The organism is Pseudomonas sp. GW101-3H06 (genome assembly GCF_059424605.1).
In genome coordinates this window covers 1-54,222 of sequence record NZ_JBWKZO010000001.1, presented here as the reverse complement: position 1 = coordinate 54,222, position 54,222 = coordinate 1, and the positions used below count along the sequence as shown (strand labels likewise).

Below are 54,222 nucleotides of genomic sequence, written 5' to 3'. Positions count from 1 at the left end.
TACGGTCGGCAGTCGGGTGTTGATCGGCATGGGCAGCATCGTCATGGACGGCGCGGTGGTTGCCGACGATGTGATCATCGGCGCCGGCAGTCTGGTGCCACCGGGCAAACGTCTGGAAAGCGGTTTCCTGTATGTGGGCAGTCCGGTGAAACAGATCCGGCCCCTGACTGACAAGGAACAAGCCTTCTTCACTTACAGCGCGGCGAACTACGTGAAGCTCAAGGATCTGCATCTGGCTGAAGGCTATGACCAGATCTGAAATGTCTCGCTATTGCCCAGGAATTTTCATGCATTACCAAACCGTTTTGTTCGACCTTGATGGCACCCTGACCGATCCACGCGAAGGCATCACCCGTTCGATTCAGTTCGCCTTGAGCAAGCTTGGTATCGATGAGCCCGACCTGACCAAACTCGAACATTTCATCGGCCCGCCGTTGTTGCAGGCGTTCATGCAGTTTTATGACTTCGATGAGGCCAAGGCGTGGGAGGCGGTGAATTTCTACCGCGAGCGCTTCAAGGTCACCGGCCTGTATGAAAACCGCGTGTTCGAAGGCGTCATGCCGCTGCTGGAAACTCTTGGCGGACAAGGAAGACAGCTGTACATCGCGACCTCCAAGCCCTGGGTCTTCGCCCGGGAAATCGCCCGCCATTTCGACTTCGCCAAACACTTCAAAGTGATCTACGGCAGCGAACTGGACGGTACCCGAACCAACAAGGTCGAATTGATCGCCCACTTGATGGCCGAAGAAGGCCTCGACCCGACCAGCACACTGATGATCGGCGACCGCAAACACGACCTGATCGGCGCACGCAGCAATGGGCTGGACGCGGCGGCAGTGGGTTACGGATTTGGCAGTCGCGAAGAGTTGAGCGCCGAGACCCCGGCCTATCATTTTGAAACGCTGGATGAGATGCACCGGGCGTTTTTGCAGCGTTAGTGAAATCGCCTTCGCGGGCAAGCCACGCTCCCACAGTAATTTTGGTTGTTCACAAGTTTTGTGTTTAAACCCAATCCCTGTGGGAGCGGGCTTGCCCGCGAAGAGACCCGCTCAGGCACCGGAAATTCTGGATTCCGTCAGAGCCTTCAGCGCCAACTTACGCTGTTCAACCGGCATCGCCCCCAACTGCTCGACCTGCGTATAAAACCTCACCCAATCCCCACCCACCTGCTTGAACAACGCCGCAAACGCCGGGACCCATTGGTCGTACAGGCCGAACGGCAGCAACCGTGCATTGTTCATCGGTGCATAAATCCACGCGTCGTAACGCTTATCTCCCGCCCATTGGCTGTCACGTAGTTGTCGATACTCGCCGCGCATACGCTCGAATTCCGCCGCTTTGCGCTGGCGCATTTGTTCGGGGGGCAGTGGCAGGGTGTAGAGCTTTTCAAGCCGGGTGCGGGCGTTCAGCACCAGTTGAATGAACTGATCCCGTCGTTGTGCTTGTGTCCCGGTGTCTGGCGGCAGGCTTCGGTAGGCACGCCATTGGCGGGTGCCTTCCTGCTCGACGAAGGTGGCGAATGATTCGTTGAACTCAGTGTCATCCTTCACGTAAATGCGCTGATGCGCCAGTTCGTGAAAAATCAACGTGGCCAGGCGCTCGTCGCCCCAACCCAGCATTGAGCTCATGATCGGATCGTTGAACCAGCCCAGGGTCGAATAGGCTTCGACGCCACCGATCGATACGTCCATGCCCTGCAAGCGTTGCAGCGCCGCCTCGCCACGGGCCGCGCTCTGGCTGTAGTAACCGCGATAGGCCACGCAACCGGCGACAGGAAAGCAATGGTTCTGCGGCTTCAGGGAGAATTCTGGCGTGACAAATACATTCCAGACGACGAAGGGACGGCCAATGTCCGCATACAAGCGGTAGCTTTGGTTGTCAGGCAGGTGCAACTGTTGGCTGGCGAAGGTCCGGGCCTTTTGAGATTCGGCGAGGTGCGCACGCAGTTTCAGATCTCGATGAGGATCGGCAATCACGTTGGAAACCGGTTCCCGTGCCCGCAGCAGTTGCCATTGACCACTGGCCAATTGGCTGTAGTAGCTGACGCTGGAGCAACCGTTGAGCAACAAAAGCAACACACCCGGAAACAAAATGCGTAAAACGCGATCAAGTAACCCAAGGCTTGGACACGGCCTGATCAAAATAAAAAATTCCTGGAGAGTCTGCTCGCAAGACTATCCCGCTTGACTGGAGCTCCGCTATGCGCAAATTGATGCTGATGGGAGGCCTGCTGATGCTGGCCGGTTGTGCTGGATTCGGATTACCTCGCCATGATCCGAGCCAAGCGTGGATCGAGCTCGAATCGCATCAGGAGGACACTGCCCTGCAGGCGCTGGAAGTGGACAACAAGGCCGCCACCGACAAACGCTATTTCGAGGTGCAGCCCGGCAGTCATGAACTGACGGTGCGCTACCTGTTTCCGGTCCAGCCCACCAACATTGGTCCCGATGCCGAGCCGCTGTGGCGCGATTGTCAGATGAATGTGAAATACAGCGGTTTCAACGCCGGGGAGCGCTATCAGTTGCAAGCGGGGAATATCGGATTCAGGCCATGGGCCAAGCTTTACGATCAGCAGCGAAAAGTGATTGGTCAGGGCACACCGGCAGGCTGTCAACGCACCTGATCGGCGCTATTCTGAATATCCAGTATTCAGGACATTTATCATGCGCAGGTTGATGCTATTGCTCGCTGCGAGTGCCATTGCCGGCTGTTCGGCCCCGATGCCGGCGGCCAACCCGCAAATGGCGTGGGTCGACTTCTCTACGCCATTTCCCAACGATAAATTGCTGATGGCCGAGCGACTGGACGGTCAGCGATTGCGCGACGGGCGTTTTTTCCAGCTGACGCCCGGTAGCCACGAATTGACTGTGCGCTTCGATTTTGAAGTGCCTGGTGGCGGTTCGGACTTGGTCGACGGAGGCACGGAACGGTTGTGCTACATGATCATCAAGTATGATCATTTCGAAGCCGGCCAGCGTTATCTGCTGCAAGCCCGCTCCATGGCGTTTACCCCCGAAGCTCGTTTGTATAACGCCAACCGCGAAATTGTTGCCGAAGAACGCCAGATCAACTGTGTTCCATAAGGCTCATCAACGGTCGTTCTTCTGGTAGATGATTTTTTTGGTGCCGTTTTCGCACGAGCCCACGACCATGTTCTGATCGTGCACTTCGTCGTTGGTGACAATCTCCAGGGTATAGGATGTCACTCCGCGAGCCTGGATCTTGGCTTCGATTTCGGCCTTGAGTTCTTCACAGGGTTTCGGCGCCGCCAGGGCCGAAGTGGCCAGTGCGCAACAGATAACCGTCAAGGCAAAACGTTTCATGGTTGAAGCTCCCTTGAAGCAGCGCGCAGGATTCTGCGTTTGGGCTGCTGTCATTTATTCGACCACAGTTTTATGAGCCCTGTTTTGTTTCAAGGCAAAAAAGATCGCAGCCTGCGGCACCTTCAGGTTCACTTAAAGCCAGTAGAAGCTGCCGAGGCTGCGATCTTTTCATTTCAGCGCTTAGTTGATCAATGTCGCATCCAGGCTGATTTTCGCGTTCAGCACTTTGGAGACCGGGCAGCCCTCTTTGGCCTTGTTGCTCAGTTCCTCGAATTGCGCCTGGCTGGCGCCGGGGATTTTTGCCTTGAGGATCAGTTTCACCGCCGTGATCGCAAAACCGCCCTCTACCTGGTCCAGGGTCACTTCAGCATGGGTATCGATACTGTCGGCCTTGAGGCCAGCGTCGCCGAGGATCATGGAGAAGGCCATGGAGAAACACCCGGCGTGGGCCGCGCCGATCAGTTCTTCTGGATTGGTGCCCTTGCCGCCTTCGAAGCGTGCTTTGAAGCCGTAAGGCGCTTCCCGGAGCACGCCGGTTTCCGTGGAAATCGAGCCGATGCCGGTTTTCAGATCACCTTCCCAGTGGGCCGATGCTTTCTTGATGATAGCCATGCCAGTCTCCTCAAGGTCCGGCGCGCAAGATCGCGCCTGTGTGGTTTCGGTTGGTAGGGTTCTGAGGATAGACCGTAAGGCAAAGTTCACTTGATTCGATTTGGGGCGCTTTTTTGTAGGAATTTTCCCTGAGCTATTGAAACTCGGGTATATGCCCTCATTGCATGAAACACGCTTTGGATTCGGCAGGTTTTCGTTCGCGAGAAAAACCTGCGTCCTCAATTGGAGAAGCAGGTTCATGAAACGACTGTCCGATATCAAGTTTTCGACCCTCGATCTGGTACCCGTGCGGGAAAACGGCAGCGCGGCCCAGTCGCTGCGCAATTCGCTGGACCTGGCACAGCACGTCGAAAAATTCGGCTACCACCGGTTTTGGGTCGCCGAACACCACAACATGGACGGCATTGCCAGTTCCGCGACTTCGGTGCTGCTGGGCTACCTGGCGGGGGGCACGTCGACCATTCGCGTGGGTTCCGGTGGGGTGATGCTGCCCAACCATGCGCCTTTGGTGATTGCCGAACAGTTTGGCACCCTTGAGAGTCTGTATCCGGGCCGCATCGACCTGGGACTGGGTCGTGCCCCCGGTTCCGATCAAATGACGGCCCGCGCCCTGCGTCGCGAGCGTTCCGGCAGCGCGGACGACTTCCCGGAAGATGTGGCGGAACTGGTGCGTTATCTTGGACCGCGCACGCCGGACCAGCGCGTCATCGCGATGCCGGGTACCGGTACGAATGTGCCGATCTGGCTGCTGGGCTCAAGCCTGTTCAGTGCACAACTGGCGGGCGAGCGCGGTTTGCCCTACGCCTTCGCTTCACATTTCGCACCGCGCTTCATGCATGAAGCGATTCGCGTCTACCGTAATCACTTCAAGCCTTCGGCGGTGCTGGACAAACCCTACGTGATGCTCGGTGTGCCATTGGTGGCCGCTGACACCGACGAACAAGCCGACTATCTGGCCACCTCGGTGTTTCAGCGCATCCTCGCGCTCATGCGCGGCCAGAGCCTGGTGCAGCGTCCACCGGTCAAAACCATGGATGGGCTGTGGTTGCCCCATGAGAGAGAGGCGGTTATGGATTTCCTGGGGTTGGCCATGATTGGCAGCCCGCAGAAAGTCCGCGCCAAGCTGGACGTGTTGGTTGAGCAGACCCAGGCCGATGAACTGATTTTTACCTGCGACCTGTATGAACATGCCGATCGTTTGCATTCCTATGAATTGCTGGCCCAGGTCATGAAGGGCTGAGATTTAGCAGATCGACAGTAGGAGCGAGCTTGCTCGCGATGGTCTTTAACGATTACGCGTGTTTACCGGTTAAACGCGGCGCTCTTGAATCCATCGCGAGCAAGCTCGCTCCTGCAAAGGTGAGCCTGGCTTATCGCTTGTAGACGATTTCCTTGGTGCCCTTTTCACAGGTGCCGACGACTTTTCCGCCAGAGGCGGTACCTTTATCGACAATTTCCAGCGAATAACCGGAAACGCCCTTGGCATCAAGTTTTGCCGCGATCTCGGCTTTCAGTTCTTCGCAGGATTTGACGTCAGCCAAGGCTGCCCCCGCCAGACTCAACAAACCTGCCGCCAAAATAAACTTCTTCATCAGTCGCATTCTCTGGTCGGATCAAAAGGGAACACCCAGCCTTTGGCCAGATTGAGTTATATAGCGCCTTGCCATTCCCTATGGCACTCGGCCAGCGCGCAAGTTCAGAAGGTTAGACCAACGTCAGCTGCTGGCAATCCTGAACCCGACCTTGAGCGTTACCTGGAAATGCGCAGCCTTGCCGTCCTTGATATGCCCGCGGGTTTCAGTCACTTCAAACCATTCCATGTACTTGAGACTTTTGCTGGCTTCGGCCAGTGCGTTGTTGATCGCGTCTTCGATGCTGCTTGTGGACGAGCCAACCAACTCGACTTTTTTGTAGGTGTGATGATCAGACATGGCGTTCTCCTTAGGGTGTGAAATACAGCCTAGCAGTGATTTTCGGTCTTACTTCTGTCGGTCGGACTGATATGTAAGTTCACATTTACTGCACTTTCTCGGCCCCCCGAAGTCCCAACCAACACACGCCACTCATCAACAATGCAGGAGAGCCACCATGGCCAATAGCTCGTTACGTAAAGCCTCATTGCAAAGCATGGAAGCGGAGATCGAGAGTCTGCTCAAATCCCTGGAAAACCTTAAGGACGACGCCTCGGACGAGTCGCGTAAAACCCTCAAGGTGCTCAAGGGCAACGCCGAGAACGCGCTGAGACATTCGCGCCATCTGCTCTCTGATGCCTATGAAGAGGTCAAAGTGAAAACCCGGGAAACCGGAATTGCCACTCGGGATTACGCCCAGGAGCATCCCTGGACGACAGCCGGTGTTGCCGTAGGCGCATTGGGCCTGCTGGCGGCCTACCTGCTGTTCAAACGCGGTGACTAATTCGTCTGGTGCAACTCGTTCTTGAGCCATTGCGCCAGCTGCCGGGCGCGCCCGTCTGCGGCGCGCTTGGGCAGCCACAGCGCCAGTTGCGCCGGGGTTTCACTGAAGCCCCAAGGTGCGACCAGTCGACCGGCCTTCAAGTCTTCGGCCACCAGCGGTTGAGGGGCGATCGCCACGCCCAGCCCGGCCACCGCCGCTTCCAGCAAATAATACAAATGCTCGAAACCCTGACCGTACTTCAATGCTTTGGCGTCGAGGCCACTTTGCTGCGCCCAACTGGGCCAGGCTTGTGGGCGCGAGGTAGTGTGCAGTACGGATTCATTGATCAGGGCTGAGGCCGGTGCGGTTTTAAGCCTGTCGTATCCGACGAACCGGGGGCTCATCACCGGGCCGATGCGTTCACTGGCAAGCTCGAACACCTGCATATCCGCCGGCCAGGGTGGCTCGGCAAACACCAGCAAGGCATCCAGGCCTGGTCGGCGAGGATCAAGATCCCCTTCACCGGCCGACAGGTGCAAGCGCAGATCTGGCAAGTCGGCATTCAACCGTCCCAGGCGCGGAATAAACCAGCGTGCGAGCAGGCTGCCCGAGCAGCCGAGCACAAATGGCGCATCGGCGGTGCTTTGGGTGAGTTCAGCGCACACCGTGCGCAGGCGCTCGAAGGCTTCAGCGCTGGCATCGCGTAAACGCATGCCGGCATCTGTGAGTTTCAGGCCACGCCCCTCCTTGGTGAACAAGCTGACCCCGAGGTGTTCTTCGAGTACTTTCAGTTGGCGGCTGACCGCGCCGTGAGTGACGTGCAACTGTTCCGCAGCCTGACTGACGCTGTTGAGGCGGGCGGTGGCTTCGAAGGCGCGCAAAGCATTTAAGGGGGGCAGGTCGTGGCTCATGGTATGTGTGAGTTTTTCTGACAGGTTGCAGCGATCTTATCGGTTTTCAGGCCTTCGCGGCAGGGGTAGAGTGAAGCCCACTGTCTCTTCACGCATTCAACTGGAGCGCCCCATGACCCAGACTAATCTGCGCAACGGCCCTGACGTCAACGGCCTGTTCGGCGCGTTCGGCGGCCGTTATGTCGCTGAAACCCTGATGCCGCTGATCCTCGATCTGGCCCGTGAATACGAAGCGGCCAAGGAAGATCCTGCATTCAAGGAAGAATTGGCCTACTTCCAGCGCGACTACGTCGGTCGTCCAAGCCCACTCTACTTCGCCGAACGCCTGACCGAGTTCTGCGGTGGCGCCAAGATCTATCTCAAGCGTGAAGAGCTGAACCACACCGGCGCGCACAAGATCAACAACTGCATCGGCCAGATCCTGCTGGCGCGGCGCATGGGCAAGAAACGCATCATCGCCGAGACCGGCGCCGGCATGCACGGGGTGGCGACCGCTACCGTGGCCGCGCGTTTTGGCTTGGACTGCGTGATCTACATGGGCACCACTGACATTGAGCGTCAGCAGGCCAACGTCTTCCGCATGAAATTGCTGGGCGCCGAAGTGATCCCGGTCGTGGCCGGCACTGGCACCCTGAAGGACGCGATGAACGAAGCGCTGCGTGACTGGGTAACCAACGTCGACAGCACCTTCTACCTGATCGGTACCGTAGCCGGTCCGCACCCTTATCCAGCAATGGTCCGCGACTTCCAGGCCGTTATCGGCAAGGAAACCCGCGACCAGCTGCAAGCCCAGGAAGGCCGCCTGCCGGACAGCCTGGTGGCGTGCATCGGTGGCGGCTCCAACGCTATGGGGCTGTTCCACCCGTTCCTCGACGATAAGAGTGTCGAAATCATCGGTGTTGAGGCGGCCGGCTACGGCATCGAAACCGGCAAACATGCGGCCAGCCTGAATGGCGGCGTTCCGGGTGTGTTGCACGGCAACCGTACCTTCCTGTTGCAGGATGACGATGGCCAGATCATCGACGCCCATTCTATCTCCGCAGGCCTGGACTACCCGGGCATCGGTCCGGAACACGCCTGGTTGCATGACATCGGCCGTGTTCAGTACACCTCGGTGACGGACGACGAAGCACTCGCCGCTTTCCACCAATGCTGCCGCCTGGAAGGGATTATTCCTGCACTGGAAAGCGCCCATGCCCTGGCCGAAGTGTTCAAGCGCGCACCGAAGCTGCCGAAAGACCACCTGATGGTGGTCAACCTGTCGGGTCGCGGGGACAAAGACATGCAGACCGTGATGCACCACATGGAACAATCAAAGCAGGAGAAACACTGATGAGCCGCCTGCAAACGCGCTTTGCCGAACTCAAGGAACAGAACCGCGCCGCTCTGGTGACCTTCGTCACCGCCGGCGATCCGGGCTACGACACTTCCCTGGCGATCCTCAAAGGCTTGCCGGCCGCTGGCGCCGACGTGATCGAACTGGGCATGCCCTTCACCGATCCGATGGCCGACGGCCCGGCGATCCAGCTTGCCAACATCCGCGCCCTGGCCGCCAGGCAGAACCTGGCAAAAACCCTGGAAATGGTTCGTGAGTTCCGCAAGGACAACAACGAAACGCCGCTGGTGTTGATGGGTTACTTCAACCCGATCCACAAGTACGGCGTACCGCGCTTCATCGCCGAAGCCAAAGAGGCCGGTGTCGATGGCCTGATCGTGGTCGACATGCCGCCCGAGCATAACGGCGAACTGTGCGATCCGGCCCAGGCAGCCGGTCTGGACTTCATCCGTCTGACCACGCCAACCACCGACGACGTGCGTCTGCCAACGGTTTTGAACGGCAGCTCCGGGTTTGTGTATTACGTATCCGTTGCCGGTGTGACCGGTGCCGGCGCGGCGACACTGGAGCACGTCGAAGAGGCAGTCGCTCGCCTGCGTCGCCATACCGATCTGCCGATCAGCATCGGTTTCGGCATTCGTACGCCGGAGCAAGCGGCGTCTATCGCGCGTCTGGCAGACGGCGTGGTGGTGGGTTCGGCACTGATCGATCACATCGCCAATGCCTCGACGCCGGATCAGGCGATCGATGGCGTACTGAGCCTGTGCTCGGCATTGGCCGACGGCGTACGTAAGGCTCGCGTCAGCTGAAGGTAAAGTTCCTGATACAGAGGAATTAGAGCCTCCGGACACAGACTAACCAGCAAGACCGAGGGCTTCAGGACTACGTTCTGAAGCCCTTTTTGTTGCGTGTGTTGTGAGGAAAGATCCAATGAAAATGCCGAAACGTCTGATTGCCAGCCTGGGCGTGCTGATGCTCAGCGCAACCCCATTGCAGCATGCCAGCGCCGATCAACACGACGATCACGACCGTGGCGGCCCGCAGCAGGGCCATTACGACAATCGCGGTGACGATCACCGTGGCGGACAGGACAACCGTCGTGGCGGACCTCCGCCCAGGGACTTCGGCCCAGTGCGCCAGACCATTCACGACAACCACGGCTATTTCGTGCGCGGCGCGCCGCCACCACCGGGTATTCATTTGGAGCGTGGTCGGCCGTTGCCCCATGGCTACTATGGTGAGCGCCTGGATAACCGCGCACTGGGGCGGCTGCCTTACTACCCTGGCTACGAATGGCGCCGTGCGGGTGGCGATATTGTGCTGATCGCAGTGGGGAGCGGGATTGTTTATGAAGTGTTGGAAGGGGTTTTGTACTAGGTAGGAAGATGGCTCACAAGATGCGTTCGCATGCCCCAATACGGTAGTGACCTGTGGGAGGGCGAAACTGTGACTTGGTGGTCATCATGCGAGAAATAGGGCTGATCTTCTTCTAACGCAACTCGATGGTGGCGTTCTTTATCCAAATCGCTACACTGCGCCAGCCGTTCATTTTCTTTTTGAGGCTTGCGCATGAAATTTCGTTTTCTGCTGTGGATGCTGGGTTTGTTGATGGGCAAGGCCAGTCGGAGCAATCCGGCGTTTCAGCAGCAATTGGGTGACAAGGAACTGGTGTTTCAGCTGCAGACCCTGGACGGGAAAGTGGCGCGGCATTTTCGGGTGAAGGACCAGCGCATCACCAGCAAGGCTGGGGTGTATGCCGAGCCGGCGTTCGCCATTGCCTTCAAGGATGCCGGGTATGGCTTCGCCACGATGCAGGCGAAGAACAAGCAACTGGCGTTCATGACGGGGATTCAGGACAAGTCGATTCAGATCAAGGGCAACCCGGCGCTGGTGATCTGGTTTCAGGGGTTGACCAAGTATTTGAAGCCGAAGAAGGCCAAGCCAAAGGCGTGAGGTTTTTCAGGTCATCCGCGAGGCGTTCGCCGCTTCAGTTATCGGACTCAGGAGGGTTGTCGAGAGCTTGCGACCTGTATGTCTTGTAGATCTGCTGGACTTCCGGGTTGTCCAGGCTCTCGTATGTGATGCCTTCCTTGTCCAGACCATCCAGGCCTCTGATGCCGCTGATGGTCTCCGGCCACTGGTCGCGACTGGAGATGTCGATGATGAAAGGTTTCAGGTAGTTGTCGAGATTCCCCTCGCGGGGCTCACGGATCTCATCGCTTAATGCCCTCAGGTAGTCATCCTTGTTCGTCCTTGACCAGTCGATGGCGAACTTGGCGCGATAGCAGAGTTCCATGAAGACCAAGAGGATTGTGCGCCCGTTGCCGTCCAGGAAGGGGTGTGCGAAAGCCAGTTGGCCCATCACACGGCCAGGGTGGTCTTTGAAGGACTTCTTGTCTGCGGCCAGCTCAAGTGCATAGTCGACAGACATTTTGATGAAGTGCGGGTGCTCGAAAACGGTGTTTCGAGGATCGTCGTGTGAGCCCTTGAAGACTGCCAGGTGAGGTACAAGCTCGTTTCGGTCTTTTCCTGCCCAGTGATAAAAGCCGGAGAACAGGATTTCATGGACTTTGAGGACTGCCTTGTAGTCGATTGGCTTCTTTTTAGCCAAATAGGCAAGCGCATCTTCGATGCTCAATTCGAACGAAAGATGCTCTGATTCTTTTACTTCAGTGGGGTCTTTCAGTTGCAGCGAATTTTGGAGATATCCAGCAGCTTCGAAGTCGCCGAACGGATCAAAAGTCATGCGCTACGTTTCTTCGAACGCCTTTCCTGAAGGTAGCGTCCTTGGAGTGCCAGGGTCTCGGATTTGCTCAAGACGCCTTTTTTCTTGAGATTGACGAGCAATTGCTCGACGCCATCCAACTCAACGACATCGCCGGCCATGCGGGTAATGAGCACTGCCATACGGCTCATGCCGTCGGGATCGGCAGTGACCATGTGATCTTTGGCTAGCTTGCGGACCTGATTTGCAACACTGCCAGTCGCTGTTTGGGTCATCGGGAAAGCCCTCTATGTGCAGTCAAATCATAGCAGGGCGCTAGTTTTTTGTCCGCGTTGGCTGGTGATGTGATTCGAGGGCTGACCAAGTATTTGAAGCCGAAGAAGGCCAAGCCAAAGGCCTGAGGCGGTCAGTTAGACCGAGGCGGATTCATCGCGGGCAAGACTTGCTCCTACAGGGAATATCTGACCTCTGTGGGAGCGAGCCTGCTCGCGAATACTTTTAAGCCTGGCTGAACTGCGAAGCCAGTTCGCGCAGCAGCACTTCGGCTTCGAGGACTTTGCTGACGACGTCTTCGGCTTTGGCGCGGCTCAGGCCAAGGCGTTCGAGCAGGGCGTCGGGGATGTCTTCGTCGGGGCCGGAACCGATGCCACGGCTGCGCAGCAGGCGCACGGCCAGGCACACCAGGTTCGGGTACTCGGCGTAGGCGCCGTCGTAGGCCGGGTCGTGCTGGAAGCGCAGCGCGGTGGCCAGTTCATCGGGCATGTCCCAGTAGCGCATCAGCCATGCACCGATCTGCTCGCGGCTGATGCCCAGCAGGTGTTGCTCGATGTAGCTGTGGCACAGGTGCGGGTTGACCTCCAGGTGGCGGCAGATCAGCGAGAAGTGCGGCGGGAACACGTGGGCCAGCAGCAGGTAGCCGAAGTTGTGCAACAGGCCAGCCAGATAGGTCAGGCCGGCTTCCGGGCGCTGGGCGCGTGGCATGGCGCGGGTCAGGCCTTCGATGACGGCCGCGGTGTAGATCGATTGCTGCCAGTACGGTGTGCTCTGTTGCGGGTGGTCTTTGGGCAGGCTCAGGGTTTTACCAAGAGCCAGGCCCAGTGCCAGATTGATCACCAGATCGAAACCCAGCACTCGCACAATGGCGTCTTCCACCGAGCGAATCTTGCCCGGCGAGGCGTAATACGGGGATGCTGCCCAACTCACCACTTGCGCGGCCAGGGCCGGGTCGGTTTCGACCACGCCGGTGATATCGTCGATGGTGGCGTTGGGGTCGACGCGCAGCTTGATGATCTTCTGCGCGGTTTCGGCCAGCGGCGGAATTTCGATGGTTGCTTCCAGGCGTTGCTGGATGCGCCGCGCGGTGAATGCCTGAACCGCCTGGGTGATTTCCTCGCGGTCATCATCGGGGCGGTCGAGGTTCGGGCGAATGCTGCTCAGCGCTTCGCCGAAGTTGGCGGCGCTGGCCTTGTTCAGCATGGATTTGAACGCTTCGCTGGTGATTTCCAGCAGGACGCCGGGCTCACCCGAATTGACCAGTACCGTCGGCTCGCGCAGCAGGCTTTCGTCATACAGGCACGGCGAACTGGTGAGGGCTGGCAGGCCTGGCAGCAGGCTCAGGCTGTGTTTGCCGAGCATCTTTACCAGGCGTTCGGTCGGTACGGCGGTGAGGCGGCGGCCAGTGAGTTCGGTGAGGCGGTTGAGATCGAGCAACTGGCTCTGCGGGAACAGCACCATTAGCGCGCCAATGGCGTCATCGAGCAGCACAGCCTGGACTTTTCTGGCGGGGTTCAAACCGTGATGATCGAGGACTTCCTCGTAAGCAATGCCCAGTTTGCCCAGCAGCAGCCGAATAACCGACGGAGCGTGCGGGGAGGCAGGTGCGAGGGCAACTTCGGTCATGGTCTGTATCCGGACTAAAACAATTGCAGGAGTATAACCAGCTTGCTCAAACCCATCCTCCAGAAACTGCGACGGTGCTCACACTTGGCCGTATTGCTGCCCGTGACGCAACCAGCGGTCGAGTAACGGGCTGACGTGGTCCGGCCAGCGCTCCAGCAAGGCCTGAGCGGCATCGCGCACGGCGGGCAACAGATCGGCATCGCGCATCAGGTCGGCGACCTTGAACTGGAGCAGGCCGGTCTGCCGTGTGCCGAGCATTTCGCCGGGGCCACGCAGTTCGAGGTCTTTTTCGGCGATGACAAAGCCGTCGTTGGTTTCGCGCATGATGCCCAGGCGCTGACGACCGATCTGCGACAACGGCGGATGGTAGAGCAGTACGCAATGGCTGACGGCGCTGCCCCGGCCGACGCGCCCACGCAATTGGTGCAGTTGCGCCAGGCCCAGGCGTTCGGGGTTTTCGATGATCATAAGGCTGGCGTTGGGCACGTCCACGCCGACTTCGATTACCGTGGTAGCCACCAACAGTTGCAAGTTGCCGGCCTTGAACTCGGCCATCACTGCGGCTTTTTCGGCAGGCTTCATGCGGCCATGGATCAGCCCCACTTTCAGCTCGCCGAGTGCAGCGGTCAGGTCTTCATAGGTGGTTTCGGCGGCCTGGCAGGTCAGTTCTTCCGATTCTTCGATCAGTGTGCAGACCCAATAGGCCTGACGCCCTTCGGCACAGGCGCTGCGTACCCGTTCGATGACTTCGACGCGTCGGGTGTCGGTGATCAGTACGGTATTGACCGGGGTCCGGCCGGGCGGCAATTCGTCGAGGATCGAGGTGTCGAGGTCGGCGTAGGCGCTCATGGCCAATGTGCGCGGGATCGGAGTGGCGGTCATGATCAGCTGGTGCGGACACATGCGGCCGCCGACGCCCTTCTGTCGCAAGGCCAATCGCTGCTGCACGCCGAAGCGGTGCTGCTCGTCGATAATCACCAGGGCCAGGTTCTTGAACTGCACTTCGTCCTGGAACAGCGCGTGGGTGCCGACCACCATCGGTGCGCCGTTGGCGATCTGCTCAAGCGCGGTCACGCGGTTCTTGCCCTTGAGTTTGCCGGCCAGCCACGCAATCTCGATGCCCAGCGGTTCGAGCCAGCGTTTGAAGGTGATGAAGTGCTGCTCGGCGAGAATTTCAGTAGGCGCCATCAGCGCCACTTGATAGCCGGCTTCCAGGGCCTGCAGCGCGGCGAGGGCGGCCACCACGGTTTTACCCGCGCCAACGTCGCCCTGAATCAGCCGCAGCATGGGTTCGCGCTGACTCAGGTCATAAGCGATTTCGTTACCGACCCGTTGCTGGGCGCCGGTGGGGTTGAACCCGAGGTTGGCCAGGTATTGGGCCGGTAGATGCGTGGCCTTGGGCATGGCCGGCGCGCGCAGCGAGCGCATGCTTTCGCGCAGCCGCTGCTGGGACAGCTGATGGGTCAGCAGCTCCTCGAAGGCCAGGCGATGCTGCGCCCAGTGATGGCCGAGGGCGAGTTCGTCGACATCGGCATCGGCCGGTGGGTGGTGCAGGTAGCGGATCGCGTCGGCCAGTGGCGCCAGTTGGTAATCACGGGCCAGTTCGGTCGGCAGCCAGTCGGGCAGGCTGGTAGGTCCGAGTAACGTCAGGGTTTGCATGCACAATTGGCGCAGGCGCTGTTGCGTCAGGCCTTCGGTGAGCGGGTACACCGGTGTCAGGGTTTCATCCACCGGCGGTGGTTCGTCGCCAGTTATGGCACGGTATTCCGGGTGGTAGATTTCCAGTCCCGACGCGCCGGGTCGCGCTTCGCCGTAACAGCGAATCCGTGTGCCACGCTTGAGACCTTCCTTCTGTGCGTTGCTGAAATGGTAGAAGCGCAGACTGAGTCCGCCGGTGCCATCCTGCAGGCGCACCACCAAACTGCGGCGACGCCCCATGACCACATCGGCACCGCTGACAGTGCCTTCGATCACGGCATCTTGCCCGGGGCGCAGCGCGCCGATCGGGACCACACGAGTGCGGTCCTGATATCGCAGCGGCAGGTGAAACAACACGTCCTGGAGATTTTCCAGGCCAACCTTGGCCAGTTTCTCGGCCATGGCTTCACCGACACCCTTGAGTGCCGTCACCGACACTTGCGACAACTCGGTCATGACGCTTGCTTAGCCCGCCACCACCTGCGCGGACGGCTTGGCCACCGAGCACAGGCGAATGGAGTCGGCGAGGATTTCGATTGCCTTGGGTCGCGGGAAGCTTGCGCGCCAGGCGATAGCCACGGTGCGGTAGGGCGTCGGAGCTGATAGTGGCCGGACTTCGATCACCCCCGGGGCGTAGTGATGACTATCGACCGCCGACAGTGGCAGGATCGAAACGCCGAGGCCGGACGCGACCATGTGGCGGATGGTTTCCAGCGAGCTGGACTCCACCGTGGTGTGCTTGGCGCCGTCGTTGCCTTTGGTCAGGGTAGGGCAGGCTTCGAGTACCTGGTCGCGGAAGCAGTGACCTTCGCCGAGCAGCAGCAGGCTCTTGTCGTTGAGCAAGCTGGCGTCGATGGATTCCTTTTGCGTCCACGGATGCTGGGCCGGCATCAGCACGTAGAACGGCTCATCGTAAAGCTGCAGGGTCAGCACGTCGGCTTCGTTGAACGGCAGGGCAATGATGATCGCGTCGAGCTCACCGTTGCGCAGCTTATCGCGCAGCACATGGGTGAAGTTTTCTTCGATGTACAACGGCATCTGCGGAGCGACCCGGTGCAGTTGCGGAATCAGGTGTGGAAACAGGTACGGGCCGACGGTATAGATCGCGCCAACTTTCAGCGGCGCAGTCAGCTGGTTCTTGCCGGCTTGGGCCAGTTCGCGAATGCCTTGGGCCTGTTCCAGAACTTTTTGGGCCTGGGCCACAATCCCTTCACCCACAGGAGTCAGGCGCACGGCACTTTTACTGCGCTCGAAAATCAGCACACCGAGTTCGTCTTCAAGCTTTTTCACACCCACCGACAGAGTCGGCTGGCTGACGTGGCAACGCTCGGCCGCATGGCCGAAGTGCTGCTCTTGGGCGAGGGTAACGATGTAGCGTAATTCTGTGAGAGTCATAGCAAGCGTCCATGAAGATGCGGGCCAAGCATACCGCCTGCAATCGATAGACGCACGTTATCAGAAGGCAGGTGTCGAGTGACACTGGGCAATATGGGTTTGGCGCTGGCAGATATGCAAAAGGCACCTATCGGTGCCTTTTCAGCCGTGACTGAAGCCTATGTGGGAGCGAGCCTGCTCGCGAAAGCGGTTTGACGTCCAGCAAAGATATTCAATGTGCCGGCCTCTTCGCGAGCAGGCTCGCTCCCACTTTGGTTGGGTGATGATTACCGCCGGCGGTTTTCCAGCGAATAAACAAACGGTGCAACAATTTCAATGGAGCCGTTGTTCAGCATGTCGGCCGGGGGTTTTGGCAGAGGCTGAGCACGGCGAATCATGTCCAGGGTTGCCCGGTCCAGATCGGCAGTGCCGGAGCTACCCACCAGTTCAAACGACAACACGTTGCCTTCGGCATCCACGACGAAACGCAGACGGTTCATGCCTTGCTTGCCCCGTGCCTGTGCGCTGGCCGGGTACTTTTTGTACTTGGCCAGATGCGCGAGCAGGGTGCCTTGCCAGCTGGCCTTGGCCGCCACTTGAGCGGCCGATGGACCAGGCGCAGGCTGAGCGGATTTCTCGGTCGGCGCTGGAGTCGGCGGTGCTTCGCTCGGTTTTGCCTCGGACGGTTTTTCCTTCGGCGGCTCGGGCTTTTTCTCCACGGGCTTGGGCGGTTGAGGTTTCGGCTTGGGCTTGACCGGTTTCGGCACCGCGATCTCGGCCTTTGGCGCTTCGGCGAGCTTCGGTATCGGCAGTTCTTCAACCGGAGCCGGTGGCTGCGGTGGTGTGACGACCTTTGGCGGTGCAGGCGGTGGCGGGGCTGGAATCGGTGCCAGCTCGACCATCATTGCCTGGGGCGGCAATTCGATGGGCGGGTGGGCCGTCCAGTTCACGGCCAGCGCAATGGCCAGCGCGTGAACACCCAGCACCACAGCCAGGCTACCGCTGTAGCGCGTCAGCTTATGGCGCGTCGTGATCATTTCTTGACTGCCGTCTCGAGTCCAACCAGGCCGACCTTCAGGTAACCGGCCGAGCGCAGGTTGTCCATCACGCTCATCAGGTCGCCATAATCCACGCCTTTATCGGCCTGGAAGAAGATCGTCGTGTCTTTCTTGCCCTGGGTCCTGGCGTCGAGCGTGGCGCCGAGTGCTTCGGCCTTCACTTCGTCTTCGCCCAGGAACAGGCGTTGGTCAGCCTTGACGCTGAGGAACACCGGCTTCTCTGGCCGCGGTGCCGGTTTGGCAGTGGACGCAGGCAGGTCGACCTTGATGTCCACGGTGGCCAGCGGGGCCGCCACCATGAAAATGATCAACAGCACCAGCATCACGTCGATGAATGGCGTGACGTTGATTTCATGATTTTCGGACAGATCGTCGTCCGCCCCTTCTTTCAAATGCAGGCCCATGGCCGATTACCCCACTTTCACCATGTGCGGATGCGAGCTGCGCTCAGGCTGGTGATCGAGGTCGCGGCTGACCAGCAGCAGGACTTCTGCCGAAGCGTCGGACACCTGCGCCTTGTAACCGGCGATGGAGCGGGCAAACACGTTGTAGATCACCACCGCAGGAATCGCCGCGACCAGGCCCAGGGCAGTCGCCAGCAGGGCTTCGGCGATACCGGGGGCCACGACGGCGAGGTTGGTGGTCTGGGTTTTGGCGATGCCGATGAAACTGTTCATGATGCCCCACACGGTACCGAACAGGCCGACGAACGGTGCGGTGGAACCGATGGTGGCGAGCACGCCGGTGCCGCTGCTCATGTTGCGACCGCAGGCGGCCACCAGGCGCTCAAGGCGGAAGCTGACGCGTTCCTTGATGCCTTCTTTTTCGCGGCTGCTGACGGACAAATGCATCTCTTCCAGGGCGTCATGCACCAAGAGATTGGCCACGGTGCCTGGTTTGGTTGCCGAGGCGGCGGCTTCCTTGAGCGTGGCGGCTTTCTTCAGGTGTACGATTTCGTTGCGCAGACGACGCTTGGCGCCCATCAGCTCGAAGCCTTTGGCAATCCAGATGGTCCAGGTGATGATCGAGGCGATCGCCAGGCCGATCATCACGATCTTCACGATGATGTCGGCGTTCTGGTACATGCCCCACGGCGACAGGTCATGAGCCATGCCCAGGCTATTGTTGGCTTCGAGGACTTCAGGAACGTCTTCGCCGAGCGCTTCTTGAGCAGGTGCTGCCTGGGCCGGGTCGGTTGCGGCAGGAGCAGCAGCGGGGACGGCGTGGTCAGCCGGGGCCGCTGCAGTAGCGGCCGGGGTGGCGGGTGTTTGTGCGTCAGCGAATGCCGCGGTCGGTGCCAGCATCAGGCTGAGCAGCAGGGCGGCCACCGCGCTCCAGGCGCGAGGTCGTTTGGTTGGCGAAGCGGGGATTTGATTGCATGTCATGCTGGCCGGACCTGAGATAGAAAAACGATGATGCTCTTCCAGGCCTCGTAAGGCCGAGAACAAAAGTGGTGCGTATTATTGCAAGTAATTCTTGTTAACAGAAGTAATAGAGTATCTTTTTTTCCTGTATTACTAGCCGCTCGTCCATTGCCGGCGCTAGTCTGTCCGTTTCCAAGGGGAGTTTTCTGATGTCCGCGCCTTCTGTTTTGATCGCCGGTTGCGGTGATGTCGGCAGCCGTCTGGCCACGCAATTGTTGACCGCCGGTTGGGAGGTTCATGGCCTGCGGCGCGACATCTCGCGTCTGCCCCAAGGGGTGGTTGGCGTTGCCGGCGACTTGTTCAACAAGGAATGTCCGGCGACCTGGCCGATTGGTGCGGTGGATTACCTGGTGTACTGCGCGGCCGCCACTGATCACGATGAGACCGGTTACCGCGCCGCTTACATTCAAGGCTTGAAGCATGTGCTCGAGTGGCTGGACGACTACGGGCAGGTGCCCAATCGCCTGCTGTTCGTTTCCAGTAGCAGCGTTTACGGTCAGCAAGAGGGCGAGTGGATTGACGAGAAGTCGCCAGCGGTAGCGGCTGGCTATTCAGGGCGCGTGATGCTCGAAGCCGAGCAGATTGCCCTTAATAGCGGCATCCCGGCGAGTATCGTGCGTTTGACCGGTATTTATGGTCCGGGCCGTGAGTCATTCCTGACCCAGGTGCGCCGTGGTTATCGCGTGGCGGTCGATCCGCCTTTGTACGCCAATCGGATTCATGCCGACGACGCCGCCGGGTTGATGGCGTGCCTGCTTGAGGCGGATCGGCGTGGCGTGGCGCTGGATGATGTGTACATCGGTGTCGATGACGCACCGGCAGCGCTGGCTGATGTGGTGGGCTGGTTGCGTGAGTATCTGGGCGTGACCGAATGGGCGGATGACGCCACTGTGCGCCGCACCGGGAGCAAGCGCTGCAGTAATGCGCGGGCGAAGGCGTTGGGGTGGGAGCCGAAGTACCCGAGCTTTCGCGAGGGTTATGCCGCGATCCTCGAAGGGCGCTGCTGAATTCCAGTCACCACAAACCAAATGTGGGAGCGGGCTTGCTCGCGAAGGCGGTGTATCAGTCGACATCAACGTTGAATGATAAATAGCTTTCGCGAGCAAGCCCGCTCCCACATGGGACCTTCTTTGCAGTTAGACCCGGGTTATTGTTTTTCCAGCAACCACTTGCGATCACCCGGCGTGAACTGAGGCTGTTCGTCCGCCTGTGCGGTATTCACGGCCTGGAAGATTTCCAGCTCCTTGCCTTTGCGTGCAAAGATCCATGGATTTCCCTGGCCATTGAGTTGCAGCCACATGTTGTCGTTGCCGCCACTCATCGAGGCGCAATCACCGGCCAGGCACAACGCATAACGATCAGCGCCCTGGAGGCCGGTCACTTGACCGTCAGCCTGAAACTGAACAGTGTTGCCTTCGCCGGGGCCGCTGATGACTTTCCAGCTCCCGCCCATGTAGGCCGAATACAACGCGCGTTCGAAACTGGCGCCAATCGGCGCGCCATCCGGCACCGGGATCAATGCGCGGTCGAAGACCTGTGCGGGTTCGTTCTCGGTCGCGGCCTGGCTCAGTTGTTTGCCGTCGCGCTTCAGTTCACTGCCGGAACTGCCGTAAAAGTCGATTTTCCAGGCGCCGGACTCTTCGCCCAGCAGCTTGCCGTCGACATTTTCAAAACCATTGGTGTAACGGGCCTGACCGGCCTTGGTGTTGACGTCCCATTCCAGGTTCGGACCATAGGCCTGAAGCGCTTCGCGCAGGGGGACGCCCTTGGATGCAGCATCAATCGCCACCTGATTGATCCAGGTGCCGCTGATATCTCGGTCGGCAGGGTCGCTGGCACAACCGCCCAGAAGCAGGGCGAGCAGCGAGAGAGCAAGCGCTTTGCGCATGGTGGAATCCTTTCAAGCTTTCTTTACAGCAGAGCAGTCGGCGCAGCCTGAGGCTGCGCCGGACGCATTACTCGATGACCAGGATGGCATCCATTTCAACCTGCGAACCCTTTGGCAGGGCCGCTACGCCAATGGCGGCGCGAGCTGGGTAAGGCTGGTCGAAGTACTTGCCCATGATCTCGTTGACCTTGGCGAAGTGGCTCAGGTCGGTGAGGAAGATGTTCAGTTTGACGATGTCCTTGAACGAACCGCCGGCGGCTTCAGCCACGGCTTTGAGGTTCTCGAAGACCTGGACGGTCTGGGCTTCGAAGCCTTCAACCAGTTCCATGGTTTTTGGGTCCAGAGGAATTTGACCCGACATGTAAACGGTGTTGCCAGCCTTGATCGCCTGGGAGTAAGTACCGATGGCGGCCGGGGCCTTGTCGCTGGTGATAACAGTCTTGGTCATGAATGACTCCTTGTAATTGATGGATGGCTACGCGCGCATGCGGGTGATGCGGATCACCCCGGTCAGGGCGCGCAGTTTCTTGATCACGCGGGCCAGGTGCACACGGTCGTGTACGCTGACCACCAGTTGGACCACGCTGATGCGACCATCGCGTTCGTCCATGCTGATTTTTTCGATGTTGCCGTCGGCTGCGTTGACGCTGCTGGCCAGCAAGGCGATCAGGCCACGCTGGTGCTCCAGCTCGACGCGCAGTTCGACATTGAATTCACCGGTGACATCCTTGGCCCATGAGAGCTGAATGCATTTTTCCGGGTTATGGCGGATTTCGCTGATGTTGCGGCAGTTGTCCAGGTGCACGACCATGCCTTTGCCGGCGGACAGGTGGCCGACGATCGGATCGCCCGGGATCGGTGTACAGCACTTGGCGTAGCTGAGAACCAGACCTTCGGTGCCGCGAATCGCCAGCGGACCTTCCGGGCTTGGCAACTGTTCGCCCTCGCCGAGCAACCGGCGCGCCACCACATAGGCCATGCGATTGCCCAAGCCGATGTCTTCGAGCAGGTCTTCGATCAGTTCGAGGCGATACTCGGTGAGCATGGCCTTGACGCGCTCAGCCTGGATTTTCTCCAGCGAGCTGTCGAAACCATTGAGGACTTTGTTCAGCAGGCGCTCACCCAGGCTGATGGACTCGGAACGGCGTTGCAGTTTCAGCGCATGGCGGATGTGCGTACGTGCCTTGCCGGTGACCACGAAGTTGAGCCAGGCCGGGTTCGGACGCGCACCGGGGGCGCTGACGATTTCGACGGTGGAGCCGCTTTGCAGCGGTTCGGACAGCGGCGCGAGACGCCGATTGATCCGACAGGCAATACAGCTGTTGCCCACGTCGGTGTGTACCGCGTAAGCGAAGTCGACCGCCGTGGAGCCCTTGGGCAACTCCATGATCCGGCCCTTTGGCGTGAACACATAGACCTCGTCCGGGAACAGGTCGATCTTCACGCTTTCGATGAATTCCAGCGAGTTGCCGGCGCGCTGCTGCATCTCCAGCACGCCCTTGACCCACTGGCGGGCACGGGCGTGAGTGCCTTTTGGCTGCTCGTCGCCACTGGATTTGTACAGCCAATGGGCGGCGATGCCGTTGTTGGCCATCTCTTCCATTTCACGGGTACGGATCTGGATCTCGATCGGAACACCGTGCATGCCGAACAGCGTGGTGTGCAGCGATTGATAGCCGTTGGCCTTGGGGATCGCGATGTAATCCTTGAAGCGGCCCGGCAACGGTTTGTACAAATTATGAACAGCACCCAGCACGCGGTAGCAGGTATCGACCTTGTCGACGATGATCCGGAACGCATAGACGTCCATGATCTCGTTGAAGGCCCGACGCTTGCCGCGCATTTTCTTGTAGATGCCGTAGAGGTGCTTCTGACGACCGCTGACCTCGCCCTGAATGCCATCGATGGCCAGGCAGTGACTGAGGGACTCTTCGATCTTGTTGACGATTTCCTTGCGGTTGCCCCGGGCGCGTTTGACCGCCTGGTAGATCCGCGCGGAACGCATCGGGTGCATGGCCTTGAAGCCGAGGTCTTCGAACTCTATGCGGATGGCGTGCATGCCCAGCCGATTGGCGATAGGCGCATAGATTTCCAGGGTTTCCTTGGCGATGCGCCGACGTTTTTCGCCGGACAACACTTCCAGCGTGCGCATGTTGTGCAGCCGATCGGCCAGCTTGACCAGGATCACGCGAATGTCGCGGGCCATGGCCATGGCCATTTTCTGGAAGTTCTCGGCCTGGGCCTCGGCCTTGGTCTCGAAGTTCATCTGGGTCAGTTTGCTGACCCCATCGACCAGTTCGGCCACGGTTTCGCCGAATTGCGCTTGCAGCGCTTCCTTGGCAATACCGGTATCTTCGATCACGTCATGCAGCATGGCTGCCATCAGGCTCTGATGGTCCATATGCATGTCGGCAAGAATATTCGCCACCGCGAGCGGGTGCGTGACGTACGCCTCACCGCTACGGCGGCGTTGGCCGTCGTGGGCTTGTTCGGCGTAAAAATACGCTCGGCGGACCAGGTTGACCTGGTCATTGCCGAGGTAGGTCGATAAGCGATCGGCGAGGGCGTCTATGCTCGGCATGATATCTCCTGCCGAAAGCTCTGTTCCCGCGCCGTGCTACGTCGACCAGGCATAGGCTTAGACGGCCTCGTTGGACTCGTCCTCGAATGCAGCAAAAAGCGGTTCATCTTCAACGATTTCGGCTTCGGCGATAGCTGCGTAGTCGATCAGGCCTTCAGCGATTTCACGCAGGGCGACGACGGTAGGCTTGTCGTTTTCCCATGCTACTTTCGGCTCTTTGCCGCCGGTGGCCAGTTGACGGGCACGCTTGGTAGAGAGCATGACCAGCTCAAAGCGGTTATCCACGTGTTCTAGGCAGTCTTCAACGGTTACGCGGGCCATGGTCTTCCTCGTAGCAAATGCAATATGCGCGCTGCCCGGATGGGCGAGCGGACTCAACAGTTTAAAAAATCACCAGCGATTAGGGAAGCGCTGATTTTTTGATCAAGCTCTTCAACGCGCTGCAAGTGCCAATGTAAAGCCCTTGCAGCAGTTTTGGGAAGAGTGGATTAGCCCAGCAATTCAGCCAGCAGTTTGCCGAAACGTTGCTGTTGGCGTTTCTGTTGCAGCTGATTGGCGCGGAAAATCGCCTTCAGATCGTGCAGGGCGTGGGCGAAATCGTCATTGATGATCAGGTAGTCGTAGTCGACGTAGTGGCTCATTTCACTGACGGCTTCGCGCATGCGACCGTCGATGATCTCGTCGCTGTCCTGGCCACGATTGGTCAGGCGCTGGTGCAAGGCCTGAAGTGACGGCGGCAGGATAAAGATCGAGCGGGCCTGAGGCATCAGTTTGCGCACCTGCTCGGCACCCTGCCAGTCGATTTCCAGAATCAGGTCATGACCTTCATCCAGCGTTTGCTGCAGATGGCTTTGCGAGGTGCCGTAGAGATTGCCGAATACTTCGGCGCGCTCAAGGAAATCCCCGTGTTCGATCATCTTCACGAATTCGCTGCGTTCGACGAAGTGATAGTTCACGCCGTCCACTTCACCGGGGCGCATGGCGCGGGTGGTGTGGGAAACGGAAACGCGGATCTCCGGTTCGGCATCGGTCAGGGCCTTGACCAGGCTGCTCTTGCCCGCGCCCGATGGGGCGGAAATGATGTACAGGGTGCCGGTGCTGTGGGTCATGTCGGGTATGCCTTACTCAATATTCTGCACTTGTTCGCGCATCTGCTCGATCAACACCTTGAGGTTGACCGCCGCTTGGGTACTGCGCGGGTCGAAGGCTTTGGAGCCCAGTGTATTGGCTTCGCGGTTGAGCTCCTGCATCAGGAAGTCCAGGCGCCGTCCGGCAGCACCGCCGGATTTGAGGACCCGGCGAACTTCGATGATGTGAGTGCTCAGGCGATCCAGTTCTTCGGCGACGTCGCTTTTTTGCGCGAGCATGACCATTTCCTGCTCCAGGCGCTGCGGGTCCATCTCGGCCTTCATGTCGGCAAAGCGGTCGAGTACTTTCTGGCGCTGGGTGGCGAGCATCTGCGGAACCAGTTCGCGCAGGATCACCACGTCTTCTTCAATGGACGTCAGGCGATCATTGATCAATCGCGCCAGCTCCGCGCCTTCGCGCTCGCGGCCGGCCTTGAGCTCTTTCAGGCCCTGGTTGAACAGTGCCAGTGCTTCGGCGTTCAGCGCTTGCGGGTCGGTCGCGTCGCCCACCAATACGCCGGGCCAGGCCAACACTTCGAGTGGGTTCAGCGCTGCCGGGTTTTTGATCAGGCTGGCGACGGTCTCGGCGGCCGCAACCAGTTGTGCGGCGCGTGCCTGGTCCACTTGCAGTGGTTTGCCGGTGTTTTCTTCGGTGAAGCGCAGGGTGCATTCGAGCTTGCCCCGGGACACACCCTGGCGCAGCGCCTCGCGGACAGCGCCTTCGAGGTCGCGAAAGGACTCCGGCAAACGCAGGTGGGGTTCCAGGTAGCGACTGTTGACCGAGCGCAGTTCCCAGCTCAGGGTGCCCTGGACGCCGGCTTTCTCGACGCGGGCGAAGGCGGTCATGCTGTGCACCATGGAGGTACCTCGCAATGCAGATCGGCCCGGAACGACGTTCCGGCAACCCGATATCAATGAATTTAAGCCGACTGGCAGCAAAGGCGCAGGATTGTAGCGCAGTGCGGCGGATGCGCCCAAACACACGGTGTCACAAAGGACTGCAGGCCGTCGGCGACGGGCTATCCAGAGCCTTCAGTCGTCGGAGGATTTTTTTAGAAGTGCCCAGTCGTGGCTGGCAGCTCTATAATGCTCCGCAGTTTTCCGTCCCCGTACAGGTATCCCTTATGAAACGTCCAAGTGGTCGCGCTGCCGATCAGCTCCGCTCGATCCGCATTACCCGCAACTACACCAAACACGCCGAGGGATCCGTACTGGTCGAGTTCGGTGATACCAAAGTCATCTGCACCGTCAGTGTCGAAAACGGCGTGCCGCGTTTCCTCAAGGGGCAGGGCCAGGGTTGGTTGACCGCCGAGTACGGCATGCTGCCGCGCGCCACCGGTGAGCGTAACCAGCGTGAAGCGAGCCGCGGCAAGCAAGGCGGCCGTACCCTGGAGATCCAGCGTCTGATCGGTCGCTCCCTGCGTGCTGCACTGGACATGTCCAAGCTGGGCGACGTGACCCTGTACGTCGATTGCGACGTGATCCAGGCCGACGGCGGTACTCGTACCGCTTCCATCACCGGTGCCATGGTTGCTCTGGTCGATGCCTTGAAAGTGATCAAGAAGCGTGGCGGCCTCAAAGGCGGCGACCCGCTCAAGCAAATGATCGGTGCCGTTTCGGTCGGCATGTACCAGGGCGAGCCAGTGCTCGACCTCGACTATCTGGAAGACTCGGCTGCCGAGACCGACCTGAACGTCGTGATGACCAGCACCGGTGGTTTCATTGAAGTACAGGGCACTGCCGAAGGCGCGCCGTTCCAGCCTGAAGAGCTGAATGCCATGCTGGAACTGGCCAAGAAAGGCATGAACGAAATTTTCGATCTGCAAAAGGCTGCACTGGCTGACTGATCGGAATACCGCAGGCAAGGAGGGCGTCATGAGTGATGAGCAACAGCTGCTTCCCACCCCGAGCAAAGAGGTTCGGCAGTGGGCGATGTTTTGTCACTTGTCCGCCTTGCTGGGAATCTGGATCCCGTTCGGCACGCTGATCGGCCCGTTGATTCTGTGGCAGATGAAGCGCGAGATGGATCCGTTCATCGATGCTCAAGGCAAGGAGGCGCTGAACTTTCAGATCACCGTCGCCATTGCCTCGGCCATCTGCTTCCTGCTGATGGTGGTGATTATCGGGTTCTTTATGTTCGGGTTGGTGGCGATCGGTGCGCTGGTATTGACCATCATCGGTGGCGTGAAAGCCAATGAAGGGGTGCCTTACCGTTACCCGTTCACTTGGCGATTGATCAAATAACGATCAGCGAGGTTCTCTTTGTGGGAGCGAGCCTGCTCGCGAAGAGGTCGTCACAGTCAACACTGATGTGACGGATAGACCGCTTTCGCGAGCAGGCTCGCTCCCACAGAAAGCAAACCAGCGCGCACAAAAAAGCCGACATCGCTGTCGGCTTTTTTGCATCTGACGCTTAGATGGTCAGCGTCCAGTCGTAGTCCACGATCAGCGGCGCGTGTTGCGAGAACCGCGGCTGACGTGGCAGGCGTGCACTGCGCACGAAGCGGCGCAGGCCCGGGGTCAGCAGCTGATAGTCGAAGCGCCAGCCGAGGTTGAGCATTTCGGCCTGTTCGTTATCGGGCCACCAGCTGTACTGGTCGCCTTCACGGCTGACTTCGCGCAGGGCATCAACATAACCCATGTTGCCGACAATCTCGTCCATCCAGGCACGTTCAGGTGCCAAGAAGCCCGGGGATTGCTGGCTGTCGCGCCAGTTCTTGATGTCCAGCTTCTGTTGCGCCACGTACAGCGAGCCACAATAAATGTACTCGCGGCGTTTGCGCCGTTGCTTGTCCAGGTACTTGGCGAAGTCGTCCATGAGCTTGAACTTCTGGTTCAAGTCCTCATCGCCGTTCATACCCGACGGAAGCAACAAGGTTGCAATACTGACTTTGTCGAAATCGGCTTGCAGGTAGCGCCCGTAGCGGTCGGCCGTCTCGAAACCGAGACCGCTGATGACAGCCTTCGGTTGCAACCGCGAGTACAAAGCCACACCACCTTGGGCGGGAACTTCGGCGTCGCAGGCATAAAGGAAGTATCCATCCAGTTGGAAGGCTGGATCGTCCAGTTCAAAGGCGGAGGCACGGGTGTCCTGCAGGCAGATGACGTCGGCATTCTGTGCTTGCAGCCAACTGAGCAAACCCCGCTCGACTGCAGCCTGAATACCATTGACGTTCACACTGATGATCCGCATAAATGGCCCCAAAAATCGCGTGCGTGTATGATACACGGCGTCAAGCTAATTAGCTAAATCCGTGGTATTTGGGGTTTTTTTCATGCAAGCGTATCAGCGCGATTTCATTCGTTTTGCCATCGATCGCGGCGTTTTGCGCTTCGGTGAGTTCACCCTGAAGTCCGGGCGCACCAGTCCTTACTTCTTCAACGCGGGCCTGTTCAACTCGGGTTCGGCCTTGGCGCAGCTGGGTCGTTTCTACGCCGCAGCCATTGTCGAAAGCGGCATTTCCTTCGACGTGCTGTTCGGTCCGGCCTACAAGGGCATCCCTCTGGCGGCAACCACTGCCGTGGCGTTGGCCGAGCATCACAACCGTGACCTGCCATGGTGCTTCAACCGCAAGGAAGCCAAGGCTCATGGCGAAGGCGGCAGCCTGGTTGGCGCACCACTGACTGGCGAGGTGCTGATCATCGACGACGTGATCACCGCGGGCACCGCGATCCGTGAAGTGATGCAGATCATCGCTTCCCAGGACGGCGCCAAGGCTGCCGGCGTATTGATCGCCCTGAACCGTCAAGAGCGTGGCAACGGTGAGTTGTCAGCGATCCAGGAAGTGGAGCGCGACTTCGGGATTCCGGTGATCAGCATTGTTTCGCTGAATCAGGTGCTGGAATTCCTGGCTGACGATCCGCAGCTCAAGCAGCATTTGCCGGCCGTCGAAGCGTACCGCGCCCAGTTCGGCGTTTAACCACAGTTCCCTTGTGGGGGGCTTTTGTGGCGAGGGAGCAAGCTATCTCGCCACAATGGGCAATGCCAAAGGACCGATCAAAAAAAGACCCCGCTCAGCCAGGCTGAGCGGGGTCTTTTAGCATCCGCTATCGCTTAGTGACGCTTGCGATTGCTGATCAAGGTGCCCACGCCGGTATCGGTGAAGATTTCCAGCAGGATCGCATTCGGCACGCGACCGTCGATGATCAGCGAGCTGCCCACGCCACCCTGGACCGCTTCCAGCGCGCAGCGGATCTTCGGCAGCATGCCGCCGTAGATGGTGCCGTCGGCGATCAGGTCGTCGACCTGCTGCGTGCTCAGGCCGGTCAATACCTTGCCCGATTTGTCCATCAGCCCGGCGATGTTAGTAAGCAGCATCAGCTTTTCGGCCTTCAGTGCTTCGGCAACCTTGCCAGCTACCAGATCGGCGTTGATGTTGTACGACTCGCCGTTGGCGCCGACGCCGATTGGCGCGATCACCGGGATAAAATCGCCTTTGACCAGCAGGTTCAGCAGGTCGGTATTGATTCCGACCACTTCACCGACGTGGCCGATGTCGATGATTTCCGGCTGGGTCATCTCCGGGGTCTGGCGGGTGACGGTGAGTTTCTTCGCACGAATCAACTCGGCGTCTTTACCGGTCAGGCCGATGGCGCTGCCGCCGTGACGGTTGATCAGGTTGACGATGTCCTTGTTGACCTGGCCGCCAAGGACCATTTCCACCACGTCCATGGTCGCGGCGTCGGTGACGCGCATACCGTCGACAAAGTGGCTCTCGATCGACAGGCGCTTGAGCAAGTCACCGATTTGCGGGCCGCCGCCGTGAACGACCACCGGGTTGATGCCGACGGCTTTCATCAGCACGATGTCGCGGGCGAAGCCGGTTTTCAGCTCCTCGCTTTCCATCGCGTTGCCGCCGTATTTGATCACCAGCGTCTTGCCGACATAGCGGCGAATGTAAGGCAGCGCTTCGGACAGGACCTTGGCGGTGTTGGCGGCGGCTTCGCGTTCGAGGGTCATTCAGGGCTCCGGGTGAATCAGAACGGTAGTTGGAGATCAGGTGCAACGCGCTTCAACTGGACATGGAAAACGTCCTTGATACGCTGCAATTCAGCCTCGTCATCGGCCTCGAAGCGCAGTACCAGCACCGGTGTGGTGTTGGAGGCGCGAACCAGGCCCCAGCCTTTGGCATAGTCGACTCGCACGCCGTCAATGGTGGTCAGGTCGGCGCCTTCGCCCCACTGCGCGTCGTGCAGTGCATCAATGATGCTGAATTTGCTCTCTTCGGTCACATGGATATTGATTTCCGGCGTAGAAATATCGTTCGGGAAGGTTGCGAACAATTCTTCAGCCGACGATTTTTCCTTGCTGAGGATTTCCAGCAACCGCGCGGCGCTGTAGATGCCGTCGTCGAAACCGAACCAGCGTTCCTTGAAAAAGATGTGCCCGCTCATTTCACCGGCCAACAGGGCGCCGGATTGTTTCATTTTCTTTTTGATCAACGAATGACCGGTCTTCCACATCAGCGGACGACCGCCATATTCCTTGATCAGCGGGATCAGGCGGCGGGTGCATTTGACGTCGAAGATGATTTCCGCGTCGGGGTTGCGTGCTACCACATCCTTGGCGAACAGCATCAGCAGGCGGTCCGGGAACACGACGCTGCCGGTGTTGGTGACCACGCCCACGCGGTCGCCATCGCCGTCGAAGGCCAGGCCCAGGTCGGCGTTGGTTTCCTTGACCTTGGCGATCAGGTCTACCAGGTTTTCCAGCTTGCCCGGGTCTGGGTGATGGTTGGGGAAATTGCCGTCGACTTCGCAGAACAGCGGGATGACTTCGCAGTTCAGTGCTTCGATCAGTTGCGGGGCAATCACGCCGGCAGCGCCGTTGCCGCAGTCCACCACGACCTTCAGGCGTCGGGCCAGTTTGATGTCCTGGACGATTTCTGTGGTGTAGCGGTCGAGGATCTCGACCTTGGTGATGCTGCCCTGGCCGCTGGTCAAGTCGTTATTCTTGAGGCGGTCATGCAGGGCCTGAATCTGTTCGTTGGCCAAGGTGTCGCCAGCGATGACGATCTTGAAGCCGTTGTAGTTCGACGGGTTATGGCTGCCGGTCAACATCACCCCGGATTTGCCGGCCAGTACGTTGGCGGCGTAGTACAGCGCAGGGGTTGGCACCAGGCCGACATCACTGACGTGGCAGCCGCTGTCAGCCAGGCCCTGGATCAGTTGCTCCACCAGCTCAGGGCCGGACAGGCGACCATCACGGCCGACGCAAACATTCGGTTCATCCTGGGCCAGACTTTGGGCACCGATGGCGCGACCGAGCCAGTAAGCCGTTTCAGCGTTCAGAAATTCCGGAACAGTGCCGCGAATATCGTAGGCGCGGAAGATGCTGTCAGGGAACTTGGGGGCGATGCGGGCGGGGGTGCTCATCTGTGGGAATGCTCCATCTCGAAAGTGGCTGGACCTGCCTGCGAATCATTCGTGGGCAGGCTCAAAGTGAAAGGTATGACGACGTTTTTCACAGAGAGTTCGTGGTATGAAAGGGCCATGACACCAGCACGGTGCAAAAATCAGCACAAATTTTGTGGCGAGGGAGCTTGCTCCCTCGCCACAATGGATCCTGTCGGATCAGTGGCTGCCGGAATGACCGAAGCCGCCAGTGCCGCGCTGGGTCTCGACGAACTCTTCGACCATCTCGAAATGTGCCTGTACCACCGGCACAAGTACCAATTGCGCCAGGCGCTCGCCAACGACCATGGTGAAATCGGTCTGGCCACGGTTCCAGCACGAGACCATCAGAGGGCCCTGGTAGTCGGAATCGATCAGGCCGACCAGGTTACCCAGTACGATGCCATGCTTATGGCCCAGGCCAGAGCGCGGCAGTATCAGCGCCGCGAGGTTCGGGTCACCGATATAGACCGACAGCCCCGTAGGAATCAGCACGGTGTCGCCCGGTTTGATCACAATGTCTTTTTCCAGCATAGCGCGCAGGTCTAGACCGGCGGAGCCTGGAGTGGCGTATTGCGGCAGCGGGAATTCGGTACCGATGCGAGGATCGAGGATCTTGGCTTGCAAAGCGTGCATGTAAATTAAACCTGGTTCAGACGTTCGGCGATGAAAGTGATCAACTGGCGAGCAATCTTGCTCTTGCTAGTTTGGGCGAAAAGCGTGGCGTGAAGCTGACGATCGATCACGCTGCAGGCGTTTTCTTCGCTGTTGAAGCCAATGCTCGGGTTGGCGACGTCGTTGGCGACGATCAAATCGAGATTCTTGTCTTTCAACTTGCGCGCGGCGTAGTCGAGCAGGTGTTCGGTTTCGGCGGCGAAACCGACACTGAACGGACGGTCGGGGCGGGTGGCGATGCTGGCCAGGATGTCCGGGTTGCGCACCATCTGTAGTAATAGGCCGTCGCCGTTCGTAGGATCTTTCTTGAGTTTCTGTGGGGCGACGACTTCCGGGCGGTAGTCCGCGACCGCTGCCGAGGCAATGAACAGGTCGCAAGGGATCGCGGCTTCGCAGGCGGCGAGCATGTCGCGAGCGCTGACTACGTCGATACGGGTAACACGGTCTGGAGTCGGCAGGTGCACCGGGCCTGTGATCAGGGTCACGCGGGCGCCGGCTTCGACTGCGGCTTCGGCCAGGGCAAAGCCCATTTTCCCGGAGCTGTGGTTGGTGATGTAGCGCACCGGATCAATGTTTTCCTGGGTCGGGCCGGCGGTGATCAGCACGTGTTTGCCGGTCAGCGCCTGGCGCTTGAAGCAATCCGCGGCCAGCTGTGCCAGGTCGGTGGCTTCGAGCATGCGGCCCAGGCCGACATCGCCGCAGGCCTGGCTGCCGGAGGCTGGGCCGAAGACTTTCAGGTCGCGGCTTTCCAGGGTTTGCAGGTTGGCCTGGGTGGCTGGATCGCGCCACATGGCCTGGTTCATCGCCGGAGCAACCGCGACCACTGCGTCAGTGGCCAGCACCAGCGTGGTCAGCAAATCGTCGGCTATGCCTTGAGCCAATCGGGCGATCAGGTCTGCGGTGGCGGGGGCGATCAGCACCAGGTCAGCCCATTTGGCCAGCTCGATGTGGCCCATGGCCGCTTCGGCCGCCGGGTCCAGCAGGTCCAGATGCACGGGGTGCCCGGACAGGGCCTGCATGGTCAGTGGCGTGATGAATTCGCTGCCGCCGCGAGTCATGACCACGCGCACTTCGGCGCCCTGGTCCATCAGTCGGCGAACCAGATCGGCGCTTTTGTAGGCAGCAATGCCGCCGCCGACGCCCAGAACAATGCGTTTCCGATACAGCCGCTGCATAGGCCTGCCTTTCAATTCGTGGGTGACAAACGTAGCGAAACCCCCTCCCCAGGGTGAATTCGCCCGCAAAAAAGATGGGCTACGATATCACAGCGACCGCTACGGAACAGCGGCGCCCACAGACAGGGAGGTGCTATGAGTATTCGCGATTGGCCGGCGGCGGAGCGGCCGCGGGAGAAGCTTCTTGAACAGGGGCCGGCAAGCCTTTCGGATGCCGAATTGCTGGCCATCTTTTTGCGAACCGGGGTGTCAGGCAAAAGCGCGGTGGATCTGGCGCGGCATCTGCTGGGGCAATTTGGCAGTCTGCGGTCACTGTTGGAGGCGGATCTCCCGACGTTCAGCAGGCAGTTAGGACTGGGTGCGGCAAAGTTCGCACAATTGCAGGCGATTCTGGAAATGAGTCGACGGCATCTGGCTGAGCGGCTGCGCTTCAAGCCAGTGTTGGAAAATCCGCGTGCGGTGCGCGATTACCTGAAGGCGATGCTGCGCCATGAGCCTCACGAAGTGTTCGGTTGTCTGTTTCTGGATTCAAAACATCAGGTGCTTACCTTTGAGGCACTGTTTCGTGGCTCCATCGACAACACCAGTGTCCATCCACGGGAGGTGGTCAAGCGCGCGCTGGCACACAACGCGGCGGCGCTGATCCTTTGCCATAACCATCCGTCGGGCAACTCCGACCCCAGTCAGGCCGACCGGCTGCTCACCAAGCGTCTGCAAAAGGCCATGGAGCTGATTGATGTGCGGGTGCTTGACCATTTCATCATCGGCGATGGCGATCCGCTTTCGATGGCTGAATATGGGTGGATGTAAAGCGGGGTGGCGCTAAGCAAGGCTCTGTGGGAGCGAGCCTGCTCGCTCCCACAGGTTTTGTGGCCGGACGGATTATTTGATATTGACCTTCGAATAGTCCTGCCGCCCAAACGGGCTCACCGCATAACCCTCGACATCTTTGCGAGTCAGGGCAAAAGCCGTCGGGTGTGCCAGCGGCAGCCACAATGCCTGCTGCTGAATTTGCGTCTGAGCCTGTTCGTAGAGCTTGGTGCGCACGCCTTGCTCGCCGGTGGTCTTGCCGGCACTGATGAGCTTGTCCAGGTCCTGGTTGCAATAGCGAGCGAAGTTGGTGCCGGATTTGACCGCGGCGCAGGAAAACTGCGGCGTAAGGAAGTTGTCCGGATCACCGTTGTCGCCGGCCCAGCCCATGAACAGCAAGTCATGTTCACCGGCCTTGGCACGACGGATCAGCTCGCCCCATTCGATCACGCGAATTTCGGCCTGTATGCCGATTTCCGCGAGGTCAGACTGCAGCAGTTGGGCGCCGAGGCTGGGGTTCGGGTTCAGCAGGCTGCCCGACGGGCGAGTCCAGATGGTGGTCTGGAAGCCGTCCTTGAGTCCGGCCTTGGCCATCAACGCCTTGGCTTTCTCCACGTCATGGGCATAGCCCGGCAGGCTTTTGGCGTAGCTCCAGGTGTTCGGCGGGTAGGGGCCATTGGCAGGCTCGGCGGTGTCTTCGAACACAGCCTTGACGTAATTGGCCTTGTCGAAAGCGAGGTTGATCGCCTGACGCACTTCAGGCTTGTCCAGCGGTGGGTGCTGGCTGTTGATGCCGACGAATGCGGTCATGAACGCGTCAGTCTTTTCCACTTTCAGGGTCGGCTCTTTCAGCGCGGCCTGTACATCAAGAGGCTTGGGCGACAGGGCGATCTGGCATTCATTGCGACGCAACTTCTGCAAGCGCACGTTGGCGTCCGGGGTGATGGCGAAGATCAGCGGGTCCACTGACGGCTTGCCACCAAAGTAGTCCGGGTTGGCCTTGTAGCGGATCGAGGCGTCCTTCTGGAAGCGCGTGAACACGAACGGGCCGCTGCCGATCGGCTGACTGTTGAGCTTCTCCGGGGTACCGGCCTTCAACAGTTTATCGGCGTACTCGGCCGAATAGATCGAGGCGAAACCCATGCTCAGGGTCGCGAGGAAGGTCGAATCCGGATGGTCCAGCGTGAAGCGCACGGTCAGCGGGTCGAGGGCGTCGATTTTTTTGATCAGCGCCGGCAATTGCATGGATTGCGCGTGGGGGAAGCCGCTCTGGGCGACCTTGTGCCAGGGGTTGGCCGGATCGAGCATGCGGTCGAAGCTGAACTTCACGTCCTCGGCGGTCATTTCGCGCGTCGGGCTGAAATACTCGGTGCGGTGGAACTTCACCTGCGGGCGCAGCCTGAACACATATGTCAGGCCATCGGGGCTGACTTCCCAGCTTTCGGCGAGACTGGCGACCACTTTGCCGCTGTCCGTGTCGAAATCCACCAAACGGTTCATCAGCACGTCCGCCGAGGCGTTGGTGGTGGTCAGAGAGTTGTATTGCACCACGTCGAACCCTTCGGGGCTGGCCTCGGTGCAAACGCTCAGGGCGGCGGCGAAGGCCTGTGGGCTCAGCACAAGCGGGGCGAGCAACAGCGGTAGGGCAGCGAGGCGCATGGTCGGATTCCTTTACAGATCGAAGGCCCATCTGCAAGTGCAGTCTGGAAAAGGCTTACCCTAGTGGGCTCCTTTGCAAATGACTATCCCCTTTTTCATTTTCAGGGGACTATAGGCGCCTGATTTTGCTGTGCTCGGGTGGAAAAACGGCGGCGTCGTGGCGTGGGGCAGATTCTCGCGACGAGCGGTCGAAAACGACGACAGCCTTTATCCAAAGCGCTTGTGGCGTGGAAAACCGGGTTTTTCTCCATTCAAGGCACAGCGAATGTTGTTGCTCTCCAGTCTTTCTGGTATAAAGCAGCGCTCTTTTCTAGGGGCCCGGTTCCTTCACTGTAGGTGTAGCCGGTAAGACCTCTAAAGAATCGCGGCGCCTGGCGCCACAATGACTAGAGATTAAGCGGCCAACCCATGCCGGGTTGGGCATGTGGTTTTAGAGGGCTGAGGCATGTCTAGAGTATGTCAAGTTACCGGTAAGGGTCCGGTGACTGGGAATAACATTTCCCACGCAAACAACAAAACCCGTCGTCGTTTCCTGCCGAACCTGCAGCATCACCGCTTCTGGGTTGAAGAAGAGAAACGTTTCGTACGTCTGCGCGTATCTGCCAAAGGCATGCGCATCATCGACAAGCGTGGCATCAGTGTCGTGCTGGCCGAACTTCGTCGCGATGGCAAGGTTTAAGGGAGCTAATCATGCGTGAATTGATTCGTTTGATTTCGAGCGCCGGTACTGGTCACTTCTACACTACCGACAAGAACAAGCGCACTACTCCGGACAAAATCGAGATCAAGAAATTTGATCCGGTTGTTCGCAAGCACGTGATCTACAAGGAAGGCAAAATCAAGTAATTGATTTTTCCCGACTTACGAAAAAGGCCCGTATCGCGAGATACGGGCCTTTTTTGTTGCCTGATGGACAGGTATTGCCTGTCGGGCCCCCTTCGCGAGCGGGCTCGCTCCCACAATGTCCGTGACACACTGATCTCCTGTGGGAGCGAGCCTGCTCGCGAAAGCGTCGGCCCAGGCAACGCTAATTGTCAGGCCTTCTGCTCAAACGCCACATAGATTTTGCGGCATGGCTCCAGCACTTCCCAGGTGCCCCGGAAACCTGCCGGGATGACGAAGCGATCGCCAACCCGCAGCGTCTTGGCGTTACCATCAAGATCACGCAGCACGGAAACACCCTGCACGATTTCGCAATATTCGTGTTCGGTGAAGTTCACTGTCCACTGGCCGACAGCCCCTTCCCACACGCCGGCGTTCAGCTGGCCGCAAGGACTGTTGTAGTGGTTGAACACCGCTTGCTCAGGATCGCCCTTGAGCACCTTGGTCGGGTCTGGACGATAGCGTTCGGCGGCGGTGGTGGCCTGGCTGAAGTCGACGATGTTCTGGATGCTCATTGTTGTATTCCCCCGTCATTGCGGTACGAGTGGTGACTGTTGCCAAAGTCTATGTTTATTAAAATGAACATCGCAAGGCCGTTTGCCAGCCTTGTGTCAAATATATTGAAACTTCACCTGCCGCTGGTTTAGGGTGGCGGTTGCCCTTGGCCGAAAAGCAGGCTGGCCGGGCAGAATTCCTGACAGCGCCCGCGAAGAACGCGGGTGTCGTATTCAATAAGAGGAGGACACTCGAATGACCACCCTGACTCGTGCCGACTGGGAACAAAAGGCTCGCGATCTGAAGATCGAAGGCCGTGCTTACCTCAATGGCGAGTACACCGATGCTGTCTCCGGCGAGACCTTCGAGTGCATCAGCCCGGTCGATGGCCGTCTGCTGGGCAAGATTGCCAGCTGTGACGCCGCCGACGCCCAGCGCGCTGTGGAAAACGCTCGCGCCACCTTTAATTCGGGCGTCTGGTCGCGCTTGGCGCCGACCAAACGCAAATCCGCGATGATCCGTTTCGCCGGCCTGCTGAAACAGCACGCCGAGGAGCTGGCACTGCTTGAAACCCTGGACATGGGCAAGCCGATCAGCGACTCCCTGTACATCGACGTTCCCGGCGCGGCGCAAGCCCTGAGCTGGAGCGGAGAAGCCATTGACAAGATCTACGACGAAGTGGCCGCCACTCCGCACGATCAATTGGGTCTGGTGACCCGCGAACCCGTCGGCGTGGTCGGCGCCATCGTGCCGTGGAACTTCCCGTTGATGATGGCGTGCTGGAAGCTAGGGCCTGCGCTGTCGACCGGTAACTCGGTGATCCTCAAGCCGTCGGAAAAATCCCCGCTGACCGCGATCCGTATCGCTGCACTGGCCGTTGAGGCCGGCATTCCGGCAGGCGTGCTGAACGTGCTGCCCGGCTACGGTCATACCGTCGGCAAGGCCCTGGCCCTGCATAACGACGTCGACACCTTGGTGTTCACCGGTTCGACCAAGATCGCCAAGCAGCTGCTGATCTATTCCGGTGAGTCGAACATGAAGCGCGTCTGGCTGGAAGCCGGCGGCAAGAGCCCGAACATAGTGTTCGCCGATGCTCCGGACCTTCAAGCAGCGGCCGAAGCGGCGGCTGGCGCCATCGCCTTCAATCAGGGTGAAGTTTGCACCGCCGGCTCGCGCCTGCTGGTGGAGCGCTCCATCAAGGATAAATTCCTGCCGCTGGTGATCGAGGCGCTGAAAGCCTGGAAGCCAGGTAACCCGCTGGACCCGGCGACCAATGTCGGTGCGCTGGTGGATACCCAGCAGATGAACACCGTGCTGTCCTACATCGAATCCGGTCACGCTGACGGCGCCAAACTGGTGGCCGGTGGCAAGCGTACACTTCAGGAAACCGGTGGCACCTACGTCGAGCCGACGATTTTCGATGGCGTGAGCAACGCGATGAAAATCGCCCAGGAAGAAATCTTCGGACCTGTGTTGTCGGTCATCACCTTCGACACCGCCGAAGAAGCCGTTGCTATTGCCAACGACACGCCTTATGGCCTGGCCGCTGCAGTGTGGACGACTGACATCTCCAAGGCTCACCTGACCGCCAGGGCACTGCGTGCCGGTAGCGTGTGGGTCAACCAGTACGATGGCGGCGACATGACGGCACCGTTCGGTGGCTTCAAGCAGTCCGGCAACGGCCGCGACAAGTCGCTGCATGCGTTCGACAAGTACACCGAGCTGAAGGCGACCTGGATCAAGTTGTAAGCCGTTAACGGGAGCCTGCTGTAGTAGCAGGCATCCCCAAACGACGCGTATCCCCTGTGGGAGCGAGCCTGCTCGCGAAAGCGGTATAACAATCGACGTCAATGTTGAATGTTGCTCCGTCTTCGCGAGCCGGCTCGCTCCCACAGTGTTTTGTGTTGTACATAAAAACTATCCACAGGAGCGTGGAACATGCGTTGGGCGACGTATTTCGCCGTGTTGGCGTCTGTCTTGAGTGTCGGCCTGGCCCTGGGCGTCAGCATGCCGCTGGTGTCGTTTCGCCTGGAAAGCTGGGGTTACGGCTCGTTTGCCATCGGTGTGATGGCAGCGATGCCAGCCATAGGCGTTCTACTGGGTGCGAAGATCTCCAGTCATCTGGCGGCGCGTCTCGGCACGGCCAATTTGATGCGTCTGTGTTTGTGGGGCGGGGCGGTGTCCATCGGTTTGCTGGCGTTGATGCCGAGCTATCCGATCTGGCTGGTGCTGCGCTTGATGATCGGTGTGGTGCTGACCCTGGTGTTCATCCTTGGCGAAAGCTGGATCAATCAACTGGTGGTCGAAGAATGGCGCGGACGGCTGGTGGCGCTGTACGGCAGCAGCTACGCGTTGAGTCAGTTGGCTGGGCCGATATTGTTAGGTGTCCTGGGCACTGAGCATGATTATGGCTTCTGGGTCGGGGTCGGTTTGCTGGTGGCGGCGCCGTTTCTGTTATTGGGCCGCAGTGGCGCGCCCAGCAGCGAGGCCTGCAGCGTGACCTTCGGTGATTTGCTGACGTTCTGTCGTGGCTTGCCGGCGATTGCCTGGGCAGTGTCGCTGTTCGCGGCGTTCGAGGCGATGATCCTGACATTGCTGCCGGTGTACTGCTTGCGTCAGGGTTTCACCACGGAAATCGCGCTGGCGATGGTCAGTACGGTGGTGGTGGGGGATGCCTTGTTGCAATTGCCGATCGGTGCGCTGGCGGATCGCATGTCGCGTCGTGCATTGTTCACGTGGTGTGCGATGGTTTTGTTGGTGTCGAGTCTGGCGATTCCGTTGCTGATCGACACGCTGCTGATCTGGCCGTTGTGGGTGTTGTTCGGCGCCAGTGCCGGCGGTTTGTTTACCTTGTCCCTGATCCTGATCGGCGAGCGTTATCGTGACGATGCGCTGGTTCGGGCCAACGCACACATCGCGCAACTGTGGGGCATCGGTTGCCTGCTCGGGCCGTTGATCGCCGGTGCCGGCAGTCAGTGGATCAGCGGGCATGCGTTGCCGTTGCTGATGGCGGCGGGTGCGTTGGGACTGGTGATTCTAGTGTCGCGCCAGGGGGCGTTTGGCGCGGTTGTCGAACCGGCTTAAAGCATCTGCTCGAGCCCCACCGTGTTGCTCAGCCAGGCATTGAAGCGCCGCCACCAACTGCCTGGTTCCTTGGTCAGGGTGTGCATTTTGCCGTCGTCTTCAGTGGTCCAGACGACTTGGCCATTCTCCAGCCGCGCCTGATAACTCAGGGCCGGCGCCATGCCCTCCAGCGCCAGTTCGCGGACGCGGGCCGCCAATTCCGGGCTGTCCACCAGCACCCCGACTTCGGTGTTCCACAGTACCGAGCGCGGGTCGAAGTTGAATGAACCGATGAAAGATTTCTGCTGGTCGAAGATGATCGCCTTGCTGTGCAGGCTGGAATCGGATTCGCCATAGGATCGTCGGGAAAACAGGCGAGGTCCGCTGCCGCTTTCATCACCGGGCTGGCGGCGCAATTCATAGAGTTGCACGCCATGCTCCAGCAGGGCTTTGCGATACGGTGCATAGCCGCCATGCACCGCCGGGACGTCGGTGGCTTCCAGTGAATTTGTCAGCAATTGCACCGATACGCCGGAATCGGCACGGCCGGTCAGGTACACCAGCCCCGGCTGGCCCGGCACGAAGTAAGCCGAGACCATCACCAGCTCTTTGCTGACGCCGTTAAGTTCGGGCGCCAACTGGGTGGTCAACAGCAACTGCGGGTCTGGCTCGCCGTCCGCCAGTACCTTGCTCGGCGCATCCCACAACGCCTGGTTCCAGGCCCAGATCAGCTCTTTGCGCCAGATATCCAGGCGCGGGTCGGTGGCGAACTTCATCAATTGTTGAAACAGCGCGTGGTTCTGTTTGCGAGACTCCTCCAGGGATTCTTCCAGCCGCGTGCGGGTGTTTTTCAGGTCCTGTGCAGTCGGTTTGCTCGACAGGAACTGCTCTACCGGCTTGCTCAAGGCGCTGTTCCAGTACTGGTCGAAACTGTGACCCAGCTGCTCGGCGACGGGGCCGACGCCGAGTATGTCGATATCCGTGAAATTCAGATTCGGCTCGGCATCGAAATATTCGTCCCCCAGATTGCGCCCGCCGACGATGGCCATGCTGTTATCCGCCAGCCACAGCTTGTTGTGCATGCGCCGATGTTGCTGCGACAGGTTGAACAGGCGGCCCATGGTGCGCGTCACGCCGGTGCTGCGCCCCAGATGCAAGGGGTTGAACACGCGAATCTGAATCTGTGGATGTGCCGCAAGGGTGGCGATGGTGCGGTCCAGGCCATCGCTGGTGGTGTCGTCGAGGAGAATTCGCACCCTCACGCCGCGGTCGGCGGCCTTGAGCATTTCTTCCACCAGCATTCGCGTACTGATCCCGTCATGCACGATGTAGTACTGCAGATCGAGACTGCCTTGGGCGTTGCGGATCAGTTCGGCGCGGGCGGTGAAGGCTTCGGTGCTGTCGGACAGCAGGCGAAAGCCTGATTTCCCTTCATGAGGGGCGGCCTGGGCCTGGACCGAACGGCCGAATGCCGAAGCGCTCGCCGGCAATGCCTGGCTCGGTTGGCGCTGCACGTCAAAACTGGCGCAGCCGCCGAGGAACGAAGCAAGTAACACCAGAGCAAGCAGGGGCTGTCTGACTCTCACGTGGGATCGTTCCGATTGGCGAATGTTGGCATATGGACGCTGAACGCTTCAGAAAGGTCAGTCGGTCAGCCAGTCGGTTTCCGCCAGCAGCTGGATGGCGGCGGCGCCGACCTTGCGTACGGCTTCTTCAATCTGTGCCGTTGGTTTGGCAGCGTAGTTCATACGCAGGCAGTTGCGATACTTGCCCGAAGCGGAAAATATGCTGCCCACGGCAATCTGTACGCCCTGATCGTGCAAGGCGCGATTCAGTCTCAGGGTGTCAAAGCCTTCAGGCAGTTCAACCCACAACATGAAACTGCCTTGCGGGCGGCTGGCGCGGGTGCCGACGGGGAAATAGCGGGTGACCCAATCGATCATCGCATCGCGATTGCGTTGGTATTGCGTGCGCATCCGCCGCAAATGCGGTTCGAAGTGACCGCCCTTGAGGAATTCGGCGATGGCAATTTGCGGTTGCGGCGCGGTGGAGCCGGTGCTGATGTATTTCATGTGCAGCACGCGTTCCAGATAGCGACCGGGTGCGACCCAGCCAATGCGCAGGCCGGGGGCAAGGGTCTTGGAAAATGAACTGCAGAGCAGGACGCGGCCGTCTTCGTCGAAGGATTTGATCGTGCGTGGGCGCGGGTAGGTGTAGGCCAATTCGCCATACACATCGTCTTCGATGATCGCCACGTCGAAACGCTGTGCGAGCGTCAACAATGCGCGTTTGCGCGACTCCGGCATGATGTAGCCCAGTGGGTTGTTACAGTTGGGCGTCAACTGTATGGCCTTGATCGGCCACTGTTCCAAGGCCAGTTCAAGTGCATCGAGGCTGATCCCGGTGAGCGGGTCGGTAGGGATTTCCAGGGCTTTCATGCCCAGGCCCTTGAGGGTTTGCATGGCGCCATGAAAGCTCGGCGAGTCCACGGCCACGATATCCCCCGGTTCGCAGATGGAGCGAATGCTGGTGGACAACGCTTCGTGGCAGCCGGTCGTGACCACCAGGTCACCGGGGCTCAACTGGCAACCGGAATCGAGCATCAGCCGGGCGATCTGTTCGCGCAGTTCGAGGTTGCCGTGAATGTTGTCGTAATACAGACCAGGCATGTCTTGCCGACGACTGAGCTGCGCCAGGCCGCGTAGCAGGGGCTTGAGGGTGGGGGTGGTGATGTCCGGCATGCCGCGACCCAATTGCACTACATCCTTGCGCGGCACCGCGCGAATCAACTCCAGCACCTGATCCCATTGCGAGATATCCACAGGCCGCTGCGCCGGGCGGCCCACCGCTGGCAGCTCCGGTAATTGGCGACTCACCGGCACGAAGTACCCGGATTTAGGCCTTGGCGTGGCCAATCCGCTGTCTTCCAGTACGCGATAGGCCTGCTGCACCGTACTCAGACTGACGCCATGTTCGACGCTCAGCGCCCGTACCGACGGCAGCCGGTCGCCAGGGCGATAGAAGCCCTGCTCGATACGCGTGCCGAGCAGTTCAGCGAGGTTGACGTAAAGGGTCATGGCGCAGTCTCGAGGTAAGTGATACGGCTAACCAGTACAGATGGGTGAAAAAACCAGGATTCAGAGCCTGAGGCGAACAATCTGTATTGAAATAATACAGATGCGTTGGATCTGTAATGGTTTTCGCCATCCACGCATCATGAAAGCTCTGGCTACCCAAGTAAACAGGAGCATTCAAAATGAACGGCTTGAGCGATGTGCGGCTGACGTTACACAGTCAGGAACTGGCGGCTGGGCAAGATAACGATGCACGCGAGGCGCACATGCGCAACGCGCCGTCCGGCCTGAGTCGTTGGGGTCTGTTCTGGCATAGTCTGCACACGCGCAAGGCGTTGCTGACGCTGACATCCGAGCAGCTCAAGGATGTCGGGCTGACGCGTGAGCAGGCGCGGGAGGAGGGGTTGAAACCTTTCTGGCGGATCTGATAGCAATGAGCTCCTCAGCTCCATTCGCGAGCAGGCTCGCTCCCGCAGGAGATCATCTGTATGCACACTATCTGTGATCGACAGAGATCAATGGTGGGAGCGAGCCTGCTCGCGAAGACGTCCGCTAAAACGCCACAAGATCTTCAGACCAACTCTTTAAACCGATGCCACAACATCCCCAACGCCAATAGCGGCGAGCGCAAATGCCGGCCGCCCGGGAAGGTAATGTGCGGGACCTTGGCAAACAGATCGAAGCCACTGCTCTGCTGCCCGCTGATGGCTTCGGCCAGCAATTTGCCGGCCAGATGCGTGGCATTCACGCCATGCCCGGAGTAAGCCTGGGCGTAGTACACGTTCGGCTGGTCCTTGAGACGGCCGATTTGCGGCAGGCGGTTGGCGCCGATGCCGATCATGCCGCCCCATTGATAATCGATCTTCACGTCGCCCAATTGCGGAAAAACATCCAGCATCTTTGGCCGCATATAGGCCGCGATGTCTTTCGGGTCCCGTCCCGAGTAATGGCAGGCACCGCCGAACAGCAAGCGGCGGTCCGCCGAGAGTCGGTAGTAATCCAGCGCCACCCGTTGATCGCAGACCGCCATGTTCTGCGGCAGAAGCGAGTGCGCCAGTTCTTCGCTCAGAGGCGCGGTGGCGATAATGTAGCTGCCGGCGGGCAGTACCTTGCCGCTGAGTTCGGGGTTGAGTTCATTGAGGTAGGCATTGCAGCTCAGCACCAATGTCTTGGCGCGGACCCTGCCTTGGGCGGTATGCACCTTGACTTCGGAGCCGTAATCGATGCGGGTGACGGCTGACTGTTCGTACAGTCTGGCACCCAGTTGTTGCGCGGCGGCGGCTTCGCCCAACGCCAGGTTCAGTGGATGCAAGTGCCCGGAGCCCATGTCGATCAGGCCGCCCACGTAACGGTCGGATCCCACCACGGTGTGCATTTCGTGGGGTTGCAGCAGGCGGGTCTCGTAGCGATAACCGAGAATGCGCAGTTCTTCGGCGTCCTCGGCAAAACCTTCGAGGTCGCGGGGCTTGTTGGCCAGGTCGCAATAACCCCAGGTCAGGTCACAAGGGATCTGAAAACGCTCGACCCGCTGTCGGACGATTTCCACCGCTTCCAGACCCATGAGTTTCATCTGACGCACGCCGTCGGTGCCGATGACATGGGTAAACTGATCGAGGCCGTGACCAACCCCGCGAATGAGCTGCCCGCCGTTGCGCCCGCTGGCGCCCCAACCGATTTTATGGGCTTCGAGCAGCACCACGCTGAGGCCGCGCTCGGCCAGTTCCAGCGCGGTGTTCAGCCCGGAAAAACCGCCGCCGACCACGCATACATCGGCCACCACTTCGCCTTTGAGCACCGGGTAATCCGGCTGCGGCAGGCTGCTGGCTGCGTAATAAGAGGCCGTGTGTTGGTGGCTCGGGACAGGTTGCTGAGCACGGGCTGTCATGTGCGTGATCCTGGTTCTTGTGTTTAGAAAATTTGACGGAGCATAAGCCGGGCCTTCGCGGGCGGGCAACATTGGTCGGTTACCGCTGTCTGGATCGCGACTTTTGCCTCAGAATTACGCTCTTTCCTGAAATCGGTCACCGCCTCGATGAGCTGCAACAGTCAGAAAATTCGCACGCTGCGCCAGCAGATTCCCTCGTTCGAGTGCGTGCCCGGCTGTCACGACTGCTGTGGTCCGGTGACTACCTCGCCGGAAGAAATGTCGCGCCTGCCGCGCAAGACCCGGGCCGAGCAGGAAGCGGCGATGGACGAACTCAACTGCGTCCATCTCGGGCCGAACGGCTGCACCGTGTATGACGAGCGGCCGTTGATCTGCCGGTTGTTCGGTACTACCCAGACTTTGCCGTGCCCCAATGGGCGGCGGCCGGTGGAATTGATTCACCCGCGGGTCGAAAAGCAGGTGTTCGAGTATATGGCGAGTAACCGGCAAGTTCTCGTTTAACAGTCAGACCGGGTCGCCTGCTCGCGAAGGCGGCCGAACAGGCGCTATAAAACCTCAATCCGGAATCGGCAAGCTCAAACTCTCCTTGACCTCTTCCATCACGATATAGCTCTTGGATTCGCGCACATGGGGCAGCTTGAGCAGGATGTCGCCCAGCAGCTTGCGGTACGAGGCCATCTCGGAAATCCGCGCTTTCACCAGATAGTCGAAATCCCCTGATACCAAGTGGCATTCCAGCACATGGGGCAGTTTCAGCACCGCTCGTCGGAACTCTTCGAAGGTGTCGCCGGATTTGTAGTCCAGGCTGATCTCGACGAACACCAGCAGACTCCCCTTGAGGTGTTGAGGGTTGAGCCGCGCGTTGTAGCCCATGATGATCCCCTCGCGCTCCAGGCGCCGGACCCGCTCAGTGCAGGGCGTGGTCGATAGCCCGACCTTTTCCCCAAGCTCGGTGAAAGAGATACGCCCGTCCGCTTGCAGGATCCGCAGGATGTTGCGGTCGATCTTGTCCAGCTCACGTTTGGTTTGAGTGTTGGTACGCATAGGGGATGCGCCTCCGTGAAAAGGGTTTTTGCCGAGAATTGTCGCCAAATATAGGCGCTTATATAGTGAAAATCACTGACCAATCTTTTTTACACTGCGCACATCTAAAGCTCTGAACTACACACGTCAGCGGTCAGCCGCGATGAGGGATATGAAAATGCGCGTTATGGTCTTGGGTAGCGGCGTCATCGGTACCACCAGTGCTTATTATCTGGCGCGTGCCGGGTTTGAAGTGGTGGTAGTCGACCGGCAGCCGGCTGCTGCCATGGAGACCAGTTTCGCCAACGCCGGCCAGGTGTCGCCGGGTTATGCCTCACCCTGGGCTGCGCCGGGTGTGCCGCTCAAAGCCATCAAGTGGCTGCTGCAGCGTCACGCGCCGCTGGCGATCAAGGCGACCGCCGATATCGATCAATACCTGTGGATGGCGCAGATGCTGCGCAACTGCACCGCCAGCCGTTACGCGGTGAACAAGGAGCGCATGGTCCGACTGTCCGAATACAGCCGTGACTGCCTCGACGAACTGCGCGCCGAAACCGGCATTGCCTACGAAGGCCGCAGCCTCGGTACGACCCAGCTGTTCCGCACCCAGGCTCAGCTTGATGGCGCCGCGAAAGACATCGCCGTGCTGAAAGAGTCCGGCGTGCCATTCGAATTGCTCGACCGCGAAGGCATTGCCCGCGTTGAGCCGGCCCTGGCCAGCGTCACCGATATCCTCGCCGGTGCCTTGCGCTTGCCAAACGACCAGACCGGCGACTGCCAGATGTTCACGACCAAGCTCGCTGAAATGGCCGCGAAACTCGGTGTGCAGTTCCGTTTCGGCCAGGACATTCAGCGCCTGGACTTCGCCGGTGATCGCATCAACGGAGTGTGGATCGACGGCAAGCTGGAAACCGCTGACCGCTACGTGCTGGCGCTGGGCAGCTATTCGCCGCAATTGCTCAAGCCGCTGGGTATCAAGGCGCCGGTGTACCCGCTCAAGGGCTACTCCCTGACCGTGCCGATCACCAACCCGGCGATGGCCCCGACCTCGACCATTCTCGACGAGACCTACAAGGTCGCGATCACCCGTTTCGACAACCGCATCCGCGTCGGCGGCATGGCGGAAATTGCCGGTTTTGACCTGTCGCTGAACCCGCGTCGACGCGAAACCCTGGAGATGATCGTCAACGACCTTTATCCTCAGGGCGGCGATCTGGCCCAGGCAAGTTTCTGGACCGGCCTGCGTCCGACCACGCCGGATGGCACCCCTATCGTGGGTGCCACCCCGTTCAAGAACCTGTTCCTGAACACCGGTCACGGCACGCTTGGCTGGACCATGGCCTGTGGTTCCGGTCGCTTGCTGGCTGACTTGATGGCGAAGAGAAAACCACAGATCAGCGCCGAAGGCCTGGATATTTCCCGTTATGGCAACAAGCAACAGGAATCCGCAAAGCACGTTAATCCAGCGCCAGCTCACCAGTAAGTGCATGGGCTGTCGCGGGTAACCGCTTTGCCTTGAGCCAGTCAGAAAGATCCCTCTCCCGGTGCTGTTGGCGGTTAACGCCGTCAGCCAGCGCCGGTTTTTCTTCCAAACGACCGACCAGAAGTCTGCCGCCATGCGTCCTGCCCGTGCCCTGATCGACCTTCAAGCCCTTCGTCACAACTACCGGATCGCCCGTGAAGTCACGGGAGCCCGCGCCCTCGCGGTGATCAAGGCCGATGCCTATGGTCATGGCGCGGTGCGTTGCGCCCAGGCGCTCGAAGCCGAGGCGGATGGCTTTGCCGTGGCCTGTATCGAGGAGGCACTGGAACTGCGCGCCGCTGGTATTCGCGCGCCGGTCTTGTTGCTGGAAGGCTTTTTCGAAGCCGATGAACTGTCGCTGATCGTCGAGCATGACTTCTGGTGCGTGGTGCATTCGTTGTGGCAGCTCGAAGCGATCGAAAAAGCGCCACTGAGCAAACCGATCACGGTCTGGCTCAAGCTCGATTCGGGCATGCACCGGGTGGGGCTGCATCCGAAGGATTATCAATCGGCCTATCAACGGCTGCTGGCCAGCGGCAAAGTGGCGAAGATTGTACTGATGAGCCACTTCGCCCGTGCCGATGAATTGAATTGCCAGGCCAGTGCCGAGCAGGTCGCGGTGTTCGACGCAGCGCGTCAGGGCCTGGCGGCCGAGGTCAGCCTGCGCAATTCGCCGGCGGTGCTGGGTTGGCCGCAGATTCCGAGTGATTGGGTGCGCCCGGGCATCATGCTTTACGGCGCCACGCCTTTCGAAGAAGCCAATGCCGTCGCTTCGCGCCTGCAACCGGTGATGACCCTCGAATCGAAGGTGATCAGCGTGCGTGAACTGCCGGCCGGCGAGCCGATCGGCTATGGCGCGAAATTCATCACCCAGAAGCCGATGCGTGTTGGGGTGGTGGCCATGGGGTACGCCGATGGCTACCCGCGTCTCGCTCCGACCGGTACGCCGGTCCTGGTGGCCGGGCAACCCAGCCAGTTGATCGGCCGGGTATCGATGGACATGCTGTGCGTCGATCTGACCGATATTCCACAGGCTGGCCTGGGCTCGACGGTGGAGTTGTGGGGCAAAAACATCCTGGCCAGCGACGTGGCCATGGCTGCGGGCACGATTCCTTATCAGATCTTCTGCAACCTGCGTCGGGTGCCAATGCTCTATTCCGGGAGTTGACGGCAAGCGAGCCGGACCGAAAGTCGCCTCACTGAACAGGATTCAGGTCAAAGTGTTGTAAATACTGAACGCTGTCGCCATGATAACGCTCAATATTCCAACAATCTGAATCCCTGGAGGCGCAAGCTTTGGACGTCGGTGAACGACTGCAATCGATCCGTAAGCTCAAAGGTCTTTCCCAGCGTGAACTCGCCAAACGCGCGGGCGTCACCAACAGCACCATTTCGATGATCGAGAAGAACAGTGTCAGCCCCTCGATCAGTTCGCTGAGGAAAGTGTTGGGCGGCATTCCCATGTCCATGGTCGAGTTCTTTTCCGAAGAGATCCTGCAGGAAAAACCGACTCAGATCGTCTACAAGGCCAACGAGCTGATCGATATTTCCGATGGTGCGGTGACCATGAAGCTGGTCGGCCGGGCTCACCCGAGCCGGGCTATCGCGTTCCTCAATGAAATCTACCCGCCAGGCGCCGACACCGGCGACGAGATGCTCACCCACGAAGGCGAGGAAACCGGAATTCTGGTGGAAGGTCGGCTGGAATTGGTGGTCGGGCTCGAAACATTTGTGCTCGAAGCCGGCGATAGCTACTACTTTGAAAGTACCAAGCCGCACCGTTTCCGTAATCCGTTCGATGCGCCGGCGCGACTAATCAGCGCAGCTACACCCGCGAATTTCTAAGAAAAGAGGCGCCCTGCCAGCATGGCCGAGGCACCCGAGCTGTTTTTCCGTTGCGCAACAAGACCCCTTCGACTTTGGGGTTGTTTCAGTGTCGCGGGCTTACCGCTATACTTGCGCCCGCCTGCGAACCGTGGCCGCAGGCGTGAATAGCCACCATTGAGGGTGAACGCGTGAACCTAATTATGAAAATGCTGGCCGCACCAGCAACCGTACTGGCCCTCTGGGCTGTCAGCGCTCAAGCTGCGACCAACGACGAAATTGCCAAACGCCTTGAGCCAGTCGGCCAGGTCTGTGTTCAGGGTAAAGAGTGCAAAGGCATGGAAGTCGCCGCTGCTGCTGGCGGTGGTGGCGGTGCCAAGGCGCCTAAAGATGTGATTGCCAAGCATTGCAATGCTTGCCACGGCACCGGCCTGTTGGGCGCGCCGAAAATCGGCGACAAGGCAGCCTGGAAAGAACGTGCCGATCACCAGGGCGGCCTCGACGGTATCCTGGCCAAAGCCATTACCGGTATCAACGCGATGCCGCCTAAAGGCACCTGTGCCGACTGCTCCGATGACGAGCTCAAAGGTGCCATCAAAGAGATGTCGGGCCTGTAACAAGCCTGCCTCTTTCACAAAAAAGCCGCTTGCGAGCGGCTTTTTTGTGCCTGCCGATCCTCTTGCAAAGGTTTTGGTGTTCATTGCAGCAAAGACCCGGCAAGCTCGGTCCAACCCCAGTTCATGGAATGTAAGGGAGGATCGGATGGTGCAGCTGTGTTCTATCGAGCAAGCGGTCGATGAGGTGTTGGCCAGATTGCCAGCGCATATTCACATGGGCCTGCCCCTGGGCCTGGGCAAACCCAACCATTTCGTCAACGTACTGTATCGACGCGTCGCGCAATTGCCCCAACGGCAGCTGACGATCTACACCGCACTGTGCCTGGGGCGACCTGCATTGGGCGACGGCTTGCAGAGGCGCTTTCTTGAACCGTTCATTGACCGGGTCTTCGGCGATTATCCCGAGCTGGATTTCCTCGCCGACCTGCACCGCGACAGCCTGCCGGGCAATGTTCATATCCAGCAGTTTTTCATGCAGCCCGGTAGCCTGCTCAACAGTCCTGCGGCGCAGCAGGACTATGTCAGCAGCAACTACAGTCATGTGGCCCGGGACATCAACGCTGCGGGCTTGAACCTGGTGGCGCAACTGGTGGCCAGTCATGCCGAGCATCCCGACTGCTTGAGCCTGAGCTGCAACCCGGACATCACTCTCGACCTGTTGCCGATGATCGCCAAGCGCCGAGCCGCCGGGGAGACGATCCTGATGGTCGGCCAGGTGCACAACGACTTGCCCTACATGCCCGGTGACGCCGAAGTCGGTATCGACACTTTCGATGTGCTGATCGACGAGAAAGATCACACCACGCTGTTTTCTACGCCGAACATGCCGGTGGGGTTCCAGGATCATTTCATCGGTTTGCACGCCAGTACGCTGGTGCGCGATGGTGGCACGCTGCAGATCGGCATCGGCGCCATGGGCGATGCGCTGACGGCGGCGTTGTTGGCACGCCAGGCGGATAACGGTGGTTACCAGGCATTGCTCGCGGACGTGGACCTCAGCCCATGGGCGCCACTGATCGAGCGCGAAGGCGGCCTCGACCCCTTTGCCAAGGGCCTGTATGGCTGCAGCGAAATGTTCGTCAACGGCCTGTTGGTACTGGCCGATGCGGGGATCGTGCGGCGCAAGGTCTATCCGGACGTACCGACCCAACAACAGGCGAATGCTGGCACCCTCGATGAAGCGGCGCAGACCGATGGCGTCTCGGTGCATGGCGGTTTCTTCCTCGGACCGCGCAGTTTCTATGAGCGCTTGCGCGAGTTGCCGCAGAACAAGCGGCTCGAATTCAACATGACCCGCATCAGCTACATCAACGAGCTCTATGGTCAGGAAGAGCTCAAGCGTTTGCAGCGTCTCGATGCACGGTTCATCAACACAGCCTTCACCATGACCCTGCTTGGTGCCGGCGTGGCGGACCAACTCGAAGACGGGCGGGTGCTCAGCGGCGTCGGCGGGCAATACAACTTTGTTGTGCAGGGCCATGCACTGCAAGGCGCGCGCTCGGTGTTGCTGCTGCGCAGCTGGCGCGAGTCGGGTGGGGATGTCAGTTCAAACATTGTCTGGGAGTACGGCCACTGCACGATCCCACGGCATTTGCGGGACATCGTGGTCACCGAGTACGGCATCGCCGATCTTCGCGGCAAGACCGATGCAGCGGTGATCGAAGCGCTGTTGAACATCAGTGACTCACGCTTTCAGCAGGGTTTGATCGAACAAGCGCAACAGGTCGGCAAGTTGCCCAAGGATTTTCGTCTCGATCCGCGTTTCACCGACAACCGTCCGCAACGCTTGCAGGCGATACAGGCGCGGCATGTGCAGTTGTTTGCGGAGTATCCGCTGGGTTGTGATTTCACTGAGGTGGAAAAAGATTTGTTGCGAGCGCTGAACTGGCTGAAGAGCAAGTTCAAACTGAGCCAGATACTGGAATTGGGCAAAGCTGCACTGGATGCACCGCCGGCTTCGGAATTTTCCGGGCATTTGCAGCGGATGCAGCTGAGCAACCCTGAAGGGCTGAAAGAGGATTTGTTCCAACGACTGTTGCTCACCGGCCTGAAAGCCACCGCGCTATAACGCCTACGCCCAGAGCAACTGAGGGAGCCAGCAGGCTGGCTCCCTCAGGGGAAATACGGTGTTGTTGGTTATTCGATGAAGGTTACAACGCCATCCTTCAGCGATTGCACCCGCGCCAACGACTCTACGCGGTACCCCTGCGCATCCAGCTCCGCACGGCCGCCCTGGAACGACTTCTCGATCACGATCCCCAGGCCCGCCACGGTGGCGCCGGCCTGTTTGATGATCGAGATCAGCGCCTGGGACGCCTTACCGTTGGCCAGGAAGTCATCGATGATCAGCACGCGGTCGCTGCTGGTCAGGTGGCGCGGGGAGATCGCCACGGTGCTTTCGGTCTGCTTGGTGAACGAGTACACAGTCGCCGACAGCAAGTTTTCGGTCAGGGTCAGGGACTGGTGCTTGCGGGCGAAAATCACCGGCACGCCGAGGTTCAGGCCGGTCATGATCGCCGGGGCGATGCCCGAGGCTTCGATGGTGACGATCTTGGTGATGCCCGAGTCCTTGAACAGCGTGGCGAATTCGTCGCCGATCAGCTTCATCAGGGCCGGGTCGATCTGGTGGTTCAGAAAGGCGTCGACTTTCAGGACCTGATCGGAAAGCACGATGCCTTCTTCGCGGATTTTTTTGTGCAGGGCTTCCATGAAGCTGTCCTCTTTTGGCGCCTTTTGCGCCGAAGGTCTAAATAAAGTGGTCAATTCTAGCGCTTTAACATCGCGCGTATATCCGCCAATGCGTTGTTGCCGCGAACGGCTTTAACCTCGGTCGGGGTGTCGTCGTTGCCTTCCCAGGCCAGGTCGTCCGGTGGCAACTCATCGAGAAAGCGGCTTGGCGCGCAGTCGATGATCTCGCCATATTGTTTGCGCTTGGCGGCAAAGGTGAAGGCCAGGGTCTGACGCGCGCGGGTAATTCCTACGTAGGCCAGCCGGCGTTCCTCTTCGATGGTGTCGGCTTCGATGCTGGAACGGTGCGGGAGGATTTCCTCTTCCATGCCCATGATGAACACGTAGGGGAATTCCAGGCCCTTGGAGGCGTGCAGGGTCATCATTTGCACGCCTTCGGCGCCGTCTTCCTCTTCCTGTTGGCGCTCCAGCATGTCGCGCAGCACCAGTTTGCCGATGGCGTCTTCGACGGTCATTTCGCCTTCTTCGTCCTTCTCGAGCGTGTTTTTTAACGCCTCGATCAGGAACCAGACGTTACCCATGCGGTAGTCGGCGGCCTTGTCGCTGGAGCTGTTGGTGCGCAGCCAGTTCTCGTAGTCGATGTCCATGACCATGCTGCGCAGGGCCGAGATCGGGTCTTCGCCGGCGCATTGCTCACGGACCTTGTCCATGAAGCGCTTGAAACGCGACAGGCGATCGGTGAAACGGCTGTCCAGATGTTCGCCCAGGCCGATTTCGTCCGTGGCGGCGTACATCGAGATTTTTCGTTCGGTCGCGTAGTTGCCCAGTTTCTCCAGCGTGGTCGAACCGATTTCCCGGCGTGGGACGTTGATCACTCGCAGGAAGGCGTTGTCGTCGTCCGGGTTCACGATCAGGCGGAAGTAGGCCATCAGGTCTTTCACTTCCTGACGTCCGAAAAAGCTGTTGCCGCCGGACAGGCGGTACGGCACCTGATGGTGCTGCAATTTCAGCTCAATCAGTTTGGCCTGGTAGTTGCCGCGGTAGAGGATCGCAAAATCGCTGTACGGGCGGTCGGTGCGCAGGTGCAGGCTGAGGATTTCCATGGCCACGCGTTCGGCTTCGGCGTCTTCGTTGCGGCAGCGGATCACACGGATCTCGTCGCCGTGACCCATTTCACTCCACAACTGCTTTTCGAATTCGTGGGGGTTGTTCGAGATCAGCACGTTGGCGCAGCGCAGGATGCGGCTGGTGGACCGGTAGTTCTGCTCCAGCATCACCACTTTCAAGGACGGGTAGTCTTCCTTGAGCAGCATCAGGTTTTCCGGACGCGCGCCACGCCAGGCATAGATCGACTGGTCGTCGTCGCCCACCACGGTGAACTGGTTACGCTTGCCGATGAGCATTTTTACCAGCAGATACTGGCTGGCGTTGGTGTCCTGGTATTCATCCACCAGCAGGTAACGCACCTTGTTCTGCCACTTTTCCAGGATGTCGGCATGCTCTTCGAACAGCTTCACCGGCAGCAGGATCAGGTCGTCGAAGTCCACCGCGTTGAACGCCTTGAGCGTGCGCTGATAGTGGGTGTAGACGATGGCGGCGGTCTGTTCCTTGGGGTTGCGCGCGTTTTCCAGGGCCTGGGCGGGCAGGATCAGGTCGTTTTTCCAGGCGCCGATCATGTTCTTGATCTCGTCGACGCCGTCGTCGCCCGAGTATTCCTTCTGCATGATGTCGGTCATCAGGGCCTTGACGTCGGTCTCGTCGAAGATCGAGAAGCCCGGTTTGTAGCCCAGCCGCACGTGTTCCTTGCGGATGATGTTCAGGCCCAGGTTGTGGAAGGTGCAGACCGTCAGGCCCCGGCCTTCACCGGCACGCAGCAGGGTGCCGACCCGTTCCTTCATCTCGCGTGCGGCCTTGTTGGTGAAGGTCATGGCGACGATGTATTGGGCGCGGATACCGCAGTTCTGGATCAGGTGGGCAATCTTGCGCGTGATCACGCTGGTCTTGCCGGAGCCTGCACCGGCGAGCACCAAAAGAGGGCCGCCGACGTAGCTCACGGCTTCTTGCTGCCGGGGATTGAGTCGGGACAT

Annotated in this window: 58 protein-coding genes and 1 pseudogene (1 of these 59 only partly in view); 26 read left to right on the top strand and 33 right to left on the bottom strand. The window is 59.6% G+C overall.

All coding sequences use genetic code 11. The features are described from left to right. Both AC07ZE_RS00295 and AC07ZE_RS00290 read left to right on the top strand, forming a co-directional pair. Positions 1-259 carry the 3' end of a gamma carbonic anhydrase family protein gene (locus AC07ZE_RS00295; protein WP_207259941.1) on the top strand. It extends 287 nt beyond the left edge of the window, so 259 of the gene's 546 nt are visible here — the last part of the coding sequence; the start codon falls outside the window, past its left edge; it ends in the stop codon at positions 257-259. 28 nt (positions 260-287) lie between these two features. After that, entirely contained in the window at positions 288-938 is a 651-nt protein-coding gene (locus AC07ZE_RS00290) for an HAD family hydrolase (protein ID WP_207259939.1), read from the top strand. Between the two features lie 111 nt (positions 939-1,049). On the opposite strand, the gene AC07ZE_RS00285 is transcribed toward AC07ZE_RS00290, so the two are convergent. Then, entirely contained in the window at positions 1,050-2,141 is a 1,092-nt protein-coding gene (locus tag AC07ZE_RS00285) for an aminopeptidase (protein WP_207259938.1), read from the bottom strand. 59 nt (positions 2,142-2,200) lie between these two features. Between AC07ZE_RS00285 and AC07ZE_RS00280 the strand changes: the two genes are divergently transcribed. Both AC07ZE_RS00280 and AC07ZE_RS00275 read left to right on the top strand, forming a co-directional pair. Continuing rightward, positions 2,201-2,623 carry a PA0061/PA0062 family lipoprotein gene (locus tag AC07ZE_RS00280; protein WP_207259937.1) on the top strand — a complete coding sequence of 141 codons (423 nt, stop codon included), beginning with the start codon at positions 2,201-2,203 and terminating at the stop codon, positions 2,621-2,623. Between the two features lie 40 nt (positions 2,624-2,663). Continuing rightward, positions 2,664-3,083: a PA0061/PA0062 family lipoprotein gene (locus tag AC07ZE_RS00275; RefSeq protein WP_207259936.1), complete on the top strand. Its 420-nt coding sequence runs from the start codon at positions 2,664-2,666 to the stop codon at positions 3,081-3,083. Between the two features lie 6 nt (positions 3,084-3,089). Here the strand turns inward: AC07ZE_RS00275 and AC07ZE_RS00270 are convergent, their stop codons facing one another. Both AC07ZE_RS00270 and AC07ZE_RS00265 read right to left on the bottom strand, forming a co-directional pair. Continuing rightward, positions 3,090-3,323: a DUF1161 domain-containing protein gene (locus tag AC07ZE_RS00270; protein WP_095194445.1), complete on the bottom strand. Its 234-nt coding sequence runs from the start codon at positions 3,321-3,323 to the stop codon at positions 3,090-3,092. A 180-nt stretch (positions 3,324-3,503) separates the two neighbouring features. Beyond that, positions 3,504-3,935 carry an OsmC family protein gene (locus AC07ZE_RS00265; protein ID WP_137805795.1) on the bottom strand — a complete coding sequence of 144 codons (432 nt, stop codon included), beginning with the start codon at positions 3,933-3,935 and terminating at the stop codon, positions 3,504-3,506. 238 nt (positions 3,936-4,173) lie between these two features. Here AC07ZE_RS00265 and AC07ZE_RS00260 point away from each other — a divergent pair, with 238 nt between their 5' ends. After that, positions 4,174-5,175 carry an LLM class flavin-dependent oxidoreductase gene (locus tag AC07ZE_RS00260; protein WP_207259935.1) on the top strand — a complete coding sequence of 334 codons (1,002 nt, stop codon included), beginning with the start codon at positions 4,174-4,176 and terminating at the stop codon, positions 5,173-5,175. Positions 5,176-5,305: 130 nt separating this feature from the next. Here the strand turns inward: AC07ZE_RS00260 and AC07ZE_RS00255 are convergent, their stop codons facing one another. Together AC07ZE_RS00255 and AC07ZE_RS00250 are read right to left on the bottom strand one after the other, a co-directional pair. Continuing rightward, positions 5,306-5,527, bottom strand: a complete 222-nt coding sequence (locus AC07ZE_RS00255; RefSeq protein WP_207259934.1) for a DUF1161 domain-containing protein — start codon at positions 5,525-5,527, stop codon at positions 5,306-5,308. 123 nt (positions 5,528-5,650) lie between these two features. Further along, positions 5,651-5,866, bottom strand: coding sequence for a dodecin (locus tag AC07ZE_RS00250; protein WP_090327193.1), 216 nt, complete (start codon positions 5,864-5,866; stop codon positions 5,651-5,653). A 157-nt stretch (positions 5,867-6,023) separates the two neighbouring features. Here AC07ZE_RS00250 and AC07ZE_RS00245 point away from each other — a divergent pair, with 157 nt between their 5' ends. Continuing rightward, complete coding sequence (locus tag AC07ZE_RS00245; protein WP_095194441.1) at positions 6,024-6,350, top strand: ElaB/YgaM/YqjD family protein; 327 nt, start codon at positions 6,024-6,026, stop codon at positions 6,348-6,350. Here the strand turns inward: AC07ZE_RS00245 and AC07ZE_RS00240 are convergent. Next, a complete protein-coding gene (locus AC07ZE_RS00240; protein ID WP_207259932.1) occupies positions 6,347-7,240 on the bottom strand; it encodes a LysR family transcriptional regulator in 894 nt (297 codons plus the stop codon). The two genes, AC07ZE_RS00245 and AC07ZE_RS00240, sit on opposite strands and share 4 nt — an antisense overlap. 112 nt (positions 7,241-7,352) lie before the next feature. Between AC07ZE_RS00240 and trpB the strand changes: the two genes are divergently transcribed. From trpB to AC07ZE_RS00220, 4 genes are all read left to right on the top strand, one after another. Beyond that, entirely contained in the window at positions 7,353-8,573 is a 1,221-nt protein-coding gene (gene trpB / locus AC07ZE_RS00235; protein WP_207259930.1) for a tryptophan synthase subunit beta, read from the top strand. Continuing rightward, on the top strand, positions 8,573-9,385 hold the full coding sequence (trpA, locus tag AC07ZE_RS00230) for a tryptophan synthase subunit alpha (protein WP_207259928.1): 813 nt from the start codon (positions 8,573-8,575) through the stop codon (positions 9,383-9,385). The genes trpB and trpA overlap by 1 nt, the downstream gene beginning before the upstream one ends. Before the next feature lie 121 nt (positions 9,386-9,506). Further along, the gene (locus tag AC07ZE_RS00225) at positions 9,507-9,953 is read left to right on the top strand and encodes an anti-virulence regulator CigR family protein (protein ID WP_207259927.1); all 447 of its coding nucleotides are present in this window, start codon (positions 9,507-9,509) and stop codon (positions 9,951-9,953) included. 192 nt (positions 9,954-10,145) lie between these two features. Beyond that, positions 10,146-10,529: a helicase gene (locus AC07ZE_RS00220; RefSeq protein WP_207259924.1), complete on the top strand. Its 384-nt coding sequence runs from the start codon at positions 10,146-10,148 to the stop codon at positions 10,527-10,529. Between the two features lie 34 nt (positions 10,530-10,563). On the opposite strand, the gene AC07ZE_RS00215 is transcribed toward AC07ZE_RS00220, so the two are convergent. The 8 genes from AC07ZE_RS00215 to exbB all read right to left on the bottom strand — a co-directional run bounded on the left by AC07ZE_RS00215 (position 10,564) and on the right by exbB (position 18,715). Next, a complete protein-coding gene (locus AC07ZE_RS00215; RefSeq protein WP_207259923.1) occupies positions 10,564-11,322 on the bottom strand; it encodes a Fic/DOC family protein in 759 nt (252 codons plus the stop codon). After that, positions 11,319-11,576, bottom strand: coding sequence for a hypothetical protein (locus tag AC07ZE_RS00210; protein WP_207259919.1), 258 nt, complete (start codon positions 11,574-11,576; stop codon positions 11,319-11,321). Before AC07ZE_RS00210 ends, AC07ZE_RS00215 begins: the two co-directional genes overlap by 4 nt. A gap of 223 nt (positions 11,577-11,799) precedes the next feature. Beyond that, the gene (locus AC07ZE_RS00205; RefSeq protein WP_207259917.1) at positions 11,800-13,200 is read right to left on the bottom strand and encodes an aminoacyl-tRNA deacylase and HDOD domain-containing protein; all 1,401 of its coding nucleotides are present in this window, start codon (positions 13,198-13,200) and stop codon (positions 11,800-11,802) included. A 78-nt stretch (positions 13,201-13,278) separates the two neighbouring features. Then, positions 13,279-15,354: an ATP-dependent DNA helicase RecG gene (recG, locus tag AC07ZE_RS00200; RefSeq protein ID WP_207259915.1), complete on the bottom strand. Its 2,076-nt coding sequence runs from the start codon at positions 15,352-15,354 to the stop codon at positions 13,279-13,281. 9 nt (positions 15,355-15,363) lie between these two features. Further along, the gene (locus AC07ZE_RS00195) at positions 15,364-16,293 is read right to left on the bottom strand and encodes a hydrogen peroxide-inducible genes activator (protein WP_175387272.1); all 930 of its coding nucleotides are present in this window, start codon (positions 16,291-16,293) and stop codon (positions 15,364-15,366) included. A 266-nt stretch (positions 16,294-16,559) separates the two neighbouring features. Further along, the gene (locus AC07ZE_RS00190) at positions 16,560-17,309 is read right to left on the bottom strand and encodes a TonB family protein (RefSeq protein WP_207259909.1); all 750 of its coding nucleotides are present in this window, start codon (positions 17,307-17,309) and stop codon (positions 16,560-16,562) included. Beyond that, a complete protein-coding gene (gene exbD, locus AC07ZE_RS00185; RefSeq protein WP_102673741.1) occupies positions 17,306-17,734 on the bottom strand; it encodes a TonB system transport protein ExbD in 429 nt (142 codons plus the stop codon). The genes AC07ZE_RS00190 and exbD overlap by 4 nt, the downstream gene beginning before the upstream one ends. Before the next feature lie 6 nt (positions 17,735-17,740). After that, positions 17,741-18,715 (bottom strand): tonB-system energizer ExbB, encoded by a 975-nt coding sequence (gene exbB, locus AC07ZE_RS00180; protein ID WP_207259908.1) that lies wholly within the window; start codon positions 18,713-18,715, stop codon positions 17,741-17,743. Between the two features lie 188 nt (positions 18,716-18,903). Here exbB and AC07ZE_RS00175 point away from each other — a divergent pair, with 188 nt between their 5' ends. After that, positions 18,904-19,761: an NAD-dependent epimerase/dehydratase family protein gene (locus AC07ZE_RS00175; protein WP_207259905.1), complete on the top strand. Its 858-nt coding sequence runs from the start codon at positions 18,904-18,906 to the stop codon at positions 19,759-19,761. A 140-nt stretch (positions 19,762-19,901) separates the two neighbouring features. On the opposite strand, the gene AC07ZE_RS00170 is transcribed toward AC07ZE_RS00175, so the two are convergent. The 6 genes from AC07ZE_RS00170 to AC07ZE_RS00145 form a co-directional block, all read right to left on the bottom strand. Then, entirely contained in the window at positions 19,902-20,642 is a 741-nt protein-coding gene (locus tag AC07ZE_RS00170) for a hypothetical protein (protein WP_207259904.1), read from the bottom strand. Positions 20,643-20,709: 67 nt separating this feature from the next. Continuing rightward, the gene (locus AC07ZE_RS00165; protein ID WP_003229509.1) at positions 20,710-21,090 is read right to left on the bottom strand and encodes a RidA family protein; all 381 of its coding nucleotides are present in this window, start codon (positions 21,088-21,090) and stop codon (positions 20,710-20,712) included. 27 nt (positions 21,091-21,117) lie between these two features. Further along, positions 21,118-23,223, bottom strand: coding sequence for a bifunctional GTP diphosphokinase/guanosine-3',5'-bis pyrophosphate 3'-pyrophosphohydrolase (gene spoT / locus AC07ZE_RS00160; RefSeq protein WP_095194428.1), 2,106 nt, complete (start codon positions 23,221-23,223; stop codon positions 21,118-21,120). A 57-nt stretch (positions 23,224-23,280) separates the two neighbouring features. Further along, positions 23,281-23,544 carry a DNA-directed RNA polymerase subunit omega gene (rpoZ, locus tag AC07ZE_RS00155; RefSeq protein ID WP_007921129.1) on the bottom strand — a complete coding sequence of 88 codons (264 nt, stop codon included), beginning with the start codon at positions 23,542-23,544 and terminating at the stop codon, positions 23,281-23,283. Positions 23,545-23,711: 167 nt separating this feature from the next. Then, complete coding sequence (gmk, locus tag AC07ZE_RS00150) at positions 23,712-24,332, bottom strand: guanylate kinase (RefSeq protein ID WP_207259903.1); 621 nt, start codon at positions 24,330-24,332, stop codon at positions 23,712-23,714. Positions 24,333-24,344: 12 nt separating this feature from the next. Then, positions 24,345-25,208 (bottom strand): YicC/YloC family endoribonuclease, encoded by an 864-nt coding sequence (locus AC07ZE_RS00145; protein ID WP_207259902.1) that lies wholly within the window; start codon positions 25,206-25,208, stop codon positions 24,345-24,347. 266 nt (positions 25,209-25,474) lie between these two features. Between AC07ZE_RS00145 and rph the strand changes: the two genes are divergently transcribed. Both rph and AC07ZE_RS00135 read left to right on the top strand, forming a co-directional pair. Then, positions 25,475-26,197 carry a ribonuclease PH gene (gene rph, locus AC07ZE_RS00140; RefSeq protein WP_047535109.1) on the top strand — a complete coding sequence of 241 codons (723 nt, stop codon included), beginning with the start codon at positions 25,475-25,477 and terminating at the stop codon, positions 26,195-26,197. A 28-nt stretch (positions 26,198-26,225) separates the two neighbouring features. After that, positions 26,226-26,594, top strand: a complete 369-nt coding sequence (locus AC07ZE_RS00135; protein ID WP_207259900.1) for a DUF4870 domain-containing protein — start codon at positions 26,226-26,228, stop codon at positions 26,592-26,594. Between the two features lie 169 nt (positions 26,595-26,763). Here AC07ZE_RS00135 and crc read toward each other — a convergent pair whose 3' ends face one another. Next, positions 26,764-27,543 carry a catabolite repression control protein Crc gene (gene crc / locus AC07ZE_RS00130; RefSeq protein ID WP_053163881.1) on the bottom strand — a complete coding sequence of 260 codons (780 nt, stop codon included), beginning with the start codon at positions 27,541-27,543 and terminating at the stop codon, positions 26,764-26,766. Positions 27,544-27,625: 82 nt separating this feature from the next. Between crc and pyrE the strand changes: the two genes are divergently transcribed. Then, positions 27,626-28,270 (top strand): orotate phosphoribosyltransferase, encoded by a 645-nt coding sequence (gene pyrE / locus AC07ZE_RS00125; RefSeq protein ID WP_150734013.1) that lies wholly within the window; start codon positions 27,626-27,628, stop codon positions 28,268-28,270. A 134-nt stretch (positions 28,271-28,404) separates the two neighbouring features. Here pyrE and argB read toward each other — a convergent pair whose 3' ends face one another. The 4 genes and pseudogenes from argB to coaBC form a co-directional block, all read right to left on the bottom strand. Beyond that, complete coding sequence (gene argB / locus AC07ZE_RS00120; protein WP_095194424.1) at positions 28,405-29,310, bottom strand: acetylglutamate kinase; 906 nt, start codon at positions 29,308-29,310, stop codon at positions 28,405-28,407. 17 nt (positions 29,311-29,327) lie between these two features. Next, positions 29,328-30,731 (bottom strand): annotated as a pseudogene (locus tag AC07ZE_RS00115) (phosphomannomutase/phosphoglucomutase); the annotation flags it as partial. Positions 30,732-30,923: 192 nt separating this feature from the next. Further along, the gene (gene dut / locus AC07ZE_RS00110; RefSeq protein WP_207259896.1) at positions 30,924-31,379 is read right to left on the bottom strand and encodes a dUTP diphosphatase; all 456 of its coding nucleotides are present in this window, start codon (positions 31,377-31,379) and stop codon (positions 30,924-30,926) included. Positions 31,380-31,384: 5 nt separating this feature from the next. Next, positions 31,385-32,593, bottom strand: a complete 1,209-nt coding sequence (coaBC, locus tag AC07ZE_RS00105; RefSeq protein ID WP_207259895.1) for a bifunctional phosphopantothenoylcysteine decarboxylase/phosphopantothenate--cysteine ligase CoaBC — start codon at positions 32,591-32,593, stop codon at positions 31,385-31,387. Between the two features lie 135 nt (positions 32,594-32,728). On the opposite strand from coaBC, the gene radC reads away from it, so the two are divergent. Further along, complete coding sequence (radC, locus tag AC07ZE_RS00100; protein WP_207259893.1) at positions 32,729-33,403, top strand: RadC family protein; 675 nt, start codon at positions 32,729-32,731, stop codon at positions 33,401-33,403. Between the two features lie 72 nt (positions 33,404-33,475). Here the strand turns inward: radC and AC07ZE_RS00095 are convergent, their stop codons facing one another. Continuing rightward, complete coding sequence (locus tag AC07ZE_RS00095) at positions 33,476-35,062, bottom strand: ABC transporter substrate-binding protein (protein WP_207259892.1); 1,587 nt, start codon at positions 35,060-35,062, stop codon at positions 33,476-33,478. Between the two features lie 445 nt (positions 35,063-35,507). On the opposite strand from AC07ZE_RS00095, the gene rpmB reads away from it, so the two are divergent. Together rpmB and rpmG are read left to right on the top strand one after the other, a co-directional pair. Next, positions 35,508-35,741, top strand: coding sequence for a 50S ribosomal protein L28 (gene rpmB / locus AC07ZE_RS00090; RefSeq protein WP_003177273.1), 234 nt, complete (start codon positions 35,508-35,510; stop codon positions 35,739-35,741). An 11-nt stretch (positions 35,742-35,752) separates the two neighbouring features. Next, positions 35,753-35,908 carry a 50S ribosomal protein L33 gene (rpmG, locus tag AC07ZE_RS00085; RefSeq protein WP_007894709.1) on the top strand — a complete coding sequence of 52 codons (156 nt, stop codon included), beginning with the start codon at positions 35,753-35,755 and terminating at the stop codon, positions 35,906-35,908. Positions 35,909-36,096: 188 nt separating this feature from the next. On the opposite strand, the gene AC07ZE_RS00080 is transcribed toward rpmG, so the two are convergent. Next, positions 36,097-36,459, bottom strand: coding sequence for a cupin domain-containing protein (locus tag AC07ZE_RS00080; RefSeq protein WP_095194418.1), 363 nt, complete (start codon positions 36,457-36,459; stop codon positions 36,097-36,099). Positions 36,460-36,694: 235 nt separating this feature from the next. Here AC07ZE_RS00080 and AC07ZE_RS00075 point away from each other — a divergent pair, with 235 nt between their 5' ends. Together AC07ZE_RS00075 and AC07ZE_RS00070 are read left to right on the top strand one after the other, a co-directional pair. Further along, entirely contained in the window at positions 36,695-38,188 is a 1,494-nt protein-coding gene (locus AC07ZE_RS00075) for an aldehyde dehydrogenase (RefSeq protein ID WP_207259891.1), read from the top strand. Between the two features lie 189 nt (positions 38,189-38,377). Then, the gene (locus tag AC07ZE_RS00070) at positions 38,378-39,523 is read left to right on the top strand and encodes an MFS transporter (RefSeq protein ID WP_207259888.1); all 1,146 of its coding nucleotides are present in this window, start codon (positions 38,378-38,380) and stop codon (positions 39,521-39,523) included. Here the strand turns inward: AC07ZE_RS00070 and AC07ZE_RS00065 are convergent. Together AC07ZE_RS00065 and AC07ZE_RS00060 are read right to left on the bottom strand one after the other, a co-directional pair. Continuing rightward, complete coding sequence (locus tag AC07ZE_RS00065; protein WP_207259887.1) at positions 39,520-41,088, bottom strand: phospholipase D family protein; 1,569 nt, start codon at positions 41,086-41,088, stop codon at positions 39,520-39,522. The two genes, AC07ZE_RS00070 and AC07ZE_RS00065, sit on opposite strands and share 4 nt — an antisense overlap. 57 nt (positions 41,089-41,145) lie before the next feature. After that, a complete protein-coding gene (locus tag AC07ZE_RS00060; protein WP_207259886.1) occupies positions 41,146-42,579 on the bottom strand; it encodes an aminotransferase-like domain-containing protein in 1,434 nt (477 codons plus the stop codon). A gap of 179 nt (positions 42,580-42,758) precedes the next feature. On the opposite strand from AC07ZE_RS00060, the gene AC07ZE_RS00055 reads away from it, so the two are divergent. Continuing rightward, positions 42,759-43,004, top strand: coding sequence for a DUF1127 domain-containing protein (locus AC07ZE_RS00055; RefSeq protein ID WP_207259885.1), 246 nt, complete (start codon positions 42,759-42,761; stop codon positions 43,002-43,004). 143 nt (positions 43,005-43,147) lie between these two features. On the opposite strand, the gene AC07ZE_RS00050 is transcribed toward AC07ZE_RS00055, so the two are convergent. Then, positions 43,148-44,461, bottom strand: coding sequence for an NAD(P)/FAD-dependent oxidoreductase (locus AC07ZE_RS00050; RefSeq protein ID WP_207259884.1), 1,314 nt, complete (start codon positions 44,459-44,461; stop codon positions 43,148-43,150). 147 nt (positions 44,462-44,608) lie between these two features. Here AC07ZE_RS00050 and AC07ZE_RS00045 point away from each other — a divergent pair, with 147 nt between their 5' ends. Beyond that, entirely contained in the window at positions 44,609-44,962 is a 354-nt protein-coding gene (locus AC07ZE_RS00045) for a YkgJ family cysteine cluster protein (RefSeq protein ID WP_095194411.1), read from the top strand. A gap of 54 nt (positions 44,963-45,016) precedes the next feature. Here the strand turns inward: AC07ZE_RS00045 and AC07ZE_RS00040 are convergent, their stop codons facing one another. Next, positions 45,017-45,505, bottom strand: coding sequence for an Lrp/AsnC ligand binding domain-containing protein (locus AC07ZE_RS00040; protein WP_003177284.1), 489 nt, complete (start codon positions 45,503-45,505; stop codon positions 45,017-45,019). 157 nt (positions 45,506-45,662) lie between these two features. Between AC07ZE_RS00040 and dadA the strand changes: the two genes are divergently transcribed. The 5 genes from dadA (at position 45,663) to AC07ZE_RS00015 (ending at position 51,515) form a co-directional block, all read left to right on the top strand. Next, a complete protein-coding gene (gene dadA / locus AC07ZE_RS00035; RefSeq protein ID WP_137807185.1) occupies positions 45,663-46,967 on the top strand; it encodes a D-amino acid dehydrogenase in 1,305 nt (434 codons plus the stop codon). A gap of 133 nt (positions 46,968-47,100) precedes the next feature. Further along, on the top strand, positions 47,101-48,174 hold the full coding sequence (gene alr, locus AC07ZE_RS00030) for an alanine racemase (protein WP_207259875.1): 1,074 nt from the start codon (positions 47,101-47,103) through the stop codon (positions 48,172-48,174). Positions 48,175-48,302: 128 nt separating this feature from the next. Beyond that, entirely contained in the window at positions 48,303-48,851 is a 549-nt protein-coding gene (locus AC07ZE_RS00025; protein WP_007947433.1) for a cupin domain-containing protein, read from the top strand. A gap of 182 nt (positions 48,852-49,033) precedes the next feature. Then, a complete protein-coding gene (locus tag AC07ZE_RS00020; RefSeq protein WP_310650387.1) occupies positions 49,034-49,447 on the top strand; it encodes a c-type cytochrome in 414 nt (137 codons plus the stop codon). Positions 49,448-49,592: 145 nt separating this feature from the next. Then, positions 49,593-51,515 carry an acetyl-CoA hydrolase/transferase C-terminal domain-containing protein gene (locus AC07ZE_RS00015; RefSeq protein ID WP_207259874.1) on the top strand — a complete coding sequence of 641 codons (1,923 nt, stop codon included), beginning with the start codon at positions 49,593-49,595 and terminating at the stop codon, positions 51,513-51,515. A gap of 68 nt (positions 51,516-51,583) precedes the next feature. Here the strand turns inward: AC07ZE_RS00015 and AC07ZE_RS00010 are convergent, their stop codons facing one another. Further along, entirely contained in the window at positions 51,584-52,156 is a 573-nt protein-coding gene (locus AC07ZE_RS00010) for a xanthine phosphoribosyltransferase (RefSeq protein ID WP_007934646.1), read from the bottom strand. A 56-nt stretch (positions 52,157-52,212) separates the two neighbouring features. Then, the gene (gene rep / locus AC07ZE_RS00005; protein WP_095194407.1) at positions 52,213-54,222 is read right to left on the bottom strand and encodes a DNA helicase Rep; all 2,010 of its coding nucleotides are present in this window, start codon (positions 54,220-54,222) and stop codon (positions 52,213-52,215) included.

Bases quoted from the DNA above. Each gene is read 5' to 3' on its own strand.
- AC07ZE_RS00290 (WP_207259939.1), top strand. From the start codon at position 288: ATGCATTACCAAACCGTTTTGTTCGACCTTGATGGCACCCTGACCGAT.
- AC07ZE_RS00280 (WP_207259937.1), top strand. From the start codon at position 2,201: ATGCGCAAATTGATGCTGATGGGAGGCCTGCTGATGCTGGCCGGTTGT.
- AC07ZE_RS00275 (WP_207259936.1), top strand. From the start codon at position 2,664: ATGCGCAGGTTGATGCTATTGCTCGCTGCGAGTGCCATTGCCGGCTGT.
- AC07ZE_RS00270 (WP_095194445.1), bottom strand. From the start codon at position 3,323: ATGAAACGTTTTGCCTTGACGGTTATCTGTTGCGCACTGGCCACTTCG.
- AC07ZE_RS00265 (WP_137805795.1), bottom strand. From the start codon at position 3,935: ATGGCTATCATCAAGAAAGCATCGGCCCACTGGGAAGGTGATCTGAAA.
- AC07ZE_RS00260 (WP_207259935.1), top strand. From the start codon at position 4,174: ATGAAACGACTGTCCGATATCAAGTTTTCGACCCTCGATCTGGTACCC.
- AC07ZE_RS00255 (WP_207259934.1), bottom strand. From the start codon at position 5,527: ATGAAGAAGTTTATTTTGGCGGCAGGTTTGTTGAGTCTGGCGGGGGCA.
- AC07ZE_RS00250 (WP_090327193.1), bottom strand. From the start codon at position 5,866: ATGTCTGATCATCACACCTACAAAAAAGTCGAGTTGGTTGGCTCGTCC.
- AC07ZE_RS00245 (WP_095194441.1), top strand. From the start codon at position 6,024: ATGGCCAATAGCTCGTTACGTAAAGCCTCATTGCAAAGCATGGAAGCG.
- AC07ZE_RS00240 (WP_207259932.1), bottom strand. From the start codon at position 7,240: ATGAGCCACGACCTGCCCCCCTTAAATGCTTTGCGCGCCTTCGAAGCC.
- trpB (WP_207259930.1), top strand. From the start codon at position 7,353: ATGACCCAGACTAATCTGCGCAACGGCCCTGACGTCAACGGCCTGTTC.
- trpA (WP_207259928.1), top strand. From the start codon at position 8,573: ATGAGCCGCCTGCAAACGCGCTTTGCCGAACTCAAGGAACAGAACCGC.
- AC07ZE_RS00225 (WP_207259927.1), top strand. From the start codon at position 9,507: ATGAAAATGCCGAAACGTCTGATTGCCAGCCTGGGCGTGCTGATGCTC.
- AC07ZE_RS00220 (WP_207259924.1), top strand. From the start codon at position 10,146: ATGAAATTTCGTTTTCTGCTGTGGATGCTGGGTTTGTTGATGGGCAAG.
- AC07ZE_RS00215 (WP_207259923.1), bottom strand. From the start codon at position 11,322: ATGACTTTTGATCCGTTCGGCGACTTCGAAGCTGCTGGATATCTCCAA.
- AC07ZE_RS00210 (WP_207259919.1), bottom strand. From the start codon at position 11,576: ATGACCCAAACAGCGACTGGCAGTGTTGCAAATCAGGTCCGCAAGCTA.
- AC07ZE_RS00205 (WP_207259917.1), bottom strand. From the start codon at position 13,200: ATGACCGAAGTTGCCCTCGCACCTGCCTCCCCGCACGCTCCGTCGGTT.
- recG (WP_207259915.1), bottom strand. From the start codon at position 15,354: ATGACCGAGTTGTCGCAAGTGTCGGTGACGGCACTCAAGGGTGTCGGT.
- AC07ZE_RS00195 (WP_175387272.1), bottom strand. From the start codon at position 16,293: ATGACTCTCACAGAATTACGCTACATCGTTACCCTCGCCCAAGAGCAG.
- AC07ZE_RS00190 (WP_207259909.1), bottom strand. From the start codon at position 17,309: ATGATCACGACGCGCCATAAGCTGACGCGCTACAGCGGTAGCCTGGCT.
- exbD (WP_102673741.1), bottom strand. From the start codon at position 17,734: ATGGGCCTGCATTTGAAAGAAGGGGCGGACGACGATCTGTCCGAAAAT.
- exbB (WP_207259908.1), bottom strand. From the start codon at position 18,715: ATGACATGCAATCAAATCCCCGCTTCGCCAACCAAACGACCTCGCGCC.
- AC07ZE_RS00175 (WP_207259905.1), top strand. From the start codon at position 18,904: ATGTCCGCGCCTTCTGTTTTGATCGCCGGTTGCGGTGATGTCGGCAGC.
- AC07ZE_RS00170 (WP_207259904.1), bottom strand. From the start codon at position 20,642: ATGCGCAAAGCGCTTGCTCTCTCGCTGCTCGCCCTGCTTCTGGGCGGT.
- AC07ZE_RS00165 (WP_003229509.1), bottom strand. From the start codon at position 21,090: ATGACCAAGACTGTTATCACCAGCGACAAGGCCCCGGCCGCCATCGGT.
- spoT (WP_095194428.1), bottom strand. From the start codon at position 23,223: ATGCCGAGCATAGACGCCCTCGCCGATCGCTTATCGACCTACCTCGGC.
- rpoZ (WP_007921129.1), bottom strand. From the start codon at position 23,544: ATGGCCCGCGTAACCGTTGAAGACTGCCTAGAACACGTGGATAACCGC.
- gmk (WP_207259903.1), bottom strand. From the start codon at position 24,332: ATGACCCACAGCACCGGCACCCTGTACATCATTTCCGCCCCATCGGGC.
- AC07ZE_RS00145 (WP_207259902.1), bottom strand. From the start codon at position 25,208: ATGGTGCACAGCATGACCGCCTTCGCCCGCGTCGAGAAAGCCGGCGTC.
- rph (WP_047535109.1), top strand. From the start codon at position 25,475: ATGAAACGTCCAAGTGGTCGCGCTGCCGATCAGCTCCGCTCGATCCGC.
- AC07ZE_RS00135 (WP_207259900.1), top strand. From the start codon at position 26,226: ATGAGTGATGAGCAACAGCTGCTTCCCACCCCGAGCAAAGAGGTTCGG.
- crc (WP_053163881.1), bottom strand. From the start codon at position 27,543: ATGCGGATCATCAGTGTGAACGTCAATGGTATTCAGGCTGCAGTCGAG.
- pyrE (WP_150734013.1), top strand. From the start codon at position 27,626: ATGCAAGCGTATCAGCGCGATTTCATTCGTTTTGCCATCGATCGCGGC.
- argB (WP_095194424.1), bottom strand. From the start codon at position 29,310: ATGACCCTCGAACGCGAAGCCGCCGCCAACACCGCCAAGGTCCTGTCC.
- dut (WP_207259896.1), bottom strand. From the start codon at position 31,379: ATGCACGCTTTGCAAGCCAAGATCCTCGATCCTCGCATCGGTACCGAA.
- coaBC (WP_207259895.1), bottom strand. From the start codon at position 32,593: ATGCAGCGGCTGTATCGGAAACGCATTGTTCTGGGCGTCGGCGGCGGC.
- radC (WP_207259893.1), top strand. From the start codon at position 32,729: ATGAGTATTCGCGATTGGCCGGCGGCGGAGCGGCCGCGGGAGAAGCTT.
- AC07ZE_RS00095 (WP_207259892.1), bottom strand. From the start codon at position 35,062: ATGCGCCTCGCTGCCCTACCGCTGTTGCTCGCCCCGCTTGTGCTGAGC.
- rpmB (WP_003177273.1), top strand. From the start codon at position 35,508: ATGTCTAGAGTATGTCAAGTTACCGGTAAGGGTCCGGTGACTGGGAAT.
- rpmG (WP_007894709.1), top strand. From the start codon at position 35,753: ATGCGTGAATTGATTCGTTTGATTTCGAGCGCCGGTACTGGTCACTTC.
- AC07ZE_RS00080 (WP_095194418.1), bottom strand. From the start codon at position 36,459: ATGAGCATCCAGAACATCGTCGACTTCAGCCAGGCCACCACCGCCGCC.
- AC07ZE_RS00075 (WP_207259891.1), top strand. From the start codon at position 36,695: ATGACCACCCTGACTCGTGCCGACTGGGAACAAAAGGCTCGCGATCTG.
- AC07ZE_RS00070 (WP_207259888.1), top strand. From the start codon at position 38,378: ATGCGTTGGGCGACGTATTTCGCCGTGTTGGCGTCTGTCTTGAGTGTC.
- AC07ZE_RS00060 (WP_207259886.1), bottom strand. From the start codon at position 42,579: ATGACCCTTTACGTCAACCTCGCTGAACTGCTCGGCACGCGTATCGAG.
- AC07ZE_RS00055 (WP_207259885.1), top strand. From the start codon at position 42,759: ATGAACGGCTTGAGCGATGTGCGGCTGACGTTACACAGTCAGGAACTG.
- AC07ZE_RS00050 (WP_207259884.1), bottom strand. From the start codon at position 44,461: ATGACAGCCCGTGCTCAGCAACCTGTCCCGAGCCACCAACACACGGCC.
- AC07ZE_RS00045 (WP_095194411.1), top strand. From the start codon at position 44,609: ATGAGCTGCAACAGTCAGAAAATTCGCACGCTGCGCCAGCAGATTCCC.
- AC07ZE_RS00040 (WP_003177284.1), bottom strand. From the start codon at position 45,505: ATGCGTACCAACACTCAAACCAAACGTGAGCTGGACAAGATCGACCGC.
- dadA (WP_137807185.1), top strand. From the start codon at position 45,663: ATGCGCGTTATGGTCTTGGGTAGCGGCGTCATCGGTACCACCAGTGCT.
- alr (WP_207259875.1), top strand. From the start codon at position 47,101: ATGCGTCCTGCCCGTGCCCTGATCGACCTTCAAGCCCTTCGTCACAAC.
- AC07ZE_RS00020 (WP_310650387.1), top strand. From the start codon at position 49,034: ATGAAAATGCTGGCCGCACCAGCAACCGTACTGGCCCTCTGGGCTGTC.
- AC07ZE_RS00015 (WP_207259874.1), top strand. From the start codon at position 49,593: ATGGTGCAGCTGTGTTCTATCGAGCAAGCGGTCGATGAGGTGTTGGCC.
- AC07ZE_RS00010 (WP_007934646.1), bottom strand. From the start codon at position 52,156: ATGGAAGCCCTGCACAAAAAAATCCGCGAAGAAGGCATCGTGCTTTCC.
- rep (WP_095194407.1), bottom strand. From the start codon at position 54,222: ATGTCCCGACTCAATCCCCGGCAGCAAGAAGCCGTGAGCTACGTCGGC.